The sequence below is a fragment of the Trabulsiella odontotermitis genome (assembly GCF_030053895.1).
GTDB classification, from domain to species: Bacteria; Pseudomonadota; Gammaproteobacteria; order Enterobacterales; family Enterobacteriaceae; genus Trabulsiella; species Trabulsiella odontotermitis_C.
Map to the genome: position 1 here is coordinate 230,687 of NZ_CP125781.1, position 57,671 is coordinate 288,357.

Annotated in this window: 48 protein-coding genes (2 of these 48 running past the window's edge); 31 read left to right on the forward strand and 17 right to left on the reverse strand. The window is 54.9% G+C overall.

The window, feature by feature from the left end; all coding sequences use genetic code 11:
• A protein-coding gene (locus tag QMG90_RS01055; RefSeq protein ID WP_283282347.1) for a 4-aminobutyrate--2-oxoglutarate transaminase crosses the window boundary here: on the forward strand, nt 1-530 show its 3' portion. 736 nt of this gene lie to the left of the window's left edge; only the last 530 of its 1,266 coding nucleotides appear in the window; the start codon falls outside the window, past its left edge; the stop codon is at nt 528-530.
• 32 nt (nt 531-562) lie between these two features.
• On the opposite strand, the gene QMG90_RS01060 is transcribed toward QMG90_RS01055, so the two are convergent.
• The 3 genes from QMG90_RS01060 to QMG90_RS01070 are packed head-to-tail and all read right to left on the reverse strand — an operon-like array spanning nt 563 to nt 4,213.
• On the reverse strand, nt 563-1,240 hold the full coding sequence (locus tag QMG90_RS01060; protein WP_283282350.1) for a hypothetical protein: 678 nt from the start codon (nt 1,238-1,240) through the stop codon (nt 563-565).
• Nucleotides 1,241-1,246: 6 nt separating this feature from the next.
• A complete protein-coding gene (locus tag QMG90_RS01065; RefSeq protein WP_283282352.1) occupies nt 1,247-1,807 on the reverse strand; it encodes a M35 family metallo-endopeptidase in 561 nt (186 codons plus the stop codon).
• Nucleotides 1,808-1,834: 27 nt separating this feature from the next.
• On the reverse strand, nt 1,835-4,213 hold the full coding sequence (locus QMG90_RS01070; RefSeq protein ID WP_283282354.1) for a type VI secretion system Vgr family protein: 2,379 nt from the start codon (nt 4,211-4,213) through the stop codon (nt 1,835-1,837).
• A 368-nt stretch (nt 4,214-4,581) separates the two neighbouring features.
• On the opposite strand from QMG90_RS01070, the gene livJ reads away from it, so the two are divergent.
• Entirely contained in the window at nt 4,582-5,685 is a 1,104-nt protein-coding gene (gene livJ / locus QMG90_RS01075; protein ID WP_283282356.1) for a branched chain amino acid ABC transporter substrate-binding protein LivJ, read from the forward strand.
• Nucleotides 5,686-5,745: 60 nt separating this feature from the next.
• Here livJ and panM read toward each other — a convergent pair whose 3' ends face one another.
• Entirely contained in the window at nt 5,746-6,129 is a 384-nt protein-coding gene (panM, locus tag QMG90_RS01080; RefSeq protein WP_283282358.1) for an aspartate 1-decarboxylase autocleavage activator PanM, read from the reverse strand.
• A gap of 415 nt (nt 6,130-6,544) precedes the next feature.
• Between panM and livK the strand changes: the two genes are divergently transcribed.
• The 10 genes from livK to ugpQ all read left to right on the forward strand — a co-directional run bounded on the left by livK (nt 6,545) and on the right by ugpQ (nt 16,519).
• Nucleotides 6,545-7,654, forward strand: coding sequence for a high-affinity branched-chain amino acid ABC transporter substrate-binding protein LivK (livK, locus tag QMG90_RS01085; protein WP_283282360.1), 1,110 nt, complete (start codon nt 6,545-6,547; stop codon nt 7,652-7,654).
• 34 nt (nt 7,655-7,688) lie between these two features.
• Nucleotides 7,689-8,615, forward strand: a complete 927-nt coding sequence (livH, locus tag QMG90_RS01090; protein ID WP_049855823.1) for a high-affinity branched-chain amino acid ABC transporter permease LivH — start codon at nt 7,689-7,691, stop codon at nt 8,613-8,615.
• Nucleotides 8,612-9,889, forward strand: coding sequence for a high-affinity branched-chain amino acid ABC transporter permease LivM (locus tag QMG90_RS01095; RefSeq protein ID WP_283282362.1), 1,278 nt, complete (start codon nt 8,612-8,614; stop codon nt 9,887-9,889). Before livH ends, QMG90_RS01095 begins: the two co-directional genes overlap by 4 nt.
• Nucleotides 9,886-10,650, forward strand: coding sequence for a high-affinity branched-chain amino acid ABC transporter ATP-binding protein LivG (gene livG / locus QMG90_RS01100; RefSeq protein WP_054177916.1), 765 nt, complete (start codon nt 9,886-9,888; stop codon nt 10,648-10,650). The genes QMG90_RS01095 and livG overlap by 4 nt, the downstream gene beginning before the upstream one ends.
• Before the next feature lies 1 nt (nt 10,651).
• The gene (gene livF / locus QMG90_RS01105) at nt 10,652-11,365 is read left to right on the forward strand and encodes a high-affinity branched-chain amino acid ABC transporter ATP-binding protein LivF (protein ID WP_283282365.1); all 714 of its coding nucleotides are present in this window, start codon (nt 10,652-10,654) and stop codon (nt 11,363-11,365) included.
• Between the two features lie 195 nt (nt 11,366-11,560).
• Nucleotides 11,561-12,877, forward strand: a complete 1,317-nt coding sequence (ugpB, locus tag QMG90_RS01110; protein WP_283282367.1) for a sn-glycerol-3-phosphate ABC transporter substrate-binding protein UgpB — start codon at nt 11,561-11,563, stop codon at nt 12,875-12,877.
• Between the two features lie 100 nt (nt 12,878-12,977).
• Complete coding sequence (ugpA, locus tag QMG90_RS01115; RefSeq protein WP_283282369.1) at nt 12,978-13,865, forward strand: sn-glycerol-3-phosphate ABC transporter permease UgpA; 888 nt, start codon at nt 12,978-12,980, stop codon at nt 13,863-13,865.
• Nucleotides 13,862-14,707, forward strand: a complete 846-nt coding sequence (gene ugpE, locus QMG90_RS01120; RefSeq protein WP_283282371.1) for a sn-glycerol-3-phosphate ABC transporter permease UgpE — start codon at nt 13,862-13,864, stop codon at nt 14,705-14,707. The genes ugpA and ugpE overlap by 4 nt, the downstream gene beginning before the upstream one ends.
• A gap of 1 nt (nt 14,708) precedes the next feature.
• Nucleotides 14,709-15,782: a sn-glycerol-3-phosphate import ATP-binding protein UgpC gene (locus QMG90_RS01125; protein ID WP_283282373.1), complete on the forward strand. Its 1,074-nt coding sequence runs from the start codon at nt 14,709-14,711 to the stop codon at nt 15,780-15,782.
• Nucleotides 15,779-16,519 (forward strand): glycerophosphodiester phosphodiesterase, encoded by a 741-nt coding sequence (ugpQ, locus tag QMG90_RS01130; protein WP_283282374.1) that lies wholly within the window; start codon nt 15,779-15,781, stop codon nt 16,517-16,519. Before QMG90_RS01125 ends, ugpQ begins: the two co-directional genes overlap by 4 nt.
• Here the strand turns inward: ugpQ and QMG90_RS01135 are convergent.
• Complete coding sequence (locus tag QMG90_RS01135; protein ID WP_283282376.1) at nt 16,516-16,887, reverse strand: DUF2756 family protein; 372 nt, start codon at nt 16,885-16,887, stop codon at nt 16,516-16,518. The genes ugpQ and QMG90_RS01135 overlap by 4 nt on opposite strands.
• 126 nt (nt 16,888-17,013) lie before the next feature.
• Between QMG90_RS01135 and ggt the strand changes: the two genes are divergently transcribed.
• The 12 genes from ggt to glgP all read left to right on the forward strand — a co-directional run bounded on the left by ggt (nt 17,014) and on the right by glgP (nt 35,002).
• Nucleotides 17,014-18,756, forward strand: coding sequence for a gamma-glutamyltransferase (gene ggt / locus QMG90_RS01140; protein ID WP_430381682.1), 1,743 nt, complete (start codon nt 17,014-17,016; stop codon nt 18,754-18,756).
• A gap of 271 nt (nt 18,757-19,027) precedes the next feature.
• A complete protein-coding gene (locus tag QMG90_RS01145) occupies nt 19,028-20,065 on the forward strand; it encodes an oxidoreductase (protein ID WP_283282380.1) in 1,038 nt (345 codons plus the stop codon).
• A gap of 123 nt (nt 20,066-20,188) precedes the next feature.
• Nucleotides 20,189-20,884 (forward strand): pirin family protein, encoded by a 696-nt coding sequence (locus QMG90_RS01150; RefSeq protein ID WP_283282382.1) that lies wholly within the window; start codon nt 20,189-20,191, stop codon nt 20,882-20,884.
• 93 nt (nt 20,885-20,977) lie between these two features.
• Nucleotides 20,978-21,973 carry a gluconate operon transcriptional repressor GntR gene (gene gntR, locus QMG90_RS01155; RefSeq protein WP_283282385.1) on the forward strand — a complete coding sequence of 332 codons (996 nt, stop codon included), beginning with the start codon at nt 20,978-20,980 and terminating at the stop codon, nt 21,971-21,973.
• Nucleotides 21,974-22,111: 138 nt separating this feature from the next.
• Complete coding sequence (gene gntK / locus QMG90_RS01160; protein WP_283282387.1) at nt 22,112-22,642, forward strand: gluconokinase; 531 nt, start codon at nt 22,112-22,114, stop codon at nt 22,640-22,642.
• Nucleotides 22,642-23,982, forward strand: coding sequence for a gluconate transporter (gene gntU / locus QMG90_RS01165; RefSeq protein ID WP_283282389.1), 1,341 nt, complete (start codon nt 22,642-22,644; stop codon nt 23,980-23,982). Before gntK ends, gntU begins: the two co-directional genes overlap by 1 nt.
• A gap of 224 nt (nt 23,983-24,206) precedes the next feature.
• Complete coding sequence (gene asd, locus QMG90_RS01170) at nt 24,207-25,313, forward strand: aspartate-semialdehyde dehydrogenase (protein WP_283282391.1); 1,107 nt, start codon at nt 24,207-24,209, stop codon at nt 25,311-25,313.
• 248 nt (nt 25,314-25,561) lie between these two features.
• Nucleotides 25,562-27,748 (forward strand): 1,4-alpha-glucan branching enzyme, encoded by a 2,187-nt coding sequence (gene glgB, locus QMG90_RS01175; RefSeq protein ID WP_283282393.1) that lies wholly within the window; start codon nt 25,562-25,564, stop codon nt 27,746-27,748.
• Nucleotides 27,745-29,727: a glycogen debranching protein GlgX gene (gene glgX / locus QMG90_RS01180; protein WP_283282394.1), complete on the forward strand. Its 1,983-nt coding sequence runs from the start codon at nt 27,745-27,747 to the stop codon at nt 29,725-29,727. Before glgB ends, glgX begins: the two co-directional genes overlap by 4 nt.
• An 81-nt stretch (nt 29,728-29,808) precedes the next feature.
• Nucleotides 29,809-31,104, forward strand: a complete 1,296-nt coding sequence (glgC, locus tag QMG90_RS01185; RefSeq protein ID WP_283282395.1) for a glucose-1-phosphate adenylyltransferase — start codon at nt 29,809-29,811, stop codon at nt 31,102-31,104.
• A complete protein-coding gene (glgA, locus tag QMG90_RS01190) occupies nt 31,104-32,537 on the forward strand; it encodes a glycogen synthase GlgA (protein WP_283282396.1) in 1,434 nt (477 codons plus the stop codon). Before glgC ends, glgA begins: the two co-directional genes overlap by 1 nt.
• A 17-nt stretch (nt 32,538-32,554) precedes the next feature.
• Nucleotides 32,555-35,002, forward strand: a complete 2,448-nt coding sequence (glgP, locus tag QMG90_RS01195) for a glycogen phosphorylase (RefSeq protein WP_283282397.1) — start codon at nt 32,555-32,557, stop codon at nt 35,000-35,002.
• A 41-nt stretch (nt 35,003-35,043) separates the two neighbouring features.
• Here the strand turns inward: glgP and glpD are convergent, their stop codons facing one another.
• Nucleotides 35,044-36,552: a glycerol-3-phosphate dehydrogenase gene (gene glpD / locus QMG90_RS01200; protein ID WP_283282398.1), complete on the reverse strand. Its 1,509-nt coding sequence runs from the start codon at nt 36,550-36,552 to the stop codon at nt 35,044-35,046.
• Between the two features lie 191 nt (nt 36,553-36,743).
• On the opposite strand from glpD, the gene glpE reads away from it, so the two are divergent.
• Genes glpE through QMG90_RS01215 form a run of 3 tightly spaced genes read left to right on the forward strand, consistent with a single transcriptional unit; the run spans nt 36,744 to nt 38,722 of the window.
• A complete protein-coding gene (glpE, locus tag QMG90_RS01205; RefSeq protein WP_283282399.1) occupies nt 36,744-37,070 on the forward strand; it encodes a thiosulfate sulfurtransferase GlpE in 327 nt (108 codons plus the stop codon).
• A gap of 44 nt (nt 37,071-37,114) precedes the next feature.
• Entirely contained in the window at nt 37,115-37,945 is an 831-nt protein-coding gene (gene glpG, locus QMG90_RS01210; RefSeq protein ID WP_283282400.1) for a rhomboid family intramembrane serine protease GlpG, read from the forward strand.
• Nucleotides 37,946-37,963: 18 nt separating this feature from the next.
• On the forward strand, nt 37,964-38,722 hold the full coding sequence (locus QMG90_RS01215; protein WP_283282401.1) for a DeoR/GlpR family transcriptional regulator: 759 nt from the start codon (nt 37,964-37,966) through the stop codon (nt 38,720-38,722).
• Nucleotides 38,723-38,752: 30 nt separating this feature from the next.
• On the opposite strand, the gene malT is transcribed toward QMG90_RS01215, so the two are convergent.
• From malT to QMG90_RS01235, 4 genes are all read right to left on the reverse strand, one after another.
• Complete coding sequence (malT, locus tag QMG90_RS01220) at nt 38,753-41,458, reverse strand: HTH-type transcriptional regulator MalT (RefSeq protein ID WP_283282402.1); 2,706 nt, start codon at nt 41,456-41,458, stop codon at nt 38,753-38,755.
• Between the two features lie 365 nt (nt 41,459-41,823).
• Nucleotides 41,824-42,240, reverse strand: a complete 417-nt coding sequence (locus tag QMG90_RS01225; protein WP_283282403.1) for a DUF1240 domain-containing protein — start codon at nt 42,238-42,240, stop codon at nt 41,824-41,826.
• Between the two features lie 16 nt (nt 42,241-42,256).
• Nucleotides 42,257-43,072, reverse strand: coding sequence for a hypothetical protein (locus QMG90_RS01230; protein ID WP_283282404.1), 816 nt, complete (start codon nt 43,070-43,072; stop codon nt 42,257-42,259).
• A gap of 26 nt (nt 43,073-43,098) precedes the next feature.
• On the reverse strand, nt 43,099-43,578 hold the full coding sequence (locus tag QMG90_RS01235) for an Hcp family type VI secretion system effector (protein ID WP_283282405.1): 480 nt from the start codon (nt 43,576-43,578) through the stop codon (nt 43,099-43,101).
• Between the two features lie 308 nt (nt 43,579-43,886).
• On the opposite strand from QMG90_RS01235, the gene malP reads away from it, so the two are divergent.
• Nucleotides 43,887-46,277, forward strand: a complete 2,391-nt coding sequence (gene malP, locus QMG90_RS01240; protein WP_283282406.1) for a maltodextrin phosphorylase — start codon at nt 43,887-43,889, stop codon at nt 46,275-46,277.
• 10 nt (nt 46,278-46,287) lie between these two features.
• A complete protein-coding gene (gene malQ, locus QMG90_RS01245) occupies nt 46,288-48,369 on the forward strand; it encodes a 4-alpha-glucanotransferase (RefSeq protein ID WP_283282407.1) in 2,082 nt (693 codons plus the stop codon).
• 44 nt (nt 48,370-48,413) lie between these two features.
• Here the strand turns inward: malQ and gntT are convergent, their stop codons facing one another.
• From gntT to gntX, 3 genes are all read right to left on the reverse strand, one after another.
• Nucleotides 48,414-49,730 carry a gluconate transporter gene (gene gntT, locus QMG90_RS01250; RefSeq protein WP_283282408.1) on the reverse strand — a complete coding sequence of 439 codons (1,317 nt, stop codon included), beginning with the start codon at nt 49,728-49,730 and terminating at the stop codon, nt 48,414-48,416.
• A gap of 315 nt (nt 49,731-50,045) precedes the next feature.
• On the reverse strand, nt 50,046-50,621 hold the full coding sequence (nfuA, locus tag QMG90_RS01255; protein WP_283282409.1) for a Fe-S biogenesis protein NfuA: 576 nt from the start codon (nt 50,619-50,621) through the stop codon (nt 50,046-50,048).
• 58 nt (nt 50,622-50,679) lie between these two features.
• On the reverse strand, nt 50,680-51,354 hold the full coding sequence (gene gntX, locus QMG90_RS01260) for a DNA utilization protein GntX (RefSeq protein WP_283282410.1): 675 nt from the start codon (nt 51,352-51,354) through the stop codon (nt 50,680-50,682).
• A 37-nt stretch (nt 51,355-51,391) separates the two neighbouring features.
• On the opposite strand from gntX, the gene bioH reads away from it, so the two are divergent.
• Nucleotides 51,392-52,165, forward strand: a complete 774-nt coding sequence (gene bioH / locus QMG90_RS01265) for a pimeloyl-ACP methyl ester esterase BioH (protein ID WP_283282411.1) — start codon at nt 51,392-51,394, stop codon at nt 52,163-52,165.
• A 124-nt stretch (nt 52,166-52,289) separates the two neighbouring features.
• Nucleotides 52,290-52,571 (forward strand): YdgH/BhsA/McbA-like domain containing protein, encoded by a 282-nt coding sequence (locus tag QMG90_RS01270; protein ID WP_283282412.1) that lies wholly within the window; start codon nt 52,290-52,292, stop codon nt 52,569-52,571.
• Between the two features lie 35 nt (nt 52,572-52,606).
• On the opposite strand, the gene feoC is transcribed toward QMG90_RS01270, so the two are convergent.
• From feoC to QMG90_RS01290, 4 genes are all read right to left on the reverse strand, one after another.
• Nucleotides 52,607-52,843, reverse strand: coding sequence for a [Fe-S]-dependent transcriptional repressor FeoC (gene feoC, locus QMG90_RS01275; RefSeq protein WP_283282413.1), 237 nt, complete (start codon nt 52,841-52,843; stop codon nt 52,607-52,609).
• A gap of 9 nt (nt 52,844-52,852) precedes the next feature.
• Entirely contained in the window at nt 52,853-55,171 is a 2,319-nt protein-coding gene (feoB, locus tag QMG90_RS01280; RefSeq protein WP_283282414.1) for a Fe(2+) transporter permease subunit FeoB, read from the reverse strand.
• A 29-nt stretch (nt 55,172-55,200) separates the two neighbouring features.
• Complete coding sequence (gene feoA / locus QMG90_RS01285) at nt 55,201-55,428, reverse strand: ferrous iron transporter A (protein ID WP_283282415.1); 228 nt, start codon at nt 55,426-55,428, stop codon at nt 55,201-55,203.
• Nucleotides 55,429-55,734: 306 nt separating this feature from the next.
• Nucleotides 55,735-57,671: the 3' portion of a Tex family protein gene (locus QMG90_RS01290; RefSeq protein ID WP_283282416.1), read on the reverse strand. Its footprint extends 397 nt past the window's final position; 1,937 of the gene's 2,334 nt are visible here — the last part of the coding sequence; its start codon lies beyond the right edge, outside the window; the stop codon is at nt 55,735-55,737.

Genomic DNA, 57,671 nt, shown 5'->3' on the forward strand with positions numbered 1-57,671 from the left:
GTACCGGCAAACTGTTTGCCATGCAGCATTACGATGTGAAGCCGGATCTGATGACGATGGCGAAAAGCCTGGCGGGCGGGATGCCGCTCTCCGGCGTGGTCGGTCGTGCAGAAGTGATGGACGCGCCGGCGCCAGGCGGGCTGGGTGGCACCTACGCGGGTAACCCGCTGGCGGTCGCGGCAGCTCATGCCGTGCTGGATGTGATTGAAGAAGAGAACCTGTGCCAGCGCGCCAGCCAGCTCGGTCAGCATCTGACAGAAGTCCTGAGTAAAGCCAGACCGGAGTGTGCGTGGATCACTGATATCCGCGCGCAGGGGTCGATGGTGGCGGTGGAATTTAACGATCCGCAGACCGGCCAGCCTTCCCCGGAATATACCCGTCAGTTCCAGGAAAAAGCGATGAAAGAGGGGTTGCTGCTGCTGAGTTGCGGCGTGTACGGCAACGTCATCCGCTTCCTCTATCCGCTCACTATCCCTGATGAGCAGTTCCGCAAAGCGCTTGATATTATTTACCGCTCGCTGACCCGATAAACCGCCAGCCGCTCTTCGGAGCGGCTTTTTTATTAATAACCAGTTTTTATATTTCTGGCTATCTTATTACCATCGATCTTCAGGACGATACGATTTGAATTGATACTGATGTCATTTTCTTCTGTGGCGTTGTCAGGGTTAAATGAAACAGGAATATTCACCATGTGAATTTCATATTGATGCTCTCCAGGCAGGAAATGATAATACTCATCCAGATAAATACTATCATTAAATGTTTTGCCGGGTTCAATAATAATAAAGTCATCCGGATAAACATACTCCATTCCGAAATTTACATACGGTCCAAGATAGTCCAGTCGAATGCATTCAGATAGGATCGAGAAAACTGGATTAGCAATCCGTCCCTGGAAAGATAAATTTTTCTTAGGTACAATCAGAAGGTTATCTGTATGGTTTGGCAATGAAATATTAACGATGACATGATTGTCAGAGATATTTCCATCAATAGTAATCTGGACGAAAGCGTTCTCACTTTTCTGACTTTCATCATCATACAATGATGAGTTTGAATTATATTTTAATTCGGATTCTAATGGATAGATCTTTTCAATGTCATGTACTGTATTATTATAGATTTTTTTCCCATAACCATATAGAGGTTCTCCCTTACATATGCTCGTCTGTGCAAATGCATAAGAAGAAAAAGATACAAAAAGGAATAGTAATATATATTTTATTGATATTTTCATAATTAATTAAATGAAATACAACTCAAAATTATAAGAGTTTTGCATAGTCCTTTCATCTTTTAACTTTGCTAATTTTTTTGCGTATTGTTTTGGATTCTTTTCTCCTAAATCCTTAGTGCCAAGGATATCGTCAAAATGTGACATTTCATGACATAAAGTCACAACCTGAGAGTCTTGCCCAGTCAAAGGTGCTTTTGAAAATTTTCTTCCTATGTTTATTTTATGATCCAGATCAGTAGAGTTTACCGAGGCATAAACATTTTCATCGAGTTTGATAAAATTATCAAGTGGGATAGTTTCGTTCAAAGCAAGTTCTTTTTTTATACCATTTAATATCCATAGTCTGGCTTTTTCATTTTCAAAACCAAAAGTCTTTATAAATTTTATCTTTGCATCAGCATCCCATGCTTCAATTTCCTGCTTATATTTTAATAATATCTTATGCTGCTCTTTGAGAGCTTCTCTTATCATTTTTTTGAATGGATCAGTGATTTTTTGATGAAAAATATTATTTTGTTCAAGTGAGGTTGTCCCTATGGTTGCTTTTTCATCTTTACTATTTTCCATTGTTTCCTCTGTAAAAATATTATCCGATTACCATTGTTCTATAGAAAGCATTACTTTTATGCCTTCTTTGGTTGTTGAAAAAAATATTTCTGTATTTCCATTTTCATCAGTTAATCCACGTTTCTGTTTCCCACTATCAAACAAGGCTATATAGTTCACTGATGAATACGGCACTCCATCATCATCAGTGAAATGAAATTGCAGGTTGTATTTTCCTGATTCGTCCTCATTGGCATCCTCATTCTCTGCTCCTGAATCATTACCGTCTCCGGAACCGCCATCGTTTTCACTGTCACCCTGCGGCTTATTCGAATTCGAGGAATTATCTTCCTCCTGCGGTGCAGTCAACGCGGTCAGTGATAACGGCTGAACCGCCGTCCCCGGACTCCCTCCGCTGTTCAGGTTGATAAGCGGCCCGGTGATATCCACCCCGCCGGGATGTATCACGATGAACGAACTTCCCGACTGCAGGGTAATCCGGCTGCTGCTGCTCAGCACAATCTCACCCTGCGCACTGATACCCAGCGCGCCGGACACCTCCTGCGCCAGGTCACCCTTCACCGTCAGGCTGAGGTTTCCCTTCACCTGACTGAGATGGTCACCCGTGGTGCTGTGCTCCTGCCGGCCCTCCACGGTGACCTTTCTGTCGCGGGCCACATACAGCGACTCGTCATTGCCCGTGCGGGTGAGATGGTCGTTGCTGACCGTCAGTGTCCGGTCATTCCGTACCGTGAGGCGCTGGTCATGCGCCACGGTCACCGTCTGGTCGTGACCTCCGGCATTTTCCTTACCCACCGTCACCGTCTGCCCCAGCCCCACGGTAATCTGCTGGTTGTTGCCGATGGTTTCTGAGTGGTCCACCTTCACATCCGTCGTCCGGTTGTTCAGGACCTCGGTGTCCATATTCTTCTGCGCGTGCAGGTACAGCTGTTCATTGCCGGTCGCATCCTCAAACCGCAGCTCATTAAAGCCGCTGCCCTTATAGGTTTTCGAGCGGATGCTCATCTGTGTTTTCGTCTCCGGCAGGCTGCCCTGCGGGAGACTGATGTCATTCCAGGCCCGCCCGGTGACCACCGGCTGGTCCGGGTCGCCGTGGAGGAAATCAACAATCACTTCCTGTCCCACCCGCGGGAGGGCGAGGTTGCCGAATCCGGCCCCGGCCCACGCCTGCGACACCCGTATCCAGCATGAGCTGTCCTCATTCCCCGGTGCGTACCGGTCCCAGTGAAAACGCACCCGCACCCGGCCGTACTCATCACAGAAGATTTCCTCGCCGGCCGGGCCGGTCACCATGGCACTCTGCGGACCGTCCACTTTCGGTTTCGCGGCCGGTCGTGGCCGCCAGGTGCGGTCTGCCGGTATCACCGTCAGACGGTTACTCAGGGTGGTGCCCTGACCCCGGCTGCCGTGCAGCGCCTGCGGCTGTTCACCGCTCAGCACGCCACTCACCACCTGCCAGTCCCGGTTAAACGGGTCTGACGGATGTCCGGTCAGGGTGAAGCGGGCACCGGGCCACAGGGCCGGTGAGTTACTGACGCAGGCGGCCATTTCCGCATCATTACGCCAGCCTTCCGTCTGATAACGCGCAAAGTCCCGGCCGTGCTGTTCATCCTTAAAGCGCCCCGGGTAGTCGAAGATTTCATACTGTGCGTACTGCCCGTTCAGGTGCTCACCGTCACGGCCGAAGCGGGCATCCCACAGCGGTGATTTGAAGGTGTGGTCCTGTGTTTCGACAGAGGAGGGGCGAACCTGCACCTGATGGCGGAATTCACTGATGCAGGGATTTGTGGTGTCTGCGCTGCTGTCCGGGTTAAACGCCATTTCCCCGGCCGGGTACAGTCCGGCTTCGTCATCAGTCAGCCTCAGCGTCAGGCCGTCTCCCTCTGCTGACGGACGGTCATAAAAGAAGATGCCCTCCTCAGACCACAGGCGGGTCAGGAAGGCCAGGTCGCTTTCCCCGTACTGCACGCAGAATTCCCGGGCGGGGTGTTCGCCGTAACACCACGGGGTCCAGTCGGTGATGCCGTTTTCCGCCAGCAGGGTGGCGGTGATGGACTCAATGTCCTGCTGCTGGAAAATGCGGAAGTTCTGCCGCAGGCTGCTGCGCCACAGCGGCGGGTGAATGCGCAGCATATACTGCGTCTGCCAGCCGTTGTCCGCCCCCGTGCAGAAGGCGGCCACCACACCGGTGACCCGGCGCAGCGCGGTCATGCCCTGCCAGACGGTCAGGACGGCGGTTTTCTCGAGCAGTGCATCCGCGGCCTGGCGGAACCGGTTGCCGGCCACTTCCGCCTCGAGTGTAAAGGGAGTGGACAGCGCCTGGGTGAGACGGAAACGGACAACGGCGAAGGTCTCCGGCCTCTGCCCGTCGATATCCAGCGTGAAGCGTAATCCCTGTAATGACATACCGGCATCCCTGAGATATTCATGGCATCAGTGCGGGAGTCTGATTCATTGATAACATGAATAAAAACAATGTGTTATAAACTGGAAGCGAATACTGGCATGAGGAGAGGGCAGAGACTGTGAGCGGTGTCACGAAGGGAAATGTTTGATTCAGGAAGTCTGAGCGTTCAGAGGCTGTTTTAGCGTCTACATTTACCCCTGCCCCTGTAAAAAAATCGTCAAATTTCACCTGTCAAATACTGAAAAATGGGGTATGTTTTAGCAGAGTGTGCTGCAAAAGCGCGGGCGGTAGACATAAAATCGAAATAAAGCGCTAAAAAACAACATCACAACAAATGCAATCACCATAAACAATGGGGAATCTCAGGATGAAAATGAAGGGTAAAGCGTTACTGGCAGGATGTATCGCGTTGGCGTTCATTCAGATGGCGCTGGCAGAAGACATCAAAGTCGCCGTGGTCGGTGCGATGTCTGGTCCGGTTGCGCAATATGGCGATCAGGAATTTACCGGTGCTGAGCAGGCAGTGGCCGATATCAATGCTAAAGGCGGCATCAAAGGCAACAAGCTCGTTATTACCAAATATGATGATGCCTGCGACCCGAAACAGGCAGTAGCGGTTGCGAACAAAGTGGTTAACGATGGCATTAAGTATGTTATCGGTCACCTTTGCTCTTCTTCCACCCAGCCAGCGTCTGATATCTATGAAGATGAAGGCATTCTGATGATCACGCCGGCAGCGACAGCGCCTGAGCTGACCGCGCGCGGTTATAACCTGGTGCTGCGCACCACCGGTCTCGACTCCGATCAGGGCCCGACCGCAGCGAAATATATCCTTGAGAAGGTAAAACCGCAGCGTATTGCTATCGTTCACGACAAACAACAGTACGGTGAAGGCCTGGCCCGTGCGGTACAGGACGGTCTCAAGAAAGGCAGCGCTAACGTGGTGTTCTTTGACGGTATCACCGCAGGCGAGAAAGATTTCTCCACCCTGGTGGCGCGTCTGAAGAAAGAAAATATCGATTTCGTTTACTACGGCGGTTACCACCCGGAAATGGGGCAGATCCTGCGCCAGGCGCGCGCTGCGGGTCTGAAAACGCAGTTTATGGGGCCGGAAGGCGTGGCGAACGTTTCGCTGTCTAACATTGCCGGTGAATCTGCGGAAGGCATGCTGGTGACCAAGCCGAAGAACTACGATCAGGTTCCGGCGAACAAACCCGTGGTTGATGCGATTAAAGCGAAGAAACAGGATCCGAGCGGCGCGTTTGTCTGGACGACCTATGCAGCGCTGCAGTCGTTGTCTGCCGGTCTGAACCAGTCTGACGATCCGGCTGAAATCGCAAAATGGCTGAAAGCCAACAGTGTTGACACCGTAATGGGGCCGCTGTCCTGGGATGAAAAAGGCGACCTGAAAGGCTTTGAGTTCGGCGTCTTCACCTGGCATGCGAACGGCACAGCAACAGACGCCAAATAATTTTTTCTGGCGCCTTTCCCGCTACAGATGCAACAACGCCCGGTTAACGCCGGGCTTTTTTTATCGCTTCTCCCAGCCGCCTTTCTGTGCGGTGAAATCCAGCGCCTGCATAAATGCTGCCATCACGCCGCGATCTTCAACGCCGACGTCTGCCATCCACCAACTGGAAATGGCCGGATTGTCGCGCAGCACTTCTTCCACCAGATATTGCCCTACGCCACGACGACGGGTGACGTCACGCACGCGCAGGGAGTCCAGCGCGCCTTCGGTGCCGCTCAGGGTCACGCGCACAGCAGCCAGCAGGCGGTCGTTAAAACGGGCGGCGTAAATACGGTGTAATTCATCGAGCGCTAATGAGGCTTCTGTATATTCCGGCCAGATTTTCCCCAGATCGATTTTGTCCTGCTCGCTCAGGGTATGGAGGCGGAGGATAGTCAGTTTCATTCAAGCTTTCCTGTGACAACGGTCAGGAAAGTGTACTCAATTTCTCATTCCTGGGGGCCAGTTTTTTATTCATTCATTAGCCGATTAATTTTTACTTCATGAACGATGCAGATTTATCCATTAGGGATCGAAAAAGAAGCAGCATTTTAGCCTGAAAGGTAGTGAATTGTTCGGCTTTATGTACCGTTATATTATGCTGTAGTGCGGACTTTTTTTGTTTATCTCTCGATTATTTCAGAATATTATCTTTCCTTAATCGACTGAAAAATAGAGATTTTGATCTGAATTTCAGTAAAAGATGACTCTAAACCATTAAAGAAACTGGCAAAAATAGAATTGTGCAATAAAAATACAGCATGATTTTTAACCGGATAATTACAAGAAATTCACAGACATCACGAACGGGGTTTGAATAATGAAAAGGAACGCGAAGACAGTGATCGCGGGGATGATCGCACTGGCGATGTCACAGGCTGCCATGGCAGCGGAAATTAAGGTGGCGGTTGTTGGTGCAATGTCCGGCCCGGTGGCTCAATGGGGCGATATGGAATTCAACGGCGCACGTGAAGCCATCAAAAACATCAACGCCAACGGCGGTATCAAAGGCGACAAACTGGTCGGCGTTGAATATGACGACGCGTGCGATCCGAAGCAGGCCGTTGCTGTCGCCAACAAAGTGGTCAACGACGGCATTAAGTACGTCATCGGCCATCTTTGCTCCTCCTCCACCCAGCCAGCGTCTGATATCTACGAAGACGAAGGCATTCTGATGATCTCGCCGGGTGCGACCAACCCTGAGCTGACCCAGCGTGGTTACCAGTACATCATGCGTACCGCCGGACTTGACTCTTCCCAGGGGCCGACAGCGGCGAAATACATCCTCGAGAAGGTGAAGCCGCAGCGTATTGCCGTCATCCATGACAAACAGCAGTACGGCGAAGGGCTGGCGCGTTCGGTGCAGGACGGCCTGAAACAGGGCGGCGCCAATGTAGTCTTTTTTGACGGCATCACCGCCGGAGAAAAAGATTTCTCCGCCCTCGTCTCTCGCCTGAAGAAAGAGAATATCGATTTCGTCTATTACGGCGGCTATTACCCGGAAATGGGGCAGATGTTACGCCAGGCGCGTTCGATCAACCTGAAAACCCAGTTTATGGGGCCGGAAGGGGTGGGTAACGCGTCGCTGTCTAATATCGCGGGCGATGCTGCCGAAGGTATGCTGGTGACCATGCCGAAACGCTATGACCAGGATCCGGCAAACAGCGCTATCGTCAATGCACTGAAAGCAGAGAAAAAAGATCCGAGCGGCCCGTATGTCTGGATCACTTACGCTGCTGTACAGTCACTGGCAACCGCCATGGATCGTACGGGCAGCAAAGAACCGCAGGATTTGATTAAGGATCTGAAAGCGCACGGTGCAGATACCGTGATTGGGCCGCTGAACTGGGATGAAAAAGGCGATCTGAAGGGATTTGAGTTTGGAGTTTTCCAGTGGCATGCAGACGGTTCGTCAACCGCAGCCAAATGATTATCCCGTTGTGTAGGGTTGAAAAGGTTACTTTATGTCCGAGCAGTTCCTCTATTTTTTGCAGCAGATGTTTAACGGCGTCACGCTGGGAAGCACCTATGCGTTGATCGCCATCGGCTACACCATGGTGTACGGCATTATCGGGATGATCAACTTCGCCCATGGCGAGGTGTACATGATCGGCAGCTATGTCTCGTTCATGATCATCGCCGCGCTAATGATGCTGGGGATCGATGCCAGCTGGCTGCTGATCGCCGCCGGTTTTGTCGGCGCGATTATCATCGCCAGTGCCTACGGCTGGAGCATTGAGCGGGTGGCTTACCGCCCTGTGCGCAGCTCCAAGCGTCTGATTGCGCTGATTTCCGCCATCGGGATGTCCATCTTCCTGCAAAACTATGTCAGCCTGACGGAAGGCTCGCGTGATATCGCATTGCCGAACCTGGTTGATGGTCAGTGGGTGGTGGGAAGTAGCGAACATTTCTCTGCCTCCATCACCACAATGCAGTTGGTTATCTGGGTAGTGACTTTTATCGCGATGCTGGCGCTGACGGTGTTCATTCGCTACTCGCGCATGGGTCGCGCCTGCCGTGCCTGCGCGGAAGATCTGAAAATGGCGAGCCTGCTCGGCATTAACACTGACCGCGTTATCGCGCTGACCTTTGTGATCGGCGCGGCGATGGCGGCGGTGGCGGGCGTGCTGCTCGGTCAGTTTTATGGCGTTATCAACCCGTACATCGGATTTATGGCCGGGATGAAAGCCTTTACTGCCGCGGTACTGGGCGGGATCGGCAGTATTCCGGGGGCGATGATCGGCGGGCTGATCCTCGGCGTGGCGGAAGCGCTCTCTTCAGCGTATCTGAGTACCGAATATAAAGATGTGGTGTCGTTTGCGCTGCTGATTCTGGTGCTGCTGGTGATGCCGACCGGCATCCTGGGTCGCCCGGAGGTAGAAAAAGTATGAAACCGATGCATTTTGCGATGGCGCTGCTTTCGGCGGTCCTGTTTTTCGTGCTGGCCGGTGTGTTCATGGGCGTACAGCTGGGGCTGGACGGCACCAAACTGATCGTGGGCTCGGCGTCGGATATCCGCTGGCAGTGGGTGTTTATCGGCACCGCGGTGGTCTTTTTCTTTCAGTTGTTGCGCCCGTTGTTCACTCATGCTTTGAAAGGAGTTTCCGGGCCGAAGTTTATCCTGCCGGCGGTGGATGGCTCGACAATAAAACAGAAGCTGTTTCTGATCGCGCTGCTGGTGATTGCTGTCGCCTGGCCGTTTGTGGTCTCTCGCGGCACGGTGGATATCGCCACCCTGACGATGATTTACATCATTCTCGGTCTCGGCCTGAATGTGGTGGTGGGGCTGTCCGGGCTGCTGGTGCTGGGCTACGGCGGTTTCTACGCCATTGGCGCGTACACCTTCGCGCTGCTGAATCACTATTACGGCCTCGGCTTCTGGACCTGTCTGCCGATCGCCGGGCTGGTGTCGGCGCTGGCGGGCTTCCTGCTCGGCTTCCCGGTACTGCGCCTGCGTGGTGACTATCTGGCTATCGTGACCCTCGGCTTCGGGGAGATCGTCCGTATTCTGTTGCTCAACAACACCGAAATTACCGGCGGCCCGAACGGCATCAGCCAGATCCCGAAACCGACCCTGTTCGGTCTGGAGTTCAGCCGTACCGCCCGTGAAGGCGGCTGGGATACCTTCAGCAATTTCTTCGGCGTGAAATATGATCCGTCCGACCGCGTGGTGTTCCTCTATCTGGTGGCGCTGTTGCTGGTGGTGCTGAGCCTGTTCGTGATTAACCGCCTGCTGCGCATGCCGCTGGGCCGCGCGTGGGAAGCGCTGCGCGAAGATGAAATCGCCTGTCGCTCGCTGGGCCTGAGCCCGACGCGCATCAAGCTGACGGCGTTCACCATCAGCGCCGCGTTTGCCGGCTTTGCCGGTACGCTGTTCGCCGCCCGTCAGGGCTTCGTCAGCCCGGAATCTTTCACCTTCGCCGAATCGGCGTTTGTGCTGGCGATCGTGGTGCTTGGCGGGATGGGTTCTCAGTTTGCGGTTATTCTGGCGGCTATCCTTCTGGTGGTCTCGCGCGAACTGATGCGTGATTTCAATGAGTACAGCATGTTAATGCTGGGTGGTTTGATGGTGCTGATGATGATCTGGCGTCCGCAGGGCTTACTGCCGATGACCCGTGTGCAGATGAAACTGAAAAACGGGCAAGCGAAAGGAGAGCAGGCATGAGTCCATTATTATCCGTTGATGGCCTGATGATGCGCTTCGGCGGTCTGCTGGCGGTCAACAATGTGTCGCTGGAGCTGTATCCGCGCGAAATCGTTTCGCTGATTGGGCCGAACGGCGCGGGGAAAACCACCGTGTTCAACTGCCTGACTGGTTTTTATAAACCAACCGGCGGCACCATCCGTCTTCGCGAGCAGCACCTCGAAGGTATGTCGGGTCAGCAGATTGCGCGGATGGGCGTGGTGCGCACCTTCCAGCACGTGCGGCTGTTCCGTGAAATGACAGTGATTGAAAACCTGCTGGTGGCGCAACATCAACAGCTGAAAACCGGGGTGTTCTCCGGTCTGCTGAAAACCCCGGCGTTTCGTCGTGCGCAAAGTGAATCGCTGGATCGCGCCGCCGCCTGGCTTGAGCGTATCGGCCTGCTGGCGCATGCCAACCGTCAGGCGAGCAACCTGGCTTATGGCGACCAGCGACGTCTGGAGATTGCCCGCTGCATGGTGACGCTGCCGGAAATCCTGATGCTCGACGAACCGGCAGCGGGGCTTAACCCGAAAGAGACCAAAGAGCTGGACGAGCTTATCGCCGAGCTGCGCAGCCATCACAACACCACCATTCTGCTGATTGAGCATGATATGAAACTGGTGATGGGGATTTCCGATCGTATTTACGTCGTGAATCAGGGAATGCCGCTGGCGAAAGGTACGCCGGAGGAAATTCGTAATAACCCGGATGTGATCCGCGCCTATTTGGGTGAGGCATAAGATGGAAAAAGTCATGTTGTCTTTTGACGGTGTCAGCGCCCACTACGGTAAAATTCAGGCGCTGCATAACGTCAGTTTGCATATTAATCAGGGCGAAATTGTGACGCTCATTGGCGCGAACGGCGCGGGAAAAACCACGTTGCTCGGCACGCTGTGCGGCGATCCGCGGGCGACCAGCGGGAAGATTGTGTTCGACGGTAAAGACATTACCGACTGGCAAACCGCGAAAATCATGCGCGAAGCGGTGGCGATTGTGCCGGAAGGGCGTCGCGTTTTTTCTCGGATGACGGTGGAAGAGAACCTGGCGATGGGCGGCTTTTTTGCTGATCGCGAGCAGTATCAGACGCGCATTCAGTGGGTCTACGAATTGTTCCCGCGTCTGCATGAGCGCCGGCTCCAGCGTGCGGGCACCATGTCTGGCGGCGAGCAGCAGATGCTGGCGATTGGTCGCGCGTTGATGAGCCAGCCGCGTCTGTTGCTGCTGGACGAACCATCGCTCGGCCTGGCGCCGATCATCATCCAGCAGATTTTCGACACCATCGAACAACTGCGCGAGCAGGGCATGACCATCTTCCTCGTCGAGCAGAACGCTAACCAGGCGCTGAAACTCGCCGATCGTGGTTACGTGCTGGAAAACGGTCACGTGGTGCTCTCCGATACCGGCGACGCGTTGCTGGCAAACGAAGCGGTACGCAGCGCTTACCTCGGCGGTTAATTCGCCTGTTGCCCGGCAGCGTGCATCGCGCCGGGCTTACATCGTTTCGTCACCATTTCATCATTTTTCTTCCTCGCCCCTGTCATCTGTCTGTAACTAAAAGATTATTTTTCTGTCATTCGCACATGTCATGTTACCTCGCGAGCACAAACGCGTGATTTCGCGCATCCGGCACAAAACAAGAGAGATAACCGAATGACTTCGTTACGACACACAGCTTTAGGACTGGCGCTCAGTCTGGCATTTGCTGGCAACGCGCTGGCAGAAACCACGATCCCGTTCTGGCATTCCATGGAAGGGGAATTGGGAAAAGAAGTGGATTCCCTGGCGCAACGTTTCAACCAGGCAAACCCGGATTACAAAATTGTGCCGGTTTATAAAGGCAACTATGAACAAAGCCTGAGCGCGGGGATCGCCGCGTTCCGTACCGGCAATGCCCCCGCCCTGTTACAGGTTTATGAAGTTGGCACCGCCACCATGATGGCTTCAAAAGCGATCAAACCGGTGTATGAAGTGTTCAGCGAAGCCAACATCAAATTTGATGAGTCGCAGTTCGTCCCGACTGTTTCCGGTTATTACTCTGATTCGAAAACGGGTCACCTGCTGTCTCAGCCGTTCAACAGCTCCACGCCAGTGCTGTACTACAACAAAGACGCCTTCAAAAAAGCCGGTTTAGATCCTGAGCAGCCGCCGAAAACCTGGCAGGATCTGGCCGCCTATACGGCGAAACTGAAAGCATCTGGCGCGAAATGCGGTTACGCCAGCGGCTGGCAGGGTTGGATCCAGATTGAAAACTTCAGCGCCTGGCACGGTCTGCCGGTCGCGACCAAAAATAACGGCTTTGACGGTACCGACGCGGTGCTGGAATTTAACAAGCCGGAGCAGGTGAAACACATCGCCATGCTCGAAGAACTGAACAAGAAGGGCGATTTCAGTTACTTCGGTCGTAAAGACGAGTCTACCGAGAAGTTCTACAACGGTGACTGCGCCATTACTACCGCCTCTTCCGGTTCACTGGCAGACATTCGTCATTACGCCAAATTCAATTATGGCGTGGGTATGATGCCGTACGACGCTGATGTGAAAGGCGCGCCGCAGAACGCGATTATCGGCGGCGCCAGCCTGTGGGTCATGCAGGGTAAAGACAAAGCAACTTATACCGGCGTGGCGAAATTCCTCGAGTTCCTGGCAAAACCAGAGAACGCCGCGGAATGGCACCAGAAAACCGGCTACCTGCCGATCACCAAAGCCGCGTATGACCTGACCCGTGAGCAGGGCTACTACGACAAAAATCCGGGTTCGGATATTGCCACCCGTCAGATGCTGAACAAGCCGCCGTTGCCGTTCACCAAAGGCATGCGTCTGGGCAACATGCCGCAGATCCGCACCGTGGTGGATGAAGAGCTGGAAAGCGTCTGGACCGGTAAGAAAACGCCTCAACAGGCGTTGGACGCCGCCGTTGAGCGTGGCAATCAGTTGCTGCGTCGCTTTGAGCAGTCAACGAAATCGTAATGTGAAATGCCGGGTGGCGGCGTCGCCTTACCCGGCCTACGCGAACCTGTAGGCCGGATAAGCATAGCGCCATCCGGCGCTGTTCAGGAACCCAATTTTAATGTCCTCATCCCGTCCGGTGTTTCGCTCGCGTTGGCTGCCCTATCTCCTTGTCGCGCCACAGCTGGCGATCACTATTATTTTCTTTATCTGGCCTGCGGGCGAAGCGCTATGGTACTCCCTGCAAAGTGTCGATCCGTTCGGGCTTTCCAGCCAGTTCGTCGGCCTGGATAACTTCGTCGCGCTGTTTCATGACAGCTACTATCTCGACTCCTTCTGGACCACCATTAAATTCAGTGCGCTGGTGACCATCAGCGGTTTGCTGGTTTCGCTGTTTTTTGCCGCACTGGTGGATTATGTGGTGCGCGGTAGCCGGTTGTATCAAACATTGATGCTACTGCCCTATGCGGTGGCGCCCGCCGTGGCGGCGGTGCTATGGATCTTCCTCTTTAACCCTGGTCGCGGGTTAATCACCCATGCACTGAGTGAGTTTGGCTATGACTGGAACCACGCGCAGAATAGCGGACAGGCAATGTTCCTCGTGGTGTTCGCCTCGGTCTGGAAGCAGATCAGCTACAACTTCCTGTTCTTCTTTGCCGCGCTGCAGTCGATTCCCCGTTCGCTGGTCGAGGCCGCCGCAATTGACGGTGCCGGGCCGATTCGTCGTTTCTTTAAACTGTCGCTGCCGCTGATTGCGCCTGTCAGTTTTTTCCTGCTGGTGGTGAATCTGGTTTACGCCTTCTTCGATACCTTCCCGGTGATCGATGCGGCTACCGCCGGCGGACCGGTGCAGGCCACGACCACGCTTATCTACAAAATTTACCGTGAAGGGTTTGCCGGGCTTGATCTTTCCGCCTCTGCCGCGCAGTCGGTGGTGCTGATGATGCTGGTGATTGTCCTGACGGTGGTGCAGTTCCGTTACGTTGAAAGCAAGGTGCGTTACCAATGATTGAGCATCGCCCCGGGCTGACGATATTCAGCCACACTATGTTAATCCTCGGTATTGCGGTGATTCTGTTTCCGCTGTACGTCGCGTTTGTGGCGGCCACGCTCGACAACAACGCGGTGTACGCCACGCCAATGACGCTGGTGCCGGGAACGCATCTGCTGGAGAACATGGCGACCATCTGGCGGGAGGGCGTCGGTGTTAACAGCGCACCGTTCTGGCTGATGATGCTCAACAGTTTCATCATGGCATTCGGCATTACCGTAGGCAAAATCGCCGTTTCCATGCTCTCCGCGTTTGCCATCGTCTGGTTCCGTTTCCCGCTGCGTAACCTGTTCTTCTGGATGATCTTCATCACCCTGATGCTGCCGGTGGAAGTGCGTATCTTCCCGACAGTCGAGGTCATTGCCCGGCTGAATATGCTCGACAGCTACACCGGTCTGACGCTGCCGCTGATGGCGTCAGCCACGGCCACCTTCCTGTTCCGTCAGTTTTTCATGACGCTGCCGGACGAACTGATTGAAGCGGCGCGCATTGATGGCGCATCGGCGATGCGCTTTTTCCGCGACATCGTGCTGCCGCTGTCGAAAACCAACCTCGCCGCGCTGTTCGTGATCACCTTCATTTACGGCTGGAACCAGTATTTGTGGCCGTTGCTGATTATCCAGAACGTGGATCTCGGCACCGCCGTGGCGGGTATCAAAGGGATGATCTCCAACGGCGAAGGCACCACGCTCTGGAATCAGGTGATGGCCGCGATGCTGCTCACGCTCATTCCCCCCGTAATTATCGTTTTAGCCATGCAGCGCGCGTTCGTGCGTGGTTTAGTGGACAGTGAGAAATAAGATGGCCGGATTGAAATTACAGGCAGTAAGCAAAAGCTGGGATGGTGGCAAAACGCAGGTGATCCAGCCGTTAACCGTTGATGTGTCCGACGGTGAGTTCATCGTGATGGTTGGCCCGTCCGGCTGCGGAAAATCGACGCTGTTACGCATGGTGGCCGGGCTTGAGCGCGTCACCAGCGGCGATATCTGGATTGACCGCCAGCGCGTTACCGAAATGGAGCCGAAAGATCGCGGTATCGCGATGGTGTTTCAGAACTACGCGCTCTATCCGCATATGAGCGTGGAAGAGAACATGGCCTGGGGCCTGAAAATTCGCGGCATGGGCAAGGCGCACATCGCCGGGCGCGTGCAGGAAGCGGCACGTATTCTGGAGCTGGACGGCCTGCTGAAACGCCGCCCGCGCGAGCTTTCCGGCGGTCAGCGTCAGCGTGTGGCGATGGGGCGCGCCATTGTGCGCGATCCAGCGGTCTTTCTGTTCGATGAGCCACTTTCCAATCTCGACGCCAAACTGCGCGTACAGATGCGTCTTGAGCTGCAACAATTGCACCGCCGCCTGAATACCACCTCGCTGTACGTCACCCATGATCAGGTGGAAGCGATGACGCTGGCGCAGCGGGTGATGGTGATGAACAAAGGTATCGCCGAGCAAATCGGCACGCCAGTTGAAGTGTATGAAAAACCAGCCTCGCGTTTCGTGGCGAGCTTTATCGGTAGCCCGGCGATGAACCTGCTCGACGGGCGCATCAGCCAGGCGGGCACCCATTTTGAGCTGGAAAGCGGCATGGCGCTGCCCATCAACTGGCAATTCCGCGGATATGCCGGACGCAACATGACGCTGGGTATCCGTCCGGAACATATTGCGTTAAGCTCGCAGGCTGAGGGCGGTATCCCGATGGTGCTGGATACGCTCGAGATTCTGGGTGCAGATAACCTGGTGCATGGACGCTGGGGAGAACAAAAGCTGGTGGTGCGTCTGCCGCATCAGCAGCGCCCGCAGGCGGGCAGCACACTGTGGCTGCATCTGGCGGAAAATCATCTGCACCTGTTTGATGGAGAAACAGGACTACGCATATGAGCTACTGGCCTTATCCACACATCGTCGCTCACCGTGGCGGCGGCAAACTGGCGCCGGAAAATACGCTTGCCGCCATTGATGTTGGCGCGTACTACGGCCATTTAATGGTCGAGTTTGACGTTAAGCTGTCGAAAGATGGCGAGATTTTCCTGCTGCACGATGATCATCTCGAACGCACCAGTAACGGCTGGGGCGTGGCGGGGGAGCTGACGTGGAACGATCTGCAACGTGTGGATGCCGGGAGCTGGTTCAGCGGCGAGTTCAAAGGCGAACCGTTGCCGCTTCTGACGGACGTGGCTCAGCGCTGCCGCGAACAGGGCATGATGGCGAACATTGAAATTAAGCCCACCACCGGCACCGGGTCGCTGACCGGAAAAGTGGTGGCGCTGGCGGCACGCGAGCTGTGGCAGGACATGACCGCGCCGCTACTCTCCTCCTTTGACATCGACGCGCTGGAAGCGGCGCAGGCCGCCGCACCGGAATTGCCGCGCGGACTGTTGCTCGACGAGTGGCGCGACGACTGGCAGGCGCTAACGACGCGGCTGGGTTGCGTGTCGATCCACCTGAATCACAAACTGCTGGATGAAGAACGAGTGCGATTGCTGAAAGCGGCGGGGCTGCGAATTCTGGTGTATACCGTGAACAAACCCCAGCGCGCGTCGGAACTCCTGCACTGGGGCGTGGACTGCATCTGCACCGATGCGATTGACGTCATCGGCGCCGATTTCGAGCCTTAAGGATTTTTCAGCATATCGCCGTTCTGACGCGACGGCAGCATGTGCTGCTGACCGCTCTCCTGTGTTGTGCTGTTCAGCATCCCTCCGTTGGTATTTGGCAGGACCTGCTCACGCGGCTGGCCCTGTCGGACGCGCTGCGCGTTGTCGTTCATCTGCATTTGCAGGTGCTGTTGCTGGCTGCGGGTTTGCGTCTGAAGCTGCTGATTTAACATCCCTTTCTGCTGTTGCTGCTGGTTAAGCATCTGGGTTTGCATCCGCTGCTGACTGGGAATTTGATAGCCCGGTTGATTCGGGTTGTTGGTGGTATTCAGGGGCTGCGCCAGTACGACAAACGGCAGCAACGCCGTTATCAATAACACACGTTTCATTTTTCATTCCCTCCCTCTGAGGTCTCTCTTAAGTTTACCCCGATTCAGGCATAACGATGATTTTTTAAGAGTTGTGAACCAGGCTTAAGCCGGAGCATCGATCTTATCACCTGGAGAATAACAATGATGAAATCCTCATTTTTGCGTGGGGTGGCAATCGCTGCCCTGCTGGCGGGAGGCACCTTTGCCGTCGCTGCGACCCCGCCTGCCGCGCCGCCGGTGTCCTATGGTGTGGAGGAGGATGTGTTTCATCCTGTCCGCGCGCAGCAGGGCATGGTCTCCTCCGTGGATGCGCTCGCGACCCGCGTGGGCGTCGACATTCTGCAGCAGGGCGGTAACGCCATAGACGCCGCGGTTGCCGTAGGTTACGCGCTGGCAGTCACCCATCCGCAGGCAGGGAATCTTGGCGGCGGTGGCTTCATGATGCTGCGCACCAAAGACGGTAAAACCACGGCTATCGATTTCCGCGAAATTGCGCCAGAGCAGGCCACGCGCGATATGTTCCTTGATGATCAGGGTAACCCGGACAGCAAGAAATCGCTCACTTCGCCGCTGGCATCCGGTACACCCGGCACCGTTGCGGGCTTCTCGCTGGCGCTGGAGAAATACGGCACGATGCCGCTCAATAAAGTGATCCGCCCGGCGCACAAGCTTGCGGAAGAGGGCTTTGTGGTGAACGACGCGCTGGCGGACGATCTCAAAACCTACGGTAGCGAAGTGCTCCCTGAGCATGAAAACAGCAAAGCCATTTTCTGGAAAAACGGCGAACCGCTGAAGAAAGGCGATACGCTGGTGCAGAAAAACCTGGCGAAGAGCCTCGAAATGATTGCGGAAAATGGCCCTGACGCTTTCTACAAAGGGGCAATTGCCGATCAGATTGTCGAAGAGATGCAGAAAAACGGCGGTCTGATCAGCAAAACGGATCTGGCGAATTACAAGGCTGTAGAGCGCACGCCGATCAGCGGCGACTATCGCGGATACCAGGTATTCTCCATGCCGCCGCCGTCATCGGGAGGCATTCACATCGTGCAGATCCTCAACATCCTGGAAAACTTCGACCTGCATAAATATGGCTTCGGCAGCGCCGACGCGATGCAACTGATGGTGGAAGCAGAGAAACGCGCGTACGCCGACCGTTCGGAATACCTCGGCGACCCGGATTTCGTGAAAGTGCCGTGGCAGGCGCTCACCAGCAAAGCCTACGCCAAATCGATTGCGGATGAGATTGATATCAACAAAGCCAAACCGTCGAGCGAAATCCGCCCGGGCAAGCTGGCGCCGTATGAAAGCAACCAGACCACCCATTTTTCCGTTGTCGATAAAGACGGCAATGCGGTGGCGGTGACTTATACGCTCAACACGACATTCGGTACCGGGATTGTCGCCGGGAATACCGGTATTTTGCTGAATAACGAGATGGATGATTTTTCTGCCAAGCCAGGCGTGCCGAACGTATACGGGCTGGTGGGCGGCGATGCCAATGCTGTCGGGCCGAAGAAACGACCGCTTTCGTCGATGTCGCCGACCATTGTGGTAAAAGACGGTAAAACCTGGCTGGTCACTGGCAGCCCGGGCGGCAGCCGGATCATCACCACCGTGCTACAAATGGTGGTGAACAGCATCGATTTCGGCATGAACGTTGCCGAAGCGACCAACGCGCCGCGCTTCCATCACCAGTGGCTGCCAGATGAGTTGTGGGTGGAAAAAGGCTTTAGCCCGGACACGCTGAAAGCGCTGGAGCAGAAGGGACAAAAAGTGGCGGTGAAAGCGGCGATGGGCAGCACCCAGAGCATTATGATCGGCCCGGACGGGACGCTGTATGGCGCTTCAGACCCGCGCTCACCGGATGATTTAACGGCGGGGTATTAAAGAAAACACCGTCAACAGCAATTTATTGCAAAAAAGAGATAGACAAGTGCGAATGATAATGATTATTATTGCTGTGCATTCAGGGAGACCCCTACGGGATAACCTGAAAGCACGACATTGCTCACATTGCTTCCAGTATTATTTTATAGCCAGCGCTTCGCTGGCTTTTTTTTTGCGTCTCAGCCTGGCTCACTTGTGAGCACCTCACGCTGGGGTGAAAGAGGATCTTGCGCTAAGGTATGTGGCAGTCACCTTCAAAAAGGACCGCACCATGACCTTACATTGCGCATTTATCGGTTTTGGTAAAAGCACCACCCGATACCATCTTCCTTACGTTCTCAACCGCAAAAACAGCTGGCATGTGGCGCACATTTTTCGCCGCAGCGCGAAGCCGGAAGAGCAGCATCCGCAGTATTCCCACATCCATTTCACCAGCGATCTTAACGACGTGTTTGACGATCCACAGGTCAAGCTGGTGATCGTCTGTACGCACGCCGACAGCCATTTCGATTATGCGAAACGCGCGCTGGAGGCGGGGAAAAACGTGCTGGTGGAAAAACCGTTTACCCCGACAATGACCGAAGCGAAGGTATTGTTTGAGCTGGCGCAGAGTAAAGGGCTGACGGTCACGCCGTATCAGAACCGTCGCTTTGACTCCTGCTTCCTCACTGCGAAAAAAGTGATTGAGAGCGGTAAGCTGGGCGAGATTGTGGAAATCGAAAGCCACTTCGATTACTACCGTCCGGTGGTTGAAGCCAACCCCGGCCTGCCGCAGGATGGCGCGTTTTACGGTCTCGGTGTGCATACGATGGATCAAATCATTTCGCTGTTTGGCCGCCCGGGCCACGTCGCGTACGACATCCGCAGTCTGCGCAACCACGCGAACCCGGATGATACTTTTGAAGCACAACTGTTCTACGGCAACCTGAAAGCGATCGTCAAAACCAGCCACCTGGTGAAAATCGACTATCCCAAATTTATCGTTCATGGCACCAAAGGCTCTTATCTGAAGTACGGCATCGATCAGCAGGAAACCAGCCTGAAAGCTAACATCATGCCGGGTGAGCCGGGCTTTGCGGCGGATAACAGCATCGGTCAACTGGAGTACGTCAATGAGGAAGGGGTGACCGTGCGAGAGGCGGTGAAACCAGAAACTGGCGACTATGGCCGCGTGTACGACGCGCTGTATGAAACGATCGTCAATGGTCGCCCGAATTACGTCAAGGAATCTGAAGTTCTCACCAATCTCGAAATCCTCGAACGTGGGTTTGAACAGGCATCTCCTGCCACGGTAACCCTCGCCAGATAAGCGGTACTGACTCCTCTGTGCTTGTTCATATTTTTTGAACAGAGGAGTCAATTTTCACCCTCTATGATCCCAGGGCGATCGGGTACACACTTATGCCATCGAAACGAACACGGGGTGAACACAATGATTTATTTACGCAAAGCAAACGAACGTGGTCATGCGAATCACGGCTGGCTGGACTCATGGCACACTTTTTCTTTCGCCAATTATTATGACGCCAACTTTATGGGTTTCTCCGCGCTGCGGGTGATTAACGACGACGTCATCGATGCCGGACAAGGTTTTGGTACCCATCCGCATAAAGACATGGAAATCCTGACCTACGTACTGGAAGGCGCGGTAGAGCATCAGGACAGCATGGGCAACAAAGAGCAGGTGCCGGCAGGTGAGTTCCAGATCATGAGCGCGGGAACCGGAGTTCGTCACTCTGAGTACAACCCGAGCGAGACCGAACGTCTGCGCCTGTATCAGATCTGGATCATTCCGGACGAAACCGGCATTACGCCGCGCTACGAGCAGCGTCGCTTTGATGCCGCGCAGGGTAAACAGCTGGTGCTGTCGCCGCAGGCCCGTGACGGCTCCCTGAAAGTGCATCAGGATATGGAACTGTACCGCTGGGCGCTGGCGAAAGATGAACAGTCGATTCATCAGATTGCCGCTAACCGCCGGGTGTGGATCCAGGTGGTGAAAGGCAACGTCACCATTAACGGCACCAAAGCCACCACCAGCGATGGTCTGGCGATTTGGGACGAGCAGGCAATCTCGGTTCACGCCGATGAAGCCAGCGAAATTCTGCTGTTTGATCTGCCGCCGGTATAAATAAAATCTCAACCTTCCCTTTTCCCAGGGGAAGGTTGAGTCATCTCCGTGATAAACTGAAGGAATGTTTCTCAATCGGTTTCTCTCAGGACGATGAAAAAGAAAAGACCCGTACTTCAGGATGTGGCAGATCGTGTCGGCGTGACCAAAATGACGGTCAGCCGTTTTTTGCGTAACCCGGAACAAGTGTCCGTGGCATTGCGTGGCAAGATTGCCGCCGCTCTCGATGAACTGGGTTATATCCCGAACCGCGCGCCGGACATCCTCTCCAATGCCACCAGTCGTGCGGTTGGCGTCCTGTTACCCTCTCTTACCAACCAGGTGTTTGCTGAAGTGTTGCGCGGCATTGAAAGCGTCACCGATGCGCACGGTTACCAGACCATGCTGGCGCATTACGGCTATAAGCCGGAGATGGAAGAGGAGCGACTCGAGTCCATGCTCTCCTGGAATATCGACGGATTAATTCTCACCGAAAGAACCCACACGCCGCGAACGCTGAAAATGATCGGAGTGGCGGGGATCCCGGTCGTGGAATTAATGGACAGCAAATCACCCTGCCTGGATATCGCTGTCGGTTTCGACAACTTTGAAGCTGCCCGTCAGATGACCGCGGCGATCATCGCCCGTGGCCATCGCCATGTCGCCTATCTCGGTGCACGTCTTGATGAACGTACTATCATCAAGCAGAAGGGGTATGAGCAGGCGATGATCGACGCCGGGTTAATGCCGTACAGCGTGATGATGGAACAGTCGTCGTCATACTCATCGGGCATTGAGCTGATGCGCCAGGCGCGACGCGAGTATCCGCAACTGGACGGCATCTTCTGTACTAACGATGACCTGGCGGTAGGCGCGGCGTTTGAATGCCAGCGTCTGGGGCTGAAAATTCCTGATGATATGGCGATCGCCGGTTTTCACGGTCACGACATCGGTCAGGTTATGGAGCCGCGTCTTGCCAGCGTGCTGACGCCGCGCGAGCGGATGGGGCAGATTGGCGCCGAGCGCCTGCTCGCTCGCCTTCGTGGCGAGAACGTCACACCTAAGATGTTAGATTTAGGTTTCACGTTGTCACCGGGCGGATCCATTTAGTCTGTCAAAGTTGATGTAGCTCACAGTTATAAACATCCCGCACGAATGGATATTGCTTCTGCTCTGACCCCGCAGGACAATGTTACCGATAACTGTTACCCGTAACAAATTAACCAGCGGTGCTGTGGGAGCGACACAATGAGCACGACTAACCATGATAACCATATCTACGTCCTGATGGGCGTTTCCGGCAGTGGCAAATCTGCTGTCGCCAGTGAAGTGGCGTATCAACTGAAAGCCGCGTTTCTTGATGGCGACTTTCTTCATCCGCGCAGAAATATCGACAAAATGTCATCCGGCGAACCGCTGAATGATGATGATCGTAAACCATGGTTGCAGGCGCTGAACGACGCGGCTTTCGCCATGCAGCGCACTAACAAAGTGTCGCTGATCGTCTGCTCTGCGCTGAAAAAAACCTATCGCGATATCCTGCGCGCCGGGAACCCGAACCTCTCCTTTATCTACCTGAAAGGCGATTTCGACGTGATTGAAAGCCGTCTGAAAGCGCGTAAAGGCCATTTCTTTAAAACCCAGATGCTGGTGACGCAGTTTGAAACGCTGCAGGAGCCGGGCGCTGACGAAAGCGATGTGTTAGTGGTGGACATTGATCAGCCGCTGGATGGCGTTGTTGCAAGCACCATTGAGGTAATCAACAAAGGCAGTAAGTAGTGAGTACATTGACGTTAGTTTTAACAGCAGTGGGTTCAGTGTTACTGCTGCTGTTTTTGGTCATGAAAGCGCGTATGCATGCTTTCGTGGCATTGATGGTGGTTTCTATTGGTGCAGGTCTCTTTTCCGGAATGCCGCTCGACAAGATCGCGGCCACGATGGAAAAAGGGATGGGAGGCACCCTGGGCTTTCTGGCGATTGTTGTCGCGTTGGGAGCGATGTTTGGCAAGATCCTGCACGAAACTGGCGCAGTCGATCAAATTGCCGTCAAAATGCTGAAATCGTTTGGTCACAGTCGCGCGCATTATGCGATTGGTCTGGCGGGGCTGATTTGCGCGTTGCCGCTGTTTTTCGAAGTGGCGATTGTGTTGCTGATTAGCGTGGCGTTTTCGATGGCGCGTCATACCGGTACGAACCTGGTGAAGCTTGTGATCCCGCTGTTTGCGGGGGTTGCCGCTGCGGCCGCGTTTCTGTTGCCTGGTCCGGCACCGATGCTGCTGGCCTCGCAGATGCACGCTGACTTTGGCTGGATGATCCTCATCGGCCTGTGCGCCGCTATTCCAGGGATGATCATTGCCGGTCCGCTGTTCGGCAATTTCATTGGTCGCTACGTCGAACTGCACATTCCTGATGACATCACGGAACCGCATCTCGGCGAGGGGAAAATGCCCTCCTTCGGTTTCAGCCTCGCGCTGATCCTGCTGCCGCTGGTGCTGGTGGGGCTGAAAACGATCGCGGCGCGTTTCGTTGAGCCCGGTTCGACGGCATACCAGTGGTTTGAGTTTGTCGGTCATCCGTTTACCGCGATTCTGGTGGCTTGTCTGGTCGCCATTTATGGCCTGGCGATGCGTCAGGGAATGCCGAAAGACAAAGTGATGGAAATCTGCGGTCATGCGTTGCAGCCGGCGGGCATTATTCTGCTGGTGATCGGCGCGGGCGGCGTTTTCAAACAGGTGCTGGTGGATTCCGGCGTAGGTCCGGCGCTCGGTGAAGCGCTGACCGGAATGGGCCTGCCGATCGCCCTGACCTGCTTTGTGCTGGCGGCTGCGGTGCGCATCATTCAGGGTTCGGCTACCGTGGCCTGTCTGACAGCGGTGGGGCTGGTGATGCCAGTCATCGAACCGCTGCACTACAGCGGCGCGCAGATGGCGGCGCTCTCAATCTGCATCGCGGGCGGCTCTATTGTGGTCAGCCATGTCAACGACGCCGGCTTCTGGTTGTACGGTAAATTCACCGGCGCGACCGAAGCGCAGACGCTGAAAACCTGGACGCTGATGGAAACCATTCTCGGTACCACCGGCGCGATTATCGGCATGATTGCTTTCTCGCTGTTAAGTTAACCGCTCTTCTGCCCGGTGGCGATCAGGTTGCCGGGCATAGCCTCCCTCATTTACCGCATCTCCATCAAAAAACGTGCCTTATTATCGGCAAAATTTCTGATACTGAGGGGATCATTGATTATTTTCACTTGCGACTTTGGTAGCATTTTGTAATGTGATAGTTGTCGCAGTTCAACGATAAAACGCACACGCACAACAGCACACACCTCTGCAGGAAAAACGCTATGAAAAATGTTGGTTTCATCGGCTGGCGCGGTATGGTCGGCTCTGTTCTCATGCAACGCATGGTTGAAGAGCACGACTTCGACGCCATCCGCCCGGTTTTTTTCTCCACCTCTCAGCATGGGCAGGACGCGCCCGGTTTTGGTAAAGAGGTCGGAAGCAAGCTTCAGGATGCTTACAACCTGGATGCTTTAAAGGCACTCGATATTATCGTCACGTGCCAGGGCGGCGATTACACCAACGAGATTTTCCCTAAGCTGCGTGCCAGTGGCTGGCAGGGATACTGGATTGACGCCGCGTCGTCGCTGCGCATGAAAGACGATGCCATCATCATTCTTGACCCGGTTAACCAGGGTGTGATCACCGACGCGCTGAACAAAGGCGTCAAAACTTTTGTTGGCGGCAACTGTACCGTGAGCCTGATGCTGATGTCGCTCGGCGGGCTGTTCGCGCAGGATCTGATTGAGTGGGTGTCGGTGGCGACTTATCAGGCCGCGTCAGGCGGCGGTGCACGCCATATGCGCGAGCTGCTGGCGCAGATGGGGCAGTTGCACAATCACGTCGCAGATGAACTGGCAGACCCGGCGTCCGCTATCCTCGACATCGAACGCAAAGTGACCGGGCTGACCCGCAGCGGCGAACTGCCGGTCGACAATTTCGGCGTACCGCTGGCGGGCAGCCTGATCCCGTGGATCGACAAACAGCTCGACAACGGCCAGAGCCGCGAAGAGTGGAAAGGCCAGGCGGAGACCAACAAAATTCTTGGTACGCAGCACACTATTCCGGTGGATGGCCTGTGCGTGCGCATTGGCGCGCTGCGCTGCCACAGCCAGGCGTTTACGCTGAAACTGAAAAAAGATGTGTCAGTACAAACCATCGAAGAGATGCTGGCGGCACACAATCCGTGGGCGAAAGTGGTGCCGAACGACCGTGAAATCACCATGCGCGAGCTGACCCCAGCAGCGGTGACCGGCACTTTAACCACCCCGGTAGGCCGTCTGCGTAAGCTGAACATGGGGCCGGAGTACCTTTCCGCCTTCACCGTTGGCGATCAACTGCTATGGGGTGCCGCCGAACCGCTGCGCCGTATGCTACGACAGCTGGCGTAAAAATTTCTACAGGGGTGCGCTGACACCCCTTTTTTTGCGTAATACAAGGAGGACGCGCAGATGTTTCATTTTTTCTCGGGGGCCCTATAAAGCGTTGGCTATGCTTTAAGCAAGGTAATGTATTTCAACCTTAGCTGAGGGTAGGACGGAGCAGGGAAGATGCACAGTCAACATGCTGCACCGTTCAGGTCAAAAATGTCACCGCAATTGTGGAAGAGGGTGACACTCAAAAAACAGGATAGAAAACCATGTCTGATCGTATCGATAGAGACGTGATCAATGCGTTGTTTGCTGGTCATTTTGCCGACCCTTTTTCGATTCTTGGCATGCATCGTACTGAGGACGGACTGGAGGTCCGCGCACTTTTACCTGACGCGACGGATGTCTGGGTTATTGAACCCAAAACCGGACGCAAAGTCGGTAAACTCGAATGCCTCGATTCCCGCGGCTTTTTTTGGGGTCTATTACCCCGTCGGAAAAACCCTTTTCGTTATCAACTCGCCGTCACCTGGCACGGTCAACAGAATCTGATTGACGATCCTTATCGTTTTGGCCCTTTGCTGCAGGAGATGGATGCCTGGCTGCTGTCGGAAGGCACGCACCTGCGCCCTTACGAAACCCTCGGCGCACATGCCGATACCATGGACGGCGTCACTGGTACCCGCTTCTCCGTCTGGGCGCCTAATGCGCACCGTGTTTCCGTCGTCGGGCAATTCAACTACTGGGACGGTCGCCGTCATCCGATGCGTCTGCGCCGTGAATCCGGGATTTGGGAACTGTTTGTGCCCGGCGCGCACAATGGTCAGCTCTACAAATTTGAGATGATCGATGCCAGCGGCAAACTGCGCATTAAAGCGGATCCTTACGCCTTTGAAGCTCAGATGCGCCCGGAAACCGCGTCGCTGATTTGCGGTCTGCCGGAGAAAGTGGTGCAGAGCGAGGAACGCAAACGCGCCAACGATTTCGACGCGCCCATCGCCATCTATGAAGTGCACCTCGGCTCGTGGCGTCGCCACACAGATAACAATTTCTGGCTGAGCTACCGCGAACTGGCCGATCAACTGGTGCCTTACGTGAAATGGATGGGTTTTACTCACCTCGAACTGCTGCCGGTGAACGAACACCCGTTTGATGGTAGCTGGGGCTATCAGCCGACCGGGCTGTATGCGCCGACCCGCCGTTTCGGCACCCGTGATGATTTCCGTTATTTCATCAACGCCGCGCATGCTGCCGGGTTGAACGTCATTCTGGACTGGGTGCCAGGCCATTTCCCGTCCGACGATTTCGGGCTGGCGAAGTTTGACGGCACCGAACTGTATGAGCACAGCGATCCGCGCGAAGGCTACCATCAGGACTGGAACACGCTGATTTACAACTATGGCCGTCGCGAAGTGGCAAATTACCTGGTGGGTAATGCGCTGTACTGGATTGAGCGTTTCGGCATTGACGCACTGCGCGTGGATGCGGTGGCATCGATGATCTACCGCGACTACAGCCGTAAAGCGGGTGAGTGGATCCCCAACGAACACGGCGGTCGTGAAAACCTCGAAGCGATTGAGTTCTTGCGCAGCACCAACCGTATTCTCGGCGAGCAGGTGCCGGGCGCGGTGAGTATGGCGGAAGAGTCGACGGATTTCGCTGGCGTTTCGCGCCCTGCTTCGATGGGCGGTCTCGGCTTCTGGTACAAATGGAATCTGGGCTGGATGCACGACACGCTTGATTACATGAAGCTCGACCCGGTGCATCGCCAGTATCATCACGACAAACTGACCTTCGGCATGCTTTACAACAACACCGAAAACTTCGTGCTGCCGCTCTCGCACGACGAAGTGGTGCACGGTAAGCGATCGATCCTCGACCGTATGCCGGGCGACGCGTGGCAGAAATTTGCCAACCTGCGCGCCTACTACGGCTGGATGTACGCCTTCCCGGGCAAAAAGCTGCTGTTCATGGGCAACGAATTTGCTCAGGGTCGCGAGTGGAATCATGACAGCAGCCTCGACTGGCATCTGCTGGAAGGCGGCGATAACTGGCATCACGGCGTACAGCGGCTGGTGCGTGACCTGAACCACACCTATCGTCATCACAAAGCGCTGCACGAACTGGATTTTGATTCCTACGGTTTCGAATGGCTGGTGGTGGATGACCATGAACGTTCGGTGCTGATTTTTGTGCGCCGCGACAAACAGGGTAACGAAATCATCGTCGCCAGTAACTTCACTCCGGTTCCGCGCCACAACTACCGTTTCGGCATTAACCAGCCGGGCCGCTGGCGCGAAGAGCTGAATACTGACTCGATGCACTACCACGGCAGTAATGCCGGTAACGGCGGCGTGGTGGCGAGCGAGACGATTGAAAGCCACGGGCGGCCAAACTCCCTCAGTATTACGCTGCCGCCGCTTGCCACCCTCTGGCTGGTGCGGGAGGGCGAATGACCAGACTGATAGCCGGTGCTCCGTCGCCGCTGGGCGCAAGTTATGACGGAAAAGGGGTGAATTTCGCGCTTTTTTCCGTGCATGCGGAGCGGGTTGAACTTTGCCTGTTTGACGACAAGGGAACCGAGCGACGTCTCCCCCTGACGTCACGCAGCGGCGATATCTGGCACGGCTATCTGCCGGATGCGCATCCGGGATTGCGCTACGGTTACCGGGTTTACGGCCCGTGGGATCCGGCAAAAGGGCATCGCTTTAATCCGGCGAAGCTGCTGATAGACCCTTGCGCGCACCGGGTGGACGGCTATCTGCCGGACAACCCGGTGCTGCATGGCGGCTGGGATACGCCTGATCCTCGCGACAGCGCCGGGGTGGCGCCCGTATCTGTGGTGGTGGATTTAGGCTATGACTGGGAAGACGACGCGCCGCCCGCCACGCCGTGGGGCAACAGCGTTATCTATGAGGCGCATGTCAAAGGCCTGACCTGCCTGCACCCGGCGATCCCCGAGGCACAGCGAGGTACCTATCGCGCGCTGAGTCATCCGGTGATGATTAACTATCTCAAACAGTTAGGCATCACCGCGCTGGAGCTGCTGCCGGTCGCGCATTTTGCCGACGAGCCGCGATTGCAGCGGATGGGGCTCAGCAATTACTGGGGCTACAATCCATTAGCATTATTTGCTCTTAATCCGCGTTATGCCGCCTCGCCGGAGACGGCGCTGAAGGAGTTTCGCGATGCGGTAAAAGCGCTGCATGCCGCAGGAATCGAGGTGATCCTTGATGTGGTTCTTAACCACAGCGCGGAAATCGATCTCGAAGGCCCAACCGTCTCACTGCGCGGAATTGATAACAGTAGCTATTATTGGATTAGAGAAGACGGTGATTATCACAACTGGACCGGTTGCGGAAACACGCTCAATCTCAGCCAGCCTGGCGTTGTGGAATTAGCGCGTCAGTGTCTGCGTTTTTGGGTGGACGAGTGCCATGTTGACGGTTTCCGTTTTGACCTGGCGTCGGTGATGGGGCGTACCCCGGAATTTCGCCAGGATGCGCCGTTGTTTACGGCGATCCACGCTGATCCGGTGTTATCGAAAGTCAAACTGATTGCCGAGCCCTGGGACATTGGTCCGGGCGGTTATCAGGTGGGGAATTTCCCCGCACCCTTTGCGGAATGGAACGATCATTTCCGCGATGCTGCACGCCGCTTCTGGCTGCAGCAGAACCTGTCGTTGGGCGAACTGGCCACGCGCTTTGCCGCCTCCAGCGATGTGTTCAAACGCAATGGCCGTCTGCCGTCGGCATCTGTCAATCTGATCACGGCGCATGACGGTTTTACCCTGCGAGACTGCGTTTGTTTCAACGAGAAACACAACGAAGCGAACGGCGAAGAGAATCGAGACGGGACTAACAATAACCACAGTAATAACCATGGTATAGAGGGGTTAGGCGGCAGTTTTGACGTGACAGAGCGCAGGCGAGCCAGCGTCCACGCTCTGATGACAACATTGCTGCTTTCTCAGGGGACGCCAATGCTACTGGCCGGTGATGAACACGGCCACAGCCAGCATGGCAACAATAATGCTTACTGTCAGGACAACGCCTTAACCTGGCTCGACTGGGAAAAGGCGAACAGTGGTCTGACGGCGTTCACCGCCGCGTTGATTCACCTGCGCCAGCGCATACCGGCACTGATCCGGGACGCATGGTGGCAGGAGGGTGATGGCAATGTGCGGTGGCTCGGTCAGGATGCGCAACCGTTAAGCGCTGAGGCATGGCAGCACGGCGTTAAGCGGATGCAAATCCTGCTTTCCGATCGCTGGCTCATCACGTTTAACGGCACACAAGACGTTGCAGATATTGTTTTACCCTCGGGAGAATGGCATGCCGTTCCTCCCTTTGCCGGTGAGGATAATCCGGTCACCATGACCATCTGGCATGGGCCCGCGCACGGAGTGTGCGTATTTGAGAGGTCAACAGCATGACATCATTGAGGTTACCAGCGAACAGGTAATCCAGGGATGACATGTCAAAGCTCTAACGAGCATGAATAAAAGGAGTGAATCATGGTTAGGCTAGATAAAAACGATCCAATGATGCTGGCGCGTCAATTGCCCCTTAAATCCGTTGCGTTGATCCTCGCAGGCGGCCGTGGCACCCGACTGAAAGATTTAACCATCAAGCGCGCGAAACCGGCGGTCCATTTTGGCGGTAAATTCCGTATTATCGATTTCGCGTTATCGAACTGCCTGAACTCGGGCATTCGCCGTATTGGCGTCATCACCCAATATCAATCCCACTCGCTGGTGCAGCACATTCAGCGCGGCTGGTCGTTTTTCAGCGAAGAGATGAACGAATTTGTCGACCTGCTACCGGCGCAACAGCGTGTTCATGGTGAGAACTGGTATCGCGGCACTGCCGATGCTGTCACACAGAACCTCGATATTATCCGTCGCTACAAAGCGGAGTACGTCGTTATCCTCGCGGGCGACCATATTTACAAGCAGGACTATTCCCGCATGCTGATCGACCACGTTGAAAAAGGCGCGCGGTGTTCGGTGGCTTGTATGCCGGTGCCGGTGGCAGAAGCGACGGCGTTTGGCGTAATGGCGGTCGATGAGCATGAAAAAATTATCGATTTTGTCGAAAAACCGGCCAATCCGCCGACCATGCCAGGCGACAGCACCAAATCGCTCGCCAGTATGGGTATCTACATCTTTGATGCCGACTACCTCTACGAACTGCTGGAAGAGGACGATCATGACGAGAATTCCAGTCATGATTTCGGCAAGGACATCATTCCAAAAATTACCAAAGCGGGCGACGCGTATGCGCATCCGTTCCCGCTCTCCTGCGTGCAGTCAGATGAGGCGTCAGAGCCTTACTGGCGCGATGTGGGGACGCTGGAAGCCTACTGGAAAGCGAACCTCGATCTGGCATCGGTGATGCCGGAGCTGGATATGTACGACCAGAACTGGCCGATTCGCACCCATATGGAATCCCTGCCGCCGGCAAAATTTGTCCAGGACCGTTCCGGCAGCCACGGCATGACGCTGAACTCACTGGTTTCAGGGGGTTGCATCATCTCCGGCTCCGTGGTCGTGCAGTCGGTATTGTTCCCGCGTGTGCGGGTGAACTCCTTCTGTAACATAGATTCGGCAGTCTTATTACCTGATGTGTGGGTCGGACGTTCGTGTCGTCTGCGCCGTTGTGTTATCGACAGGGCCTGCGTTATTCCGGAAGGGATGGTGATTGGTGAAAATGCGGAAGAAGATGCAAGTCGCTTCTACCGTTCAGAGGAAGGCATTGTGCTGGTTACGCGCGATATGTTGCGCAAGCTGGGCTATAAACAGGAGCGATAATGCAGGTTTTACATGTTTGTTCTGAGCTGTTCCCGCTGCTGAAAACGGGCGGCCTGGCTGATGTATTAGGCGCATTACCGGCGGCTCAGATTGCGGAAGGCATTGATACTCGAGTACTTCTGCCTGCGTTCCCTGACATTCGACGCGGGATCCCTGACGCTCAGGTGGTGACGCGCCGTGATACGTTTGCTGGTCGGGTCACGTTGTTGTTCGGTCATTTCAACGGTGTCGGCATCTATCTGATTGATGCGCCTCATCTTTACGATCGCCCGGGAAGCCCTTATCACGATACGAACCAGTACGACTATAGTGATAATGTGGTGCGCTTTGCATTACTCGGGTGGGTGGGATGTGAAATGGCCTGCGGGCTGGATCCGTTCTGGCGCCCGGAAATCGTTCATGCGCATGACTGGCATGCCGGGCTCACCCCCGCCTATCTGGCGGCGCGCGGGCGACCGGCGAAATCGGTGTTTACGGTGCACAACCTGGCTTATCAGGGGCAGTTTTATGCGCACCATATGAATGACATCCAGCTGCCATGGGCATTCTTTAACATGCACGGGCTGGAGTTTAACGGCCAGATTTCGTTTCTGAAAGCGGGGCTCTACTACGCTGACCACATTACGGCGGTCAGCCCGACCTATGCGCGGGAAATTACCGAACCGCAGTACGCGTATGGGATGGAAGGATTGCTGCGTCAGCGCCATCTTGAGGGGCGCCTGTCCGGCATCCTCAATGGCGTGGATGACACGATCTGGAACCCGGAAACCGATCTTCTGCTGGCGGCGCGTTATACCCGCGACACGCTGGAGGAGAAAGCGGAGAACAAACGTCAGCTGCAAATCGCCATGGGGTTGAAAGTTGACGAGAAGGTGCCGCTGTTCGCCGTCGTCAGCCGCCTCACCAGTCAGAAAGGATTGGATCTGGTGCTGGAAGCGCTGCCGGGCCTGCTTGAGCAGGGCGGGCAACTGGCGCTGCTGGGCGCGGGCGATCCGGTGCTGCAGGAGGGTTTCCTCGCCGCCGCAGCGGAATACCCGGGGCAGGTGGGTGTGCAGATTGGCTATCACGAAGCGTTCTCGCATCGCATCATGGGCGGTTCTGACGTGATTCTGGTGCCGAGCCGCTTTGAGCCCTGCGGCTTAACGCAGCTTTACGGGCTGAAGTACGGCACGCTGCCGCTGGTACGTCGTACCGGTGGACTGGCGGATACCGTTTCTGACTGCTCGCTGGAAAACCTGGCCGACGGTGTCGCCAGTGGTTTTGCTTTTGAGGACAGCAATGCCTGGTCACTGCTGAGGGCGATTCGGCGCGCGTTTGTACTGTGGTCGCGGCCCTCGCTTTGGCGTTACGTCCAACGTCAGGCAATGGGAATGGACTTTAGTTGGCATGTCGCCGCTCACTCGTACCGTGAGCTGTACCAGCGCCTGATGTAATCACAGGAATCATTGCTATGAATGCACCGTTTAGCTATGCATCACCCACCCTCAGCGTCGAAGCGCTGAAGCACTCTATCGCCTATAAGCTGATGTTTACCATTGGCAAGGATCCGGCGATCGCTAACAAGCATGAATGGCTGAACGCCACGCTGTTTGCCGTTCGCGATCGTCTGGTCGAGCGCTGGCTGCGTTCGAATCGCGCACAACTCTCCCAGGAAACCCGCCAGGTGTACTACCTGTCGATGGAGTTCCTGATTGGCCGCACGCTCTCCAATGCGATGCTGTCGTTGGGTATTTATGACGACGTCAAAAGCGCGCTGGAAGAGATGGGGCTTGATCTCGAAGAGCTGATTGATGAAGAAAACGACCCCGGGCTTGGCAACGGCGGGCTGGGCCGACTGGCCGCTTGTTTCCTCGACTCGCTGGCAACGCTTGGCTTACCAGGCCGTGGTTACGGTATTCGTTACGATTACGGCATGTTCCGCCAGAACATTGTCGACGGGCGGCAAAAAGAGTCTCCGGACTACTGGCTGGAGTACGGTAATCCGTGGGAATTCAAGCGCCATAACACCCGTTACAAGGTGCGTTTCGGCGGTCGTATCCAGCAGGAAGGGAAGAAAACCCACTGGATTGAAACCGAAGAGATCCTGGCCGTGGCCTACGACCAGATAATCCCGGGCTATGATACCGACGCCACCAATACCTTGCGTCTGTGGAATGCGCAGGCCAGTAGCGAAATCAACCTCGGGAAATTCAACCAGGGCGACTACTTTGCGGCAGTGGAAGATAAAAACCACTCCGAAAACGTGTCGCGCGTGCTCTACCCGGATGACTCCACCTATTCGGGGCGCGAGTTGCGTCTGCGTCAGGAGTATTTCCTCGTCTCCGCAACGATTCAGGATATCCTGAGCCGCCATTACCAGCTGCATAAAACCTATGACAACCTGGCGGACAAAATTGCCATCCACCTGAACGATACCCACCCGGTGCTGTCGATTCCGGAACTGATGCGCCTGTTGATTGATGATCATAAGTTCACCTGGGACGAAGCGTTTGAAGTGACCTGTCAGGTCTTTTCCTACACCAACCACACGCTGATGAGCGAAGCGCTGGAAACCTGGCCACTGGATATGCTGGGTAAAATTCTGCCGCGCCATCTGCAAATCATCTTTGAAATCAATGACTACTTCATGAAGACGTTGCAGGAGCAGTATCCGAATGATACCGGGCTGCTGAGCCGTACGTCGCTGATTGATGAGTCTAACGGTCGCCGTGTACGTATGGCATGGCTGGCGGTGGTGGTGAGCCACAAGGTTAACGGCGTCTCGGAACTGCACTCAAACCTGATGGTCCAGTCGCTGTTTGCTGATTTCGCCAGCATCTTCCCGATGCGCTTTACCAACGTGACCAACGGTGTCACGCCGCGTCGCTGGCTGGCGCTGGCGAACCCACCGCTCTCCGGCGTGCTGGATGAGAATATCGGCCAGACCTGGCGTACAGATTTAAGCCAGCTCGTCGACCTCGAGCAGCATATTGATTTCCCGGCGGTGAATCAGGCGGTGCAGCATGCCAAGCTGGAGAATAAAAAGCGTCTGGCGTTGTACATCGCCACGCAACTGAACGTGGTGGTGAACCCGAAGGCGCTGTTCGATGTGCAGATCAAACGCATCCATGAATATAAGCGCCAGCTGATGAACGTGCTGCACGTCATCACCCGCTATAATCGCATCAAAGCTGATCCGACGGCACAGTGGGTGCCGCGTGTGATCATCTTTGCGGGTAAAGCGGCGTCGGCGTATTACATGGCGAAGCACATTATTCATCTGATCAACGATGCGGCGAAGGTGATCAACAACGATCCGCAGATTGGTGACAAGCTGAAAGTGGTGTTTATCCCGAACTACAGCGTGAGTCTGGCGCAGCTGATCATCCCGGCGGCCGATCTCTCCGAGCAGATCTCCCTGGCCGGTACGGAAGCCTCCGGCACCAGCAACATGAAGTTTGGTCTGAACGGTGCGCTGACCATCGGTACGCTCGACGGCGCGAACGTGGAGATGCTGGAGCATGTCGGCGCGGATAACATCTTTATCTTTGGTAATACCGCGGAAGAGGTGGAAGCGTTGCGTCGCAGCGGCTATAAACCGCGTGACTACTACGAGCAGGACGACGAACTGCACCAGGTGCTGACGCAGATTGGCACTGGCGTCTTCAGCCCGGACGATCCAAACCGTTACCGCGACCTGCTGGATTCGCTGATTAACTTTGGCGACCATTATCAGGTGCTGGCCGATTACCGCAGTTATGTGGATTGTCAGGATAAGGTGGATGAGCTGTATCGTCATCCGGAAGAGTGGACCAACAAAGCGATGCACAACATCGCTAACATGGGCTATTTCTCTTCAGACCGTACCATCAAGGAATATGCCGAAAGCATCTGGCATATCGATCCGGTCAGACTGTAATACAACATGGCCCGGCAGTTGCCGGGCCATTTTTTTCAGGTTCATGATGCCAGCGGCATCTCACGCTTTCCCGCGTGTTGCGTCAGCCATTGAGCGACGCGGGACTGCTCTTCCGCATTCAGCCACATGCCGAGTTTGGTACGACGCCACAGCGCATCGTCCATACGGCGCACCCATTCGTGTTCAACCAGGTAGCGCAGTTCCGCTTCATACAACTCGTGACCAAAGTGCTCGCCCAGATCCTCAAGGGAATTTGCTTCTCCTAAGATCCATTGGCTGTTGCTGCCGTAGGTGCGGGCGTAATGGCGCGCCAGCGACTCGCTGATAAATGGATAGCGGCGGCGCAAGCGGGCAGCGTAATCATCACGATCATTGCCGATCTCGCCGCCAGGCAGCACGGCTGTTTTGGTCCAGGCCGGGCCAATGCCCTGATAGTACGGCGTCAGTTTTTCCAGCGCGTGTTCCGCGAGTTTACGGTAGGTAGTCAGCTTACCGCCAAATACCGACAGCAGCGGCGCCTGACCCTGTTCGTCGTGAATATCCAGCGTGTAGTCGCGGGTCACCGCCTGCGGCGAATCAGACTCGTCATCACACAGTGGACGCACACCGGAGTAAGTCCAGACGATGTCGTTGCGGGTGAGCGGTTTCTTAAAGTGCGCGTTATAGACTTTCAGCAGATAGTTGATTTCGCCTTCGTCGATTTCAACCTGCTTCGGATCACCGTGGTATTCCACATCGGTGGTGCCAATGATAGAAAACTCATCCATCCACGGGATCACAAAGACAATGCGTTTATCTTCGTTCTGCAGGATGTAAGCCTGTTTTTGCGTATGTACGCGCGGCACCACAATGTGGCTGCCCTTGATCAGGCGAATGCCGTACGGCGACGGCAGATGCATGCCTTCGTCAAAGAATTGTTTCACCCACGGGCCAGTGGCGTTAACCAGACCGCGCGCCTGCCAGCTGTATTTCTCGCCAGTATCAATGTCTTCGGCTTCGACAATCCACATCCCGTTTTCACGTTTTGCGGAGGTCGCGCGGGTGCGGGTCATCACTTCTCCCCCTTTGCGCGTCACCATCTGGGCGTTAGCCAGTACCAGACGGGCATCGTCGACCCAGCAGTCAGAATATTCGAAACCGCGCACAATTTCCGGTTTCAGTACCGATTCTGCGCCAAAACGCAAACCGGTAGAGCCAGGCAGGCTGGTGCGTTTACCGAGGTGATCGTATAAAAAGAGGCCGGTACGGATCATCCAGGCCGGACGCAGATGCGGGCGGTGGGGCAGACGAAAACGCATCGGAAAGGCGATGTGCGGCGCCATTTTCAGCAGTACTTCACGCTCGGCCAGCGCTTCGCTGACCAGGCGGAATTCGTAGTGTTCAAGGTAGCGTAGCCCGCCGTGGATCAGTTTCGAGCTGGCGCTTGATGTCGCGGAGGCTAAATCCTGGGCTTCCAGCATCAGCACGGATAAACCACGCCCTGCGGCGTCTGCCGCGATACCGGCACCGTTAATGCCTCCACCTATCACAATCAGATCTTTGGTTTCCATGCTGCAACCTCACGTGCTTTCGTTAAAGCTCACAAATGTTCGATATCGCTCATCATAGCAAATAAACGCGCTTTTGGTAACATCGAAAAAACATTTTGGAGTGATGCGTATAACAAATTAGTATTTCTCTGCCGTCTTACGGTATAGCTGACGGTAAAATCTATAGACCTGCCATCAATAAAGAGAACACCATGGATCACTTTGAATGTATTAATGTAGAAGAAGCCCATCAGAAACTGCATCAGGGCGCGGCGGTGCTGGTGGATATCCGTGATCCGCAAAGCTACGCATTAGGCCATACCCCTGGCGCGTTCCACCTGACTAACGACACGCTGGGTGCGTTTATGCGCGAGAATGATTTTGAAACGCCGGTGATGGTGATGTGCTATCACGGCAACAGCAGCAAAGGCGCAGCGCAATATTTACTGCAACAGGGCTATGACCATGTTTACAGCGTGGATGGCGGATTCGATGCCTGGCACCGACATTTCCCGTCTGAGGTAGCGCACGACGCCTGAGACGGTATACTGTCTCCCTTTGTGTGGAAAAAGCGGCCCTCCGTATGTTGATGATTACTTCGTTTACCAATCCGCGTGTTGCCCAGGCGTTTGTTGACTACATGGCAACGCAGGGGATTATTCTTACTATTCAGCAACATACGCAAACGGATGTCTGGCTGGCGGATGAAAGCCAGGCTGATCGCGTTCAGCGCGAACTGGCGCAGTTTCTGGAAAACCCTGCCGATCCTCGCTATCTTGCCGCCAGCTGGCAGGCCGGGCATACCCACAGTGGGCTGCAGTATCGCCGTTTTCCGTTTCTCGCGACGCTGCGTGGAAACGCTGGCCCTGTCACGCTGGTCATCATGATCCTGTGTATCGCGATTTTTCTTATCATGAATGCCGTGGGTGACAGAACGGTGATGGTGTGGCTCGCCTGGCCGTTTGATCCCTCTCTTAAATTTGAACTCTGGCGTTACTTTACTCACGCTTTCATGCACTTCTCTGTTCTGCATATTCTCTTCAACCTGCTATGGTGGTGGTATCTTGGCGGAGCGGTTGAGAAGCGTCTTGGCAGCGGAAAACTGATCGTGATTACGGTCGTGAGCGCGCTGCTGAGCGGGTTTATTCAGCAGAAATTCAGTGGTCCGTGGTTTGGCGGGTTATCTGGCGTGGTTTACGCGCTGATGGGCTACGCCTGGCTGCGCGGCGAACGCGATCCACAAAGCGGAATTTATCTGCAACGCGGACTGATAATCTTCTCATTAATCTGGCTGGTTGCCGGGTGGTTTGATCTTTTCGGCATGGCGATGGCGAATGGCGCTCACGCTGCGGGTCTGGCGGTGGGACTGGCCATGGCGTTTGCCGATACGGTGAATGTGCGAAAACGAACATAAAATTTCCAGGGAATTTCCATGAAGCAGACACAACGTCATGACGCGATAATCGAGCTGGTAAAAAAACAGGGTTATGTCAGTACCGAAGAGCTTGTCGAACAGTTTGCTGTCAGCCCGCAGACCATCCGCCGCGATCTGAATGATCTGGCCGAGCAGAAAATGATTTTGCGTCACCACGGCGGCGCGGCGCTGCCGTCGAGTTCCGTTAACACTCCCTGGCATGACCTCAAGGCCACCCAGACCGGTGAAAAAGAACGTATCGCCCGCAAAGTCGCCAGTCAGATCCCCAATGGCGCAACGCTGTTCATCGACATCGGCACCACGCCGGAGGCGGTGGCGCATGCGCTGCTTGAGCACAGTGATTTACGCGTGGTGACCAACAACCTGAACGTGGCCAACACGCTGATGGCGAAAGACGATTTCCGCGTCATACTGGCGGGCGGCGAGCTGCGCAGCCGCGACGGTGGCATCATTGGCGAAGCCACCCTCGACTTCATCTCTCAGTTCCGCCTGGATTTCGGCATTCTTGGCATCAGTGGCATCGATACCGACGGCTCGTTGCTGGAATTTGACTACCACGAAGTGCGCACCAAGCGGGCGATCATTGAAAACTCGCGCCATGTGATGCTGGTGGTGGATCACTCTAAATTCGGTCGTAACGCGATGGTTAACATGGGCAGCATCAGCATGGTGGATGCGGTCTATACCGACGCGATGCCGCCCAATGGCATTATGAAAGTGATTGTGGATAACAACATCCAGCTGGAACTGTGCTGACACTTTCGCCCTCTCCCGTCCGGGAGAGGGTTAAACCCCGTAACCCATCATTTTCAACAACTGCTGTGCGTGCTGAACGGCATCCTGACGGTGCGCGACGCCCAGTTTCTGATACAGATTACGAATATGCGTTTTGATGGTGGTGGCCGCCACGTCAAGCTCACCGGCAATCTGCTCGTTGCTGTAACCGGAATAGATCAGCCCCAGTACCTGCCATTCGCGCTGCGTTAACGGGCTGGTGCGGATAAGTTCCGGCACTTCCGGGTGATTCAGCAGACGTTCAACGAAGTTCTCATCAAAATGAGCGAACTTGTGGCGGTGATGCTGGTTTATCTCACGCAGAATGCGCTGGGCGCGGTGCTGTTCCAGTTCCGGTAACGTATTGAGCTGAATCAACTGGCGCAACTGCTGCGCCATCGCTTCGCCTTCAATGACGAAATGGCTGATAAACCCGGTGCGGTTGGCGAGCGTGAGCGCTTCCAGCAGCGCGCTCTGCGCTTCTGCTTTACGCCCCGCCTGCCAGTAAAGCTGGTTGAGCAGTAGCAGGTTGCGGTTCAGATCGCTCATCAGACGCAGTGCGCGGGCATTTTCGTTCAGCTCTTCCAGCACCATTTCTGCCGGATCGTAATCGCCGAGCAGGATCTGGGCGCGGGCGATATTACGCCACTGACTTTGCAGGAAGTGGTTGTTGGCAAATTCCGGCTTCGGCGTCTGCCGCAGCCAGAGCGTCGCGGATTTTTTATCGCCCGTCATCTGCCAGTAAATCACGCGCACTTTGTCGGCATTCGACACCCAGTCGCTGTGGTACTGACCGTTGCCGAGCAGGTTTTCCAGACGGTTGAGGTGATTGCGGGCGTTGTCCAGATCGCCACGCGCCAGCGAGCATTGCACCAGCAGCGCCAGGCACTGCAACTGCTGCTGCGGTTGATAAGTGGACAGGACGTCCATCCCGCTGCGGGCCGCCGCTTCGGATTCATCAAGACGCGCCCAGGCCCACAGTAACTGTGAGCGGATGCGTAGCAGGAATTCGTGCATCGGCAGTTGTTCGAGATGCTGTTCGCGGATCAGCTGGAATGCTTTTTCCTGCGATTCCCACGCCGCCTGCAAAAAGCCCTGGGCAAACAGAATTTCGCTCTGCTGGAGCAGGCTCCACAGTGCGTAATGCCAGACTTCATAGCGGCGTGACATCTGTTCGGTCTGTTGCATCACCGCCAGCGATTTGTTCAGCTCGCCTTTGCAGTGCAGCACTTCGCCGTGCACCGAGGTGGCGACGATACGGCTGTAGTAGCTGGCGAGCGGCAGCTCATCAAGGGCCACCATCGCCAGACGCTCAGCCTCTTCCTGATCGCCGTCATTGATGGCGACCTGCGCCCGCAATGCGTTGAAATCGCCGTGCAGAGTGACATCCATCGCGACGGTCATCTCTTGCTCGGCGCGCGCCAGCAAGTTATTGACCTCGCTGTACCGGTGCTGGCTCTGCATCAGCCAGGCCTGCAGCAGCACCAGACGCGGGTTTTCGAGCAGGCTTTCCCACGGCAGCGCCGCGAGCGACTCTTCTAGCAGTGCCAGTTCGCTATGGTTAAATAGCCCCCACGCATGGTTGAGCAGGATATCGCGCAGCATGTTGGCATCACCGGCGGCCAGCGCATGATGGATAGCTTCGGTCGGGAAGCCCTGCGCCATCCAGCTTTCGGCGGCAGCGCGGTGCAGTTCAGGTAATTCTGTCGCCAGTTCCCACTGACAACGTTGACGCAGGAAACTGCCAAACAGCGGGTGATAGCTGAACCATTCACCGGAATCATCCATCCGCTGTAAAAACAGCCCCTGGCGCTCGATCTCTTCCAGTCGCATCTGCCCGTTGTCGACGCCAGTGACGCGGACAATCAGCGCATCGTTCATCGAGCGTAAGACCGCGCTTTTTAACAGGAAGTTGCGCGTGTCGGCTTCCACGTTATTAAGCACTTCATCGACCAGATAATCGGACAAATGGCTGGCGTTAATACCCGCCAGACGGCGTGCGGAATGCTGGGCAGCGCTGTTGCTTTGACGTGCGGAAAGGGCGATAAGCTGTAGCGCGGTGGCCCAGCCAGCGACGTCATCGCACAGGCGGCTGGTTTCGGCGGCTTCGATAGGCGAAGTCAGACGGCAGTCGAAAAACTGCTTCGCTTCCTGATGGGTAAAGGCGAGCTGCTGGCTGCCAATCTCCAGCAGTTGATCGCGCACGCGCAGGTTGGCGATGCCCAACTGCGGTAAATTGCGCGACAGCACCACCAGCGTCATATTTTCAGGCTGGTGACGCAGGAAAAAACGCATCGCATCATGGATAACCGGATTGGTGACCAGGTGGTAATCATCAATCACCAGATAAAGCGGTCGATCCCACTCGGCGAGTTCAATGAACAGCTGTGCGAAGAGTGATGTCAGGCTGGCGTACTGGCGCTTTTGCACCATCATCTCGCTCGCCGGGCAATGCCCGCCGGTGGCCTGTTGCAGCGCCGCGATCAGATAGCTGGCAAAGCGTTCCTGCTGGTTATCGCCCTCATCAAGCGAATACCAGCCCAGTTCATTCTTCCCTGCCGCCCACTGCGAAACGAGCGTTGTTTTTCCATATCCAGCAGGACTTGTGACCAGCGCAAGACGATAATTGTTCGCGCCGGAAAGTTTCGTCAGTAATCGTTCCCGCACCACGGTGTGGTCAAGACGAACCGGACGACTTAATTTAGACGGAATCAACATAGTTAGCACTTCACTGTGGCCAATAAACGGAAAGGATTTTTTTTGCGCCTCGTAATTAATAGCTATAAAGTCGGCGATAACAGAATATATTGCAAGTTATGTCGGGAAATGGATTATCTTAATTTGCACTCTGTCACAAATTCCACACATTACTGAAACAGGTTACAGAAACCGGTGCCAGTGCGCATGGCGACTGGTTTCGTGACGTATTTCAAAAGTGTGATTATTTACATTTGGCATTGAAATTCGCATACCGGGCGCAACACCTTTTGTAGCAAGTGCTTACCAAAGTGGGAGGTTTTGACAAATGTGTATCGTCCTTTCGTTGATCAAACGATAAGGATGGGGGTCTCCGCGATGGCGTTTCAAAAAAAGTCGCTGCGCTTTATTTTTTCACACAATGCGACATCTTTTACGTAATATTTACTCAGATTATCCTGAGGGCAGTTGGTGTAGGAATTTGCCATCAGGATAAAAGGAACGATAATATTCCCAATAAACCCAAAGGGTAGTGGGATAAGAATGAAGAGAATAGCATAACTGTTGCTCATTAATTTGTGTCCGCGATGAAAAGCATCTTTTTGGAAAAGAGCAAAAAGCAAGAATACTAATAAATAAAAAATCGCAGGTATACCGCTAATCAATATGCAGGTTTTGTCATAAGATATAATATCACCCATTTTGATCAAGGAAATAAAATCTTGCAATACTGCACCGAATAACAGAAAAACTAAAAAAATAAATGTAAAGAGAACAGCAAAAATAATGCGTAATTTAAGCATTCGACACACTCCAGAATCAAAACAAATATTGCAGTTCGTATGTATTATTAAACGTACCCACGCCATGTAGATGATAAAACTCCCGGATCTTTGCTTTTAACGTTGCTGATAGGCTAAATTGATCGTCAAGATAATTTAATCCGCTATTAAGTCCAAGCCCAATGAGCACGAGAATCACTATTGTCGCAACAACAGGAGCACTAAGTAGCGTCAGAATCCCACCCACTACCCCAATCACCACGCTCGACACCACAATCTTCGCGGTGTCCATGGTAATATCCACCAGAAAATCCACCAGATGGTAATCCGATTTAAAGATCAGTTCCACCGCCCGCCAGGCAAGCGAAAAATAGATACAATATTTTGTGCCATTGATAATGCTGTAAGACATACCGCGTTGGCCAATGGCCATTTCCAGCATTTGTGGATGGCTGGCACCATACCGAGTACCGGTGAGAATACGTCTGAGACCCGCGTGCCCGGTGATTTTTATGTATGACTTTCCACCTACATTGTATTCAATCGCTTTGATTTTTAGCGCCTTAAAATTGAATACTAACTCCTGCGCGGGGTTGTACCATGTCGTGAGTTTTGACAGATTGCGAAAGGCATCGAGTCCGTCTTTGATATTCCCTGGTGCTGCTTTATAAGAAAAAAACTTATCCACTCCGCCGAGAAGGTCGTCCACCACTTGCTCTGCCTCTTCGAGAGTGAGCAACATAATCACGTGGCTTTGAGTAATAAAATTTCCATTCATGAAAGCCATATCACGTTGTAATGGATTCATTGAAGGCCAGGTTTCAATGCCGAAGGATGAATTGCGTAAAAACATATTCCCCCCTTATATGAATTTGCTGATTAAAAGACGCGCTCATCCCATAAACTGTAGGCGCTGGTACTGGCCATGCAGTGTTCCCAGCTTATTGATTCATACACTAAAGAAATGCGTTCCTGTGCTTCGTTTCCACTTTCAATAATATTGTGGGGGACGATAGTTGAAATGTCAGATATATGAGCTTTGAATAATTTTATTTTGTAATAGGCTTCCTGTAACCCCATCGGGTTGACCCGGTAAAGTTCAATTTCGCATTCCAGCGTTTCATTGTCGTTTATCGCTTTGTTAAGTAAGGGGGATGAGCGATCGATAGGCTTGATGATTTGTACTTCATGGTGTGAGACATTTTGCTCACGCGTCGTTCGATGATTAAGTCCATAAATCATTATTTGATCGAGATGATTTGTCTGCGATTTATTACCAATCGAGTTCCTGGAACCGCAATTTGTCGAAATAACGCCCTGGGATGTGCCTTTTAGTGACATCCATGATAAATGCGCCATCTTATTTCCTTATGACTTATTCATGTGAGATATATATATTTGAAGCGGATATTCAAGTTTGCTCCCGTTTATTTCCCGTTTCAATATTTTGTTTCGTATGAAGCACGCGATAATGCCAGTGGAATGTGAATCAATGCAGTAATACGTGGTCAGAGACAACGCCAGCGGCTAACTTTATAGTGGTTACGATCACACTTTTTGCTCATCCCTGCTACTCCTCCCTGCCTAATCCCTGCCAGGATGAGGACGTTACAGAGTAGGCCAGGCACACTAACGCTAATGTATCTTACAAGGACCCGGATTCATTTATGTCTCAGCCTTCGTTCAACAAAACGCAATTTCAGGCTGCACTGACGCGTCAGTGGCAGCATTTTGGTTTACAGGCCGCCAGCGACATGACGCAACATCAGTGGTGGCAGGCCGTGAGCGGCGCACTGGCAGAAATGCTGGCGGCGCATCCCGTGGTGAAGCCGGTAAAAGGGCAGCGTCACGTGAATTATATTTCGATGGAATTCCTTATCGGTCGTCTGACGGGCAATAACCTGCTCAATCTCGGCTGGTATCAGGAAGTCAGCGACGAGCTGAGCGCCTTTGATGTCAATCTGAGTGACCTGCTTGAAGAAGAGACTGATCCGGCGCTGGGTAACGGCGGTCTGGGGCGTCTTGCGGCCTGTTTCCTGGATTCTATGGCGACGGTCGGTCAGTCGGCGACAGGCTATGGCCTGAACTATCAGTACGGTCTTTTCCGCCAGTCGTTCGACGACGGGCAGCAAAAGGAAGCGCCGGACGACTGGCATCGTGGTAGCTACCCGTGGTTCCGCCACAATGCGCAGCTTGACGTGCAGGTCGGCATCGGCGGTAAAGTGGTTAAAGGGCGCTGGGAGCCGGAATTTACCCTCGTGGGTGAAGCCTGGGATCTGCCGGTGCTGGGTTACCGCAATGGCGTCGCGCAGCCGCTGCGTCTGTGGCAGGCGACGCACGCCCATCCGTTTAACCTGACGAAATTCAACGACGGCGATTTCCTGCGTGCCGAAAAGCAGGGGATCGATGCGGAAAAACTGACCAAAGTCCTCTATCCGAACGACAACCATCAGGCCGGGAAAAAGCTGCGCCTGATGCAGCAGTATTTCCAGTGCGCCTGCTCGGTAGCGGATATCCTGCGCCGTCATCATCTGGCGGGCCGCAAACTGGCGCAATTGCCGGCGTTTGAAGTCATTCAACTGAACGACACGCACCCGACGATTGCCATCCCGGAACTGCTGCGTGTTCTGCTCGATGAACATCAGATGAGCTGGGATGACGCCTGGGCGATCACCAGCAAAACTTTTGCGTACACCAACCACACCCTGATGCCGGAAGCGCTGGAAACCTGGGATGAGAAGCTGGTGAAGGCGCTGCTGCCGCGGCACATGCAGATCATCAATGAGATTAACACCCGCTTTAAGAAACTGGTGGAGAAAACCTGGCCTGGCGACAAGGCGGTATGGGCGAAACTGGCGGTGGTGCATGACAAACAGGTGCGGATGGCGAATATGTGCGTGGTGAGCGGCTTTGCCGTCAACGGCGTGGCGGCATTGCACTCTGATCTGGTGGTGAAGGATCTGTTCCCGGAATATCACCAGTTATGGCCGAACAAGTTCCACAACGTCACCAACGGCATTACCCCGCGCCGCTGGATCAAGCAGTGCAACCCGGCGCTGGCAGCGCTGCTGGATAAGACGCTGAAAAAAGAGTGGGCGAACGATCTCGACAAGCTGATTACGCTGGAAAAACACGCCGATAACGCGAGTTTCCGCAAGCAGTACCGCGAGATTAAGCAGGCCAACAAAGTGCGCCTCGCTGAATTTGTGAAAGCGCGTACCGGCATTGAGATCAATCCGCAGGCGATCTTTGATATTCAAATCAAACGACTGCATGAATACAAACGCCAGCACCTGAACCTGCTGCATATTCTGGCGCTGTACAAAGAGATCCGCGAGAACCCGAAAGCTGACCGCGTGCCGCGCGTGTTCCTGTTTGGCGCAAAAGCCGCGCCAGGCTACTACCTGGCGAAGAACATTATCTTTGCGATCAACAAGGTCGCGGAAGCGATCAATCACGATCCGCTGGTGGGCGATAAGCTGAAAGTGGTATTCCTGCCGGATTACTGTGTCTCGGCGGCGGAAATGCTGATCCCGGCGGCGGATGTGTCCGAGCAGATCTCCACGGCAGGCAAAGAGGCCTCCGGTACCGGCAACATGAAGCTGGCGCTGAACGGCGCGCTGACCGTCGGCACGCTGGATGGCGCGAATGTCGAAATCGCTGAGGTGGTGGGTGAGGAGAATATCTTTATCTTCGGTCACACGGTGGAAGAGGTAAAAGCGCTGAAGGCCAAAGGGTACGATCCGCTGAAATGGCGTAAGAAAGACAAGCTGCTTGATGCCGTACTCAAAGAACTGGAAAGCGGCAAGTACAGCGGCGGCGACAAGCACGCGTTTGATCAGATGCTGCACAGCCTCGGTAAACAGGGCCATGACCCGTACCTTGTGCTGGCGGACTTTGAGGCGTATGTGAAAGCGCAGCGCCAGGTCGATGAGCTTTATCGTGACCAGGAAGCCTGGACCCGAGCGGCGATCCTGAACACCGCGCGCTGCGGCATGTTCAGTTCTGACCGTTCGATCCGCGATTATCAGCAACGTATCTGGCAGGCAAAACGCTAAGGACAGGCCTATGGAGAGTAAACGCCTTGATAAAGCCGCGCTGGCGGCGGGTATCAGCCCCAGCTATATCAATGCGCATGGTAAACCGCAATCTATTGGCGCTGACACCAAGCAGCGCCTGCTGGATGCGATGCATCACACCACCGCCACAGTTGTGGCGGTCACCCCTGTGCCTAATGTTAAAGTCTTTACTTTTGGCAAAAAAGCAGAGTTGATTGTCGAAGGAAAAGGGGAATTCGACTGGCTGCTGACCACCGAATCCGGAAAACAGCATCAGGGGCTGGCGGTGGCCGGGAAAACCTTGACGCTGCCCGGTCGTCTGCCGGAAGGCTACCACACGCTGACGCTGTTGCAGGATAACAATCGCTGGCACTGCCGCATCATCATTGCCCCTGCGCGCTGCTACGAACCGCAGCCACTGAAGGAGGGGAAAAAACTGTGGGGATCGTGCGTACAGCTATACTCCCTGCGCTCAGAGCAAAACTGGGGCATTGGTGATTTTGGCGATCTGAAAGCGATGCTGCCGGAAATTGCCCGCCGGGGCGGGTCGTTCATCGGCCTCAATCCGATTCATGCGCTCTATCCGGCAAACCCGGAAAGCGCCAGCCCCTATAGCCCCTCTTCCCGCCGCTGGTTGAACGTGATTTACATCGACGTTAACGCGGTAGAGGATTTTCACCTCAGCAAAGCCGCACAGGCCTGGTGGAAACGGCCGGCGACGCAAAAGGCGCGTAAAGCGGCCTGTGAGTCGGAATGGGTGGACTACACCGCCGTGACGGCGCTGAAAATGACGGCGCTGCGCATGGCGTGGGAACACTTCTCCACGCGTGACGACGAACAGATGGCGGATTTTCGCCTGTTTGTGGAGCGCGAAGGGGAAAGCCTGTACTGGCAGGCGACGTACGACGCCCTGCATGAACAACAGGCGAAAGCGGATCCGTTGCGCTGGGGCTGGCCTGCATGGCCGGAAACACTGCGGGATATCGACAGCCCGCAGGTGAAAATATTCTGCCAGCAGCATGCTAATGACATCGATTTTTATCTCTGGCTGCAGTGGCTGGCTTACACGCAGTTCGCCGCCTGCTGGGCCGAATGCCAGCGTCACGACATGCCCATCGGGCTGTATCGCGATCTGGCCGTTGGTGTGGCGGAAGGCGGCGCAGAAACCTGGTGCGACCGCGAACTCTACTGTCTGAAGGCATCAGTGGGCGCACCACCGGATATTCTCGGCCCGTTGGGGCAAAACTGGGGTCTGCCGCCGATGGATCCGCATGTCATTGTTGCGCGGGCTTATGAGCCATTTGTCGAGCTGCTGCGGGCGAACATGCAAAACTGCGGTGCGCTGCGTATTGATCACGTGATGTCGGTGCTGCGTCTGTGGTGGATCCCTTACGGCGAGACGGCGGATTACGGTGCTTATGTGCATTATCCGGTCGACGATCTGCTGTCGATTCTGGCGCTGGAGAGCAAACGTCACCAGTGCATGGTGATCGGCGAAGATCTCGGTACGGTGCCGGTGGAGATTGTCGGTAAGCTGCGCAAAAGCGGCGTCTATTCCTACAAAGTGCTCTATTTCGAAAATGACTATCAGAAGGGCTTTCGCGCACCGAAGGCCTATCCGGAACAGTCGATGGCAGTGGCGACAACGCATGATCTGCCGACGCTGCGTGGCTACTGGGAAAGCGGTGATCTGACGCTCGGCAACACGCTGGGTCTCTATCCTGACGAAGTGATCCTGAACGGCCTGTATCTGGATCGCGGGAAGGCGAAGCAAGCCATGCTGGATGCGTTGCATAAGTACGGGTGTTTACCGAAACGTGCCGGGCATAAGGCGTCAATGATGGCGATGACGCCGACGCTCAACCGTGCCATGCAGCGTTATATCGCTGACAGCAACAGCGCGCTACTTGGATTACAGCCAGAAGACTGGCTGGACATGGCGGAGCCGGTCAACATTCCCGGCACCAGCTATCAGTACCGCAACTGGCGGCGCAAATTGTCCACGACGCTGGAAGCGATGTTTGCCGATGGAAAGGTGAACAGGCTGATTAAGGATCTGGATAAACGCCGAAAGGCGGCCAGTAAGAAATGACGAACAGGCCGGGCAGGCGCAAGCGCCGCCCGGCTTTTTTACGCTTACACTACCGTTCCCAGCAGCAGACACCCTACCAGGCCGCAGATGGAAATAATCGTTTCCAGTACCGACCAGGACCTGATCGTCTCACCGATAGTCAGGTTGAAATACTCTTTGAACAGCCAGAAGCCTGGATCGTTCACGTGAGAGAAAATCACGCTACCGGAACCGACCGCGATAACCATCAGTTCCGGGCTGACGCCAGTAGAGGCAATCAGCGGCGCGGCAATCCCACCGGCGGTGATCGCCGCAACGGTTGCCGAACCCAGCGCGATACGCAGGACCGCGGCAATGGACCACGCCATCAGGATCGGAGACACGTTGGATTCGTTCATGATAGAAGCGATGTATTTGTCCACGCCGCTATCGACCAGCACCTGTTTGAAAGCGCCGCCGCCGCCGATGATCAACAGCATCATGGCGATGATTTTGATGGACGCGCCCAACGTGTCGTTGATGTCTTCCATCGAACGACCACGATTCAGACCGAAGGTAAAGACCGCGATCAGCACCGCAATCATGGTCGCCATCACCGGGTCGCCGAAGAACTCAGCGTAAGGCAGAATCGCATGGCCTTTCGGCAGAAGCATTTCCGCGACCGCACGCAGCGCCATCAGTACCACCGGCACCAGCGAGGTCCAGACGCTCACGCCGAAACTCGGCATTTCGTCTTCGCGGAAGGTTTTCGGATTGTGGAAACCTTCCGGGATTGGCTTATCGATACCTTTCAGGAAACGGGCATACACCGGACCTGCCAGAATCACAGTCGGGATCGCCAGCAGCGTACCGTACAGCAGGGTTTTCCCCATATCCGCATGGAAAATCGTTGCGATAGCGGTTGGACCCGGGTGCGGCGGCAGGAAGCCGTGCGTGACGGAGAGCGCAGCAGCCATCGGTACACCAACATACAGCAGAGGAATGCGGGCAGAGGCGGCGATGGTGAACACCAGCGGCAGCATCAGCACGAAGCCGACTTCATAGAACAACGCGAAACCGACGGTAAAACCGGTTAATACCACGGCCCATTGAATGTGTTTTCTACCGAATTTATCAATCAGCGTGGTGGCGATACGCTGAGCGCCGCCACAGTCCGCCAGCAGCTTACCGAGCATAGCGCCGAAGCCCATGATCAGTGCAAGACTACCGAGCGTTCCGCCGACACCGGCCTTGATGGAGCCGATCACTTTATCCAGCGGCATGCCCTGCATTAAACCGACGGCGAGAGCCACCAGCACCAGCGCGATGAATCCGTTCAGCTTGAAGCGGATCATCAGCAGTAATAACAAGACAACACCGATAGCAACGATGACTAATGGCATGATTTACCTGACCTTTAATTTGTTATGGGTAACGTCGTTGTTTCAATGACAATGTCCAATTGTCCCACCGAGAAACAGAGTTGTTCCGGCGCTGCTTCAGATTTCGTTCCATCCGAAAAGGATAGTTGGCTATTTTTCTTTCAGTAGCGCGTGGGGCGAATGATACGGGTAACATCCACCTGTTGAGAATGACCCTGGCGATCAAAATGTGAATTATGCGAAGCAGGTCATATTATGACAGGGAAGAAAACGGGGGCAGGCAGGTGGGAAGTTGCCCGGTAACATCGCGCCACCGGGCAAAAAGCGAGAGAAAACTTAGTAGTAAGAGTGCTCGCCGCGCTGGTGTTCGGTCAGATCACGAACGCCTTTCAGTTCCGGGAATTCATTCAGCAGTTGCTTTTCGATCCCTTCTTTCAGCGTGACGTCGACCATTGAACAGCCGTTACAACCGCCGCCAAACTGCAGGATTGCATAGCCTTCGTCGGTGATTTCCATCAGCGTCACCCGACCACCGTGCCCGGCCAGTTGCGGGTTGATTTGCGATTGCAGCAAATATTCCACGCGCTCCATCAGCGGGGCGTCATCAGAGACTTTACGCATTTTGGCGTTCGGCGCCTTCAGCGTCAGCTGAGAACCTAGCTGATCGGTAACGAAATCGATCTCCGCATCTTCAAGATAAGGAGCACTCAGCTCATCGACATACGCGGTCAGCTGTTCGAATTTAATGGCAGTGTCAGTTGCTTCCACCGCATCCGGCGGGCAGTAAGATACGCCGCATTCAGCGTTAGGAGTGCCGGGATTAATCACAAATACGCGGATTTGTGTCCCTTCTTCCTGATTTGCCAGTAATTTAGCAAAGTGCGCCTGGGCAGCATCGGAAATACGGATCATAGCGTTGGCCTAATAGTTGACTAATTTACCAGGGTATAATACCCCCCTTAGCAGGGGTCTACAAGGTGCGACACAGGCACCATACCTCAACACTCGCTGCGCCGTTTCGCAAAAGCAGGCGGGAAATCTCAGCAACAGTGCTGCCGGTCGTGACGACATCGTCTACCAGAGCGATATGGAGTCCGTTGACGGCGAATTCAAGCTGGAAGGCATTTTTCAGATTTTGTTTCCGTAATCGCGCTGAAAGGTGATGCTGCACTGGTGTGGCACGCCGACGGCGCAGGGCATTCGCCTGCCAGCGGCACTGCAACCACTGCGCCAGCGGCTGGCAGAGCAGATCGCTCTGATTAAATCCGCGCCGCCACTGGCGCCGCTGCCAGAGCGGGACACTCATCAACAGGTCCGGCGCTTTTACCAGGCCCTGCTGCCGGACGCGCAGCAGAAGGAGACGCGCCAGCGCCACGCCGAGCTCCGCTCTGCCGCTGAATTTCAGTCGGTGAATAAGACGGCTCAACGGCGGCGCGTAATCATTCACCGCAATCAACCGTTGCCACGGTGGTGTTTTTTGCAGACAGCGCCCGCAGGGCAGCGCCGCGTTCGCCGCGGGCAGCCCGCACTGGGGGCATAATGGCAGCGAGCAGAACAGCGTCCGGGCGCAGCGCGAGCAGATCCCCCAGTGCGCCAGCGCGAGCGGCATTTGACATAGCCAGCATAAGCTATGGGCTGTTAGCATAGTCCACCTCGTGGTTGTGAAGTGGGAACAGTAACTGATGAACGACATCTGGTGGCAAACCAAAGGCGAAGGAAATTGTCATCTTGTGCTGCTGCACGGATGGGGACTGAATGCCCAGGTCTGGGATTGCATTACGCCGGAACTAAGCACGCATTTCACGCTTCATCTTGTGGATTTGCCCGGCTTCGGGCGCAGCCGGAATGCAGGTGTGATGTCCCTCGATGATATGGCGCAACAGGTGCTTACTATGGCACCGGAAAAGGCGCTGTGGCTCGGCTGGAGTCTGGGCGGGCTGGTGGCAAGCCAGGTAGCGTTAACACACCCGGAGCGCGTGCTGGCGCTGGTTACGGTAGCCTCATCACCCTGTTTTGGTGCACAAGGCGACTGGCCGGGGATCAAACCAGACGTGCTGAGCGGGTTTCAGCAGCAATTGCGGGATGACTTCCAGCGTACTGTTGAGCGTTTCCTCGCCCTGCAGACGATGGGCACCGAAAGCGCCCGCCAGGATGCACGCAAACTGAAAAGCGCGGTGCTTTCGCTGCCGATGCCATCAGAAGCGGTGCTGGACGGCGGTCTGGAGATCCTGAAAACCGTCGATTTACGTGAGCCGCTCGCCGCGCTGTCGCTGCCGTTTCTGCGTCTTTATGGCCGGCTGGACGGGCTGGTACCGCGCAAAATTGTGCCGCTGCTGGATGCGGCGTGGCCGGACAGTCAGTCGTATATTTTTACGAAGGCCGCCCATGCGCCATTTATTTCACACCCGGACGAATTCTGTCATGTGTTACTGAATTTAAAACAAAATATTGCCTGAATGGAAATGTGACCTGGAAAATCTGTCACATTGCATTAATACTTTCCATGACGCTGAGGTGACCCGTTGGGTGATAGCAGGACAGCGGCACAAAAATAACAAACTTTATGGAGAGTAAAAATCTATGAAACTGATTTCAGGTATTGTTGCATCTCTGGTTATTGGCTCACTGTCTTTTGGTGCCTTTGCGGCCCAGGAGATTGAAAAAGATAAAGCGAAAGACACTATCGCCTCGCAGAATCTGACCAAGGTCGGCACGATCTCCACGTCAGATACCACGGCACCGATGGATGCACGCAAAGAGCTGTCTCAGAAAGCGGATGAGCTGGGTGGCAAATATTACGTGATTACTTCTGCGGATAAAGGCGAGAAAAATGTTCGCGCCACGGCGGATGTGTATAAGTAATTAAAAAAATGCGGGTCCTGAGACCCGCACGTTTGCTAGCGCAGCGCCCACCATTCCCGCAGGCAGGCTTTCCCTTCCGGGCAGCTTTTACAACTCCCCGTTAAACACCCGTCAGGCTCTTCCTGAATGCGCTGAGCTTTGCCCATCGCTTCCAGTCGGCCCAGCATCGCATCGATCATCGCCCGTGGCGTGTGCAGGCGGTCGCTGAGCTGTGAGGCTTCCATCCGCCCCTGTAATGCCAGCATGTTACGAACCTCGATTAACGATGCCATACAATCTCCTTAATGGCAGTCGCCCGCCGGGCTTTCACAGCAGGACGCTACCGTCTTACGGGTCGCCAGCAGGTTGACATCCACCCGGCTGCGTGCGCGGCGCAGGCCGCCAAGCACCAGAATATTAAACAGGATCACTGCCAGAATGCAGACCAGGCTGTATTGCGGATGCTGGCTGAAACTGCTGACCTGATAAAACAGCGTCGACAGCGAGTACGCAATGTTCAACCCCCACATGATGGAGAAGCCCATCCAGCCGCGGCTCGATTCACGTGCGATAGCACCCATCACCGAAATACATGGGATGTAGAGCAGAACGAAAATCAGGTAGCTGTAAGCCGCCGCCGCGCTGCCAAACTTGTTGCTCATCACGCCCATCGCGCCGGTCGCCATTTCGCCGTCGCCTTTGCTGGCTTCGATCGGGTTGGCCAGCACGCTCAGGCTGAAGGTGTCTTTCAGGCTCTGCCAGGTTTCGCCTACTGCGCCGCCCAGCTCGTCGATCAGGTTAAACTCAGCAGGGTTAAACGCTTCTTCCTGAATGTTTTCGGCGGTGTAGAGCGTGTTCAGCGTCCCCACGACCACTTCTTTCGCCATGGCACCTGTGAACAGACCCACGGTGGCTTGCCAGTTGTCTTCATGAACGCCAATCGGTTTGAACAGCGGCGTGATCACCCGGCTGACGGACGCGAGGGCGGAGTCGTTGATGTTGTCCGCCGCTTTACCGCTCAGCGTAAAGCTGTTGAGCGCGCTGAGGAAAATACTGACCACAATAATGACTTTACCGGCGCGCACCACGAAGCCTTTCAGGCGTTGCCAGGTCTGAATGACCAGGCTCTTCAGATGTGGCACGTGGTACACCGGCAGTTCCATCACAAACGGCGACGCTTCGCCGCGCATAATGGTGTGTTTCAGCATCAGGCCGGTGAGGATCGCCATGACAATCCCCAGCACGTACAGCGAGAACACCACCAGTGCGCCCTGCTGCCCAAAGAAAGCCGCCGCGAAGACAGCGAAAATCGCCAGTCGCGCACCGCAGGACATAAACGGCGCCATCATGATGGTCATCAGACGCTCACGCGGCGCATCGAGCGTGCGTGCGCCCATTACCGACGGCACGTTGCACCCGAAGCCGACGATCAGCGGCACGAACGATTTGCCGGGCAGCCCTAACGACTGCATCAGGCGGTCCATCACGAATGCTGCGCGCGCCATGTAACCGGAGTCTTCAAGGAAAGAGAGGAACAGATACATCATGCCGATTTGCGGCACCAGCGGCAGGACGGTATTGATACCGCCGCCCAGACCCTGCGCCAGGAAAATGGTCAGCCAATCCGGGAAATGCAGGGTGGCGCCGACCCACTGAATACCGTGAATAAATATCGCCACCGAGCCCACGTCAAAGAGCGGTTGCAACGCGCCGCCGATGTTGATGGCGAGCAGGAACATCAGGTACATGACGAACAGGAAAACCGGCAAACCAAGGAAACGATTGAGGACAATGTTATCGACGGCGGCGGTGAAACGGCTCGGCTCGGCAGTCAGCGTGTTGCTCACGCTGTCGCATACTGCGGCGATGGTCTGGTAACGCGCATCGGCGATGTGCAGTGCCGGATCATCCATTGAATCCTGCAGATGGGCGAGGGCGACAGGCAGTTTTTCTGCCGCATCACCGGCATACACCCGGCTGTAGATATCGCCTTCCAGCATTTGTAGCGCCAGCCAGTGGCGCTGTTTTTCCGGCATATCCACCGCCATTTCCAGCGCCAGCTTGTTCGCTTCGCGTATCAGCGGCTCGGCATAATGCACCAGTTCCAGATCGGCATTACCCTGATGGCGGTCGATGGCCATTTTCAGCGCATCAATACCGCGACCGCGGGTGGAGACCAGCGGGACGACCGGACAGCCGAGACGGGCAGAGAGCGCATCGACATCAATGCGGACCTTTTGCTTTTCCGCGATATCGAGCATGTTCAGCGCCACGACGCAGGGAATGCCGAGTTCCAGCAGTTGCAGCGTCAGGTAGAGGTTGCGTTCGAGATTAGAGGCGTCGACCACGTTGATCAGCAGGTCGGCATCGCCGCTGAGAATGTAGTGGCAGGCGATCTGCTCGTCGAGTGAGGTCTGTGAAGAGATAGTCGTCAGCGAATAAGTGCCCGGCAGGTCAACCAGCGTGACCTGGTGGTCGGTGGTGGAGAAGGAGCCTTCTTTACGTTCGACGGTGACGCCGGCCCAGTTGCCCACGCGCTGGCGCGCACCGGTCAACTGATTAAACAGGGTGGTTTTACCCGAATTTGGGTTACCAATTAAGCCAATCGTGAGTTTTTTCATTCGCGAACTCGTTGTTTTTACAAACCGAATTAACGGGAAACCGCTTCCACTTCGAGGAAAGCTAAATCTTTTTTACGTAAAACTAAATTAACGCGGCGCGTTTCGATATGAATGGGGTCGCCTAAAGGGGCGACGCGAACCACATTAAACGAAGAACCGGGCAGCATACCGAGTGAGAGTAATTTCTGACGATAAGCCGGGCTGATATCACGAGCGAAACCGGTAATTTTCCACGCACTGTCTGGGATGTATCGCATAGGGCCTACTTATATTCGCAAACCAATAACCATGGCGGTCATTTTGTCATCAACACAATAATAATGAGAATGATTTTTATCTTCAATCTATAAAATGTAACGGAATGAACTAAAGGGGAATAATTAACGCGAAGTTTGACATCGCTCAATCTTTGCCATGGTTAAGAATTGTTTAAATATTATTGCGGATGTTAACGAAGTGAAAAAAATAATTTGAGAGTGGGCAACTAAGAATATATTACAGCTTTAAACCGCTTTTAAAATAATTAGCCCCCTTATTACTAAGAGGGCGTATTTCTTTTTCCGTTATTTCTTTTTACCCATCGCCGCAGCCAGTGCATCCATCATGGCGCTGTTACCGGCAGGCTGAGTATCACGACCGCGCGGTTTTGTGGGGCGCGCCGCCGGGCGGTTACCCTGATCGCGCGGGTTGTTGCCGCCGCCGCGACGTGCGTTGCTGTCGCCCGGCTGCTCATCAAGACGCATGGTCAATGCGATACGCTTACGCGGCAGATCGACTTCCAGCACCTTCACCTTCACGATATCGCCCGCTTTGACGACGGTATGCGGATCTTCCACAAACTTGTCGGAGAGCGAGGAGATATGCACCAGACCATCCTGGTGAACGCCGATATCAACAAACGCGCCAAAGTTGGTGACGTTGGTGACCGCGCCTTCCAGCACCATGCCCGGCAGCAGATCATTCATAGTTTCCACGCCGTCGGCAAACTTCGCGGTTTTGAACTCCGGACGCGGGTCGCGACCCGGTTTTTCCAGCTCTTTGATGATGTCGGTGACGGTAGGCAGACCAAAACGGTCATCGGTGAAATCCACTGCCTTGATGTTACGCAGCGCATTGCTGTTGCCCATCAGATCTTTCAGCGCCTGTTGGGTGGCCGCCAGAATGCGTTCCACCACCGGATAGGCTTCCGGGTGAACGGTTGAGGCATCCAGCGGGTTATCGCCGTGGTTGATGCGCAGGAAGCCCGCGCACTGCTCAAATGCTTTCGGCCCCAGACGGCTGACTTTCAGCAATTGCTCACGATTCTGGAACTGGCCGTTTTCATCACGCCAGGCGACGATATTCTGCGCCATCATGCGGGTTAAGCCCGCCACACGGGTGAGCAGCGGCACGGAGGCGGTATTGAGATCAACCCCCACGGCGTTCACGCAGTCTTCGACTACCGCATCCAGCTTGCGTGCCAGTTGCGACTGGCTGACGTCATGCTGATACTGGCCGACGCCAATGGATTTCGGATCGATTTTCACCAGCTCGGCCAGCGGATCCTGCAAACGGCGGGCGATAGAAACCGCGCCACGCAGCGACACGTCGAGATCCGGGAACTCCAGCGCCGCCAGTTCGGACGCCGAATAGACGGACGCGCCTGCTTCGCTGACGATCACTTTTTGCCCTTTCACTTTCGGGAACTGTTGTTGAACGTCGAGGTAAAAACGTTCTGTTTCGCGGGAGGCGGTACCATTGCCGATCGCCACCAGCTCAACGTTGTATTTTTCGCACAGCGCCGCAATCACCACTGCCGCTTTCGCTGCCTGACCGGTGTGCGGATAGATGGTATCGGTGGCCACCAGCTTGCCAGTACCATCAACCACAGCGACTTTTACGCCGGTGCGCAAGCCTGGATCAAGGCCCATAGTGGCGCGCAGCCCGGCTGGCGCGGCCATCAGCAGATCATGCAGGTTACGGGCGAAGACGTTGATCGCTTCGTCTTCCGCATGTTCGCGAACCGTTCCCATCAGTTCGGTTTCCAGATGCATCAGCACTTTGATGCGCCACGTCCAGCTCACCACGCCGCGACGCCAGCTGTCTGCCGGAGCGTTGTTGAGACGCAGATCCAGATGGTTAATGATGATTTGTTCGCAGTAGCTCTCTTTCGGTGGCTCGTCGAACTGGGGGTCCGCGTTGAGAGAGAGTTGCAGAATGCCTTCGTTGCGCCCGCGGAACATCGCCAGCGCACGGTGTGACGGCACGGTGGAGATCGGCTCGTGATGATCAAAATAGTCGCGGAATTTCGCGCCTTCTTCTTCTTTCCCGCTCACCACCGTTGACACCAGATGCGCGTTTTTCCACAGGTAGTCACGCACTTTCGCCAGCAGCGCGGCGTCTTCGGCAAAACGTTCCATCAGGATGTAACGCGCGCCATCCAGCGCCGCTTTGGTGTCGGCCACGCCGTTGTCGGCGTTGAGGTATTTTGCCGCTTCGGTTTCAGGATCGTGCGATGGCT

Coding starts and splice junctions, on each gene's coding strand:
- QMG90_RS01060 (WP_283282350.1), bottom strand. CDS start 1,240: ATGAAAATATCAATAAAATATATATTACTATTCCTTTTTGTATCTTTT.
- QMG90_RS01065 (WP_283282352.1), bottom strand. CDS start 1,807: ATGGAAAATAGTAAAGATGAAAAAGCAACCATAGGGACAACCTCACTT.
- QMG90_RS01070 (WP_283282354.1), bottom strand. CDS start 4,213: ATGTCATTACAGGGATTACGCTTCACGCTGGATATCGACGGGCAGAGG.
- livJ (WP_283282356.1), top strand. CDS start 4,582: ATGAAAATGAAGGGTAAAGCGTTACTGGCAGGATGTATCGCGTTGGCG.
- panM (WP_283282358.1), bottom strand. CDS start 6,129: ATGAAACTGACTATCCTCCGCCTCCATACCCTGAGCGAGCAGGACAAA.
- livK (WP_283282360.1), top strand. CDS start 6,545: ATGAAAAGGAACGCGAAGACAGTGATCGCGGGGATGATCGCACTGGCG.
- livH (WP_049855823.1), top strand. CDS start 7,689: ATGTCCGAGCAGTTCCTCTATTTTTTGCAGCAGATGTTTAACGGCGTC.
- QMG90_RS01095 (WP_283282362.1), top strand. CDS start 8,612: ATGAAACCGATGCATTTTGCGATGGCGCTGCTTTCGGCGGTCCTGTTT.
- livG (WP_054177916.1), top strand. CDS start 9,886: ATGAGTCCATTATTATCCGTTGATGGCCTGATGATGCGCTTCGGCGGT.
- livF (WP_283282365.1), top strand. CDS start 10,652: ATGGAAAAAGTCATGTTGTCTTTTGACGGTGTCAGCGCCCACTACGGT.
- ugpB (WP_283282367.1), top strand. CDS start 11,561: ATGACTTCGTTACGACACACAGCTTTAGGACTGGCGCTCAGTCTGGCA.
- ugpA (WP_283282369.1), top strand. CDS start 12,978: ATGTCCTCATCCCGTCCGGTGTTTCGCTCGCGTTGGCTGCCCTATCTC.
- ugpE (WP_283282371.1), top strand. CDS start 13,862: ATGATTGAGCATCGCCCCGGGCTGACGATATTCAGCCACACTATGTTA.
- QMG90_RS01125 (WP_283282373.1), top strand. CDS start 14,709: ATGGCCGGATTGAAATTACAGGCAGTAAGCAAAAGCTGGGATGGTGGC.
- ugpQ (WP_283282374.1), top strand. CDS start 15,779: ATGAGCTACTGGCCTTATCCACACATCGTCGCTCACCGTGGCGGCGGC.
- QMG90_RS01135 (WP_283282376.1), bottom strand. CDS start 16,887: ATGAAACGTGTGTTATTGATAACGGCGTTGCTGCCGTTTGTCGTACTG.
- ggt (WP_430381682.1), top strand. CDS start 17,014: ATGAAATCCTCATTTTTGCGTGGGGTGGCAATCGCTGCCCTGCTGGCG.
- QMG90_RS01145 (WP_283282380.1), top strand. CDS start 19,028: ATGACCTTACATTGCGCATTTATCGGTTTTGGTAAAAGCACCACCCGA.
- QMG90_RS01150 (WP_283282382.1), top strand. CDS start 20,189: ATGATTTATTTACGCAAAGCAAACGAACGTGGTCATGCGAATCACGGC.
- gntR (WP_283282385.1), top strand. CDS start 20,978: ATGAAAAAGAAAAGACCCGTACTTCAGGATGTGGCAGATCGTGTCGGC.
- gntK (WP_283282387.1), top strand. CDS start 22,112: ATGAGCACGACTAACCATGATAACCATATCTACGTCCTGATGGGCGTT.
- asd (WP_283282391.1), top strand. CDS start 24,207: ATGAAAAATGTTGGTTTCATCGGCTGGCGCGGTATGGTCGGCTCTGTT.
- glgB (WP_283282393.1), top strand. CDS start 25,562: ATGTCTGATCGTATCGATAGAGACGTGATCAATGCGTTGTTTGCTGGT.
- glgX (WP_283282394.1), top strand. CDS start 27,745: ATGACCAGACTGATAGCCGGTGCTCCGTCGCCGCTGGGCGCAAGTTAT.
- glgC (WP_283282395.1), top strand. CDS start 29,809: ATGGTTAGGCTAGATAAAAACGATCCAATGATGCTGGCGCGTCAATTG.
- glgA (WP_283282396.1), top strand. CDS start 31,104: ATGCAGGTTTTACATGTTTGTTCTGAGCTGTTCCCGCTGCTGAAAACG.
- glgP (WP_283282397.1), top strand. CDS start 32,555: ATGAATGCACCGTTTAGCTATGCATCACCCACCCTCAGCGTCGAAGCG.
- glpD (WP_283282398.1), bottom strand. CDS start 36,552: ATGGAAACCAAAGATCTGATTGTGATAGGTGGAGGCATTAACGGTGCC.
- glpE (WP_283282399.1), top strand. CDS start 36,744: ATGGATCACTTTGAATGTATTAATGTAGAAGAAGCCCATCAGAAACTG.
- glpG (WP_283282400.1), top strand. CDS start 37,115: ATGTTGATGATTACTTCGTTTACCAATCCGCGTGTTGCCCAGGCGTTT.
- QMG90_RS01215 (WP_283282401.1), top strand. CDS start 37,964: ATGAAGCAGACACAACGTCATGACGCGATAATCGAGCTGGTAAAAAAA.
- malT (WP_283282402.1), bottom strand. CDS start 41,458: ATGTTGATTCCGTCTAAATTAAGTCGTCCGGTTCGTCTTGACCACACC.
- QMG90_RS01225 (WP_283282403.1), bottom strand. CDS start 42,240: ATGCTTAAATTACGCATTATTTTTGCTGTTCTCTTTACATTTATTTTT.
- QMG90_RS01230 (WP_283282404.1), bottom strand. CDS start 43,072: ATGTTTTTACGCAATTCATCCTTCGGCATTGAAACCTGGCCTTCAATG.
- QMG90_RS01235 (WP_283282405.1), bottom strand. CDS start 43,578: ATGGCGCATTTATCATGGATGTCACTAAAAGGCACATCCCAGGGCGTT.
- malP (WP_283282406.1), top strand. CDS start 43,887: ATGTCTCAGCCTTCGTTCAACAAAACGCAATTTCAGGCTGCACTGACG.
- malQ (WP_283282407.1), top strand. CDS start 46,288: ATGGAGAGTAAACGCCTTGATAAAGCCGCGCTGGCGGCGGGTATCAGC.
- gntT (WP_283282408.1), bottom strand. CDS start 49,730: ATGCCATTAGTCATCGTTGCTATCGGTGTTGTCTTGTTATTACTGCTG.
- nfuA (WP_283282409.1), bottom strand. CDS start 50,621: ATGATCCGTATTTCCGATGCTGCCCAGGCGCACTTTGCTAAATTACTG.
- gntX (WP_283282410.1), bottom strand. CDS start 51,354: ATGCTAACAGCCCATAGCTTATGCTGGCTATGTCAAATGCCGCTCGCG.
- bioH (WP_283282411.1), top strand. CDS start 51,392: ATGAACGACATCTGGTGGCAAACCAAAGGCGAAGGAAATTGTCATCTT.
- QMG90_RS01270 (WP_283282412.1), top strand. CDS start 52,290: ATGAAACTGATTTCAGGTATTGTTGCATCTCTGGTTATTGGCTCACTG.
- feoC (WP_283282413.1), bottom strand. CDS start 52,843: ATGGCATCGTTAATCGAGGTTCGTAACATGCTGGCATTACAGGGGCGG.
- feoB (WP_283282414.1), bottom strand. CDS start 55,171: ATGAAAAAACTCACGATTGGCTTAATTGGTAACCCAAATTCGGGTAAA.
- feoA (WP_283282415.1), bottom strand. CDS start 55,428: ATGCGATACATCCCAGACAGTGCGTGGAAAATTACCGGTTTCGCTCGT.